The sequence below is a fragment of the Collinsella aerofaciens genome (genome assembly GCF_015553355.1).
GTDB classification, from domain to species: domain Bacteria; phylum Actinomycetota; class Coriobacteriia; order Coriobacteriales; family Coriobacteriaceae; genus Collinsella; species Collinsella aerofaciens_V.
In genome coordinates this window covers 1-41,068 of sequence record NZ_JADNGN010000017.1, presented here as the reverse complement: position 1 = coordinate 41,068, position 41,068 = coordinate 1, and the positions used below count along the sequence as shown (strand labels likewise).

At 60.5% G+C, this 41,068-nt stretch carries 36 protein-coding genes; 15 read left to right on the top strand and 21 right to left on the bottom strand.

Translation table 11 applies throughout. From position 1 onward, the window contains the following. Positions 1 to 172: 172 nt before the first annotated feature. Positions 173 to 1,012: a metallophosphoesterase family protein gene (locus I2D57_RS05640; RefSeq protein ID WP_195361781.1), complete on the bottom strand. Its 840-nt coding sequence runs from the start codon at positions 1,010 to 1,012 to the stop codon at positions 173 to 175. Between the two features lie 253 nt (positions 1,013 to 1,265). On the opposite strand from I2D57_RS05640, the gene I2D57_RS05635 reads away from it, so the two are divergent. From I2D57_RS05635 to I2D57_RS05615, 5 genes are all read left to right on the top strand, one after another. Continuing rightward, on the top strand, positions 1,266 to 2,867 hold the full coding sequence (locus I2D57_RS05635) for a potassium/proton antiporter (RefSeq protein WP_195361780.1): 1,602 nt from the start codon (positions 1,266 to 1,268) through the stop codon (positions 2,865 to 2,867). Positions 2,868 to 3,093: 226 nt separating this feature from the next. After that, positions 3,094 to 4,218 carry a 3-phosphoserine/phosphohydroxythreonine transaminase gene (gene serC, locus I2D57_RS05630; protein ID WP_195361779.1) on the top strand — a complete coding sequence of 375 codons (1,125 nt, stop codon included), beginning with the start codon at positions 3,094 to 3,096 and terminating at the stop codon, positions 4,216 to 4,218. Between the two features lie 69 nt (positions 4,219 to 4,287). After that, positions 4,288 to 5,451, top strand: coding sequence for a phosphoglycerate dehydrogenase (locus I2D57_RS05625; protein ID WP_195361778.1), 1,164 nt, complete (start codon positions 4,288 to 4,290; stop codon positions 5,449 to 5,451). Between the two features lie 177 nt (positions 5,452 to 5,628). Next, on the top strand, positions 5,629 to 6,849 hold the full coding sequence (locus tag I2D57_RS05620; protein ID WP_195361777.1) for a M20 family metallopeptidase: 1,221 nt from the start codon (positions 5,629 to 5,631) through the stop codon (positions 6,847 to 6,849). A gap of 39 nt (positions 6,850 to 6,888) precedes the next feature. Further along, on the top strand, positions 6,889 to 7,569 hold the full coding sequence (locus tag I2D57_RS05615) for a DUF1015 family protein (protein WP_195361776.1): 681 nt from the start codon (positions 6,889 to 6,891) through the stop codon (positions 7,567 to 7,569). A gap of 129 nt (positions 7,570 to 7,698) precedes the next feature. On the opposite strand, the gene I2D57_RS05610 is transcribed toward I2D57_RS05615, so the two are convergent. The 3 genes from I2D57_RS05610 to I2D57_RS05600 form a co-directional block, all read right to left on the bottom strand. Next, on the bottom strand, positions 7,699 to 8,334 hold the full coding sequence (locus I2D57_RS05610; protein ID WP_138374914.1) for a histidine phosphatase family protein: 636 nt from the start codon (positions 8,332 to 8,334) through the stop codon (positions 7,699 to 7,701). Between the two features lie 17 nt (positions 8,335 to 8,351). Beyond that, the gene (locus I2D57_RS05605; RefSeq protein ID WP_022095009.1) at positions 8,352 to 8,894 is read right to left on the bottom strand and encodes a histidine phosphatase family protein; all 543 of its coding nucleotides are present in this window, start codon (positions 8,892 to 8,894) and stop codon (positions 8,352 to 8,354) included. 82 nt (positions 8,895 to 8,976) lie between these two features. Then, positions 8,977 to 9,648, bottom strand: coding sequence for a nitroreductase family protein (locus I2D57_RS05600; RefSeq protein ID WP_138374913.1), 672 nt, complete (start codon positions 9,646 to 9,648; stop codon positions 8,977 to 8,979). Between the two features lie 235 nt (positions 9,649 to 9,883). On the opposite strand from I2D57_RS05600, the gene I2D57_RS05595 reads away from it, so the two are divergent. Further along, the gene (locus tag I2D57_RS05595) at positions 9,884 to 10,486 is read left to right on the top strand and encodes an HdeD family acid-resistance protein (protein ID WP_035137275.1); all 603 of its coding nucleotides are present in this window, start codon (positions 9,884 to 9,886) and stop codon (positions 10,484 to 10,486) included. Next, positions 10,487 to 10,969, top strand: coding sequence for a YaiI/YqxD family protein (locus I2D57_RS05590; RefSeq protein ID WP_055310731.1), 483 nt, complete (start codon positions 10,487 to 10,489; stop codon positions 10,967 to 10,969). 165 nt (positions 10,970 to 11,134) lie between these two features. Here I2D57_RS05590 and I2D57_RS05585 read toward each other — a convergent pair whose 3' ends face one another. Next, positions 11,135 to 12,235: a putative manganese transporter gene (locus I2D57_RS05585; protein ID WP_195361775.1), complete on the bottom strand. Its 1,101-nt coding sequence runs from the start codon at positions 12,233 to 12,235 to the stop codon at positions 11,135 to 11,137. A 172-nt stretch (positions 12,236 to 12,407) separates the two neighbouring features. Here I2D57_RS05585 and I2D57_RS05580 point away from each other — a divergent pair, with 172 nt between their 5' ends. The 5 genes from I2D57_RS05580 to I2D57_RS05560 all read left to right on the top strand — a co-directional run bounded on the left by I2D57_RS05580 (position 12,408) and on the right by I2D57_RS05560 (position 18,038). After that, positions 12,408 to 13,376, top strand: coding sequence for a 3'-5' exonuclease (locus I2D57_RS05580; RefSeq protein ID WP_195361774.1), 969 nt, complete (start codon positions 12,408 to 12,410; stop codon positions 13,374 to 13,376). 351 nt (positions 13,377 to 13,727) lie between these two features. Further along, positions 13,728 to 14,918: a hypothetical protein gene (locus I2D57_RS05575; protein WP_195361773.1), complete on the top strand. Its 1,191-nt coding sequence runs from the start codon at positions 13,728 to 13,730 to the stop codon at positions 14,916 to 14,918. 419 nt (positions 14,919 to 15,337) lie between these two features. Further along, entirely contained in the window at positions 15,338 to 15,703 is a 366-nt protein-coding gene (locus tag I2D57_RS05570; protein ID WP_055285819.1) for an ArsR/SmtB family transcription factor, read from the top strand. Between the two features lie 63 nt (positions 15,704 to 15,766). Then, on the top strand, positions 15,767 to 15,985 hold the full coding sequence (locus I2D57_RS05565) for a cation transporter (RefSeq protein WP_006235433.1): 219 nt from the start codon (positions 15,767 to 15,769) through the stop codon (positions 15,983 to 15,985). A 100-nt stretch (positions 15,986 to 16,085) separates the two neighbouring features. After that, on the top strand, positions 16,086 to 18,038 hold the full coding sequence (locus I2D57_RS05560) for a heavy metal translocating P-type ATPase (RefSeq protein WP_195361772.1): 1,953 nt from the start codon (positions 16,086 to 16,088) through the stop codon (positions 18,036 to 18,038). Between the two features lie 279 nt (positions 18,039 to 18,317). Here the strand turns inward: I2D57_RS05560 and I2D57_RS05555 are convergent, their stop codons facing one another. From I2D57_RS05555 to I2D57_RS05515, 9 genes are all read right to left on the bottom strand, one after another. Then, a complete protein-coding gene (locus tag I2D57_RS05555) occupies positions 18,318 to 18,707 on the bottom strand; it encodes a metal-dependent transcriptional regulator (RefSeq protein ID WP_117798716.1) in 390 nt (129 codons plus the stop codon). Positions 18,708 to 18,915: 208 nt separating this feature from the next. Beyond that, the gene (locus tag I2D57_RS05550; RefSeq protein ID WP_195361771.1) at positions 18,916 to 19,686 is read right to left on the bottom strand and encodes a Cof-type HAD-IIB family hydrolase; all 771 of its coding nucleotides are present in this window, start codon (positions 19,684 to 19,686) and stop codon (positions 18,916 to 18,918) included. Between the two features lie 6 nt (positions 19,687 to 19,692). Then, positions 19,693 to 21,552, bottom strand: a complete 1,860-nt coding sequence (locus I2D57_RS05545) for an ABC-F family ATP-binding cassette domain-containing protein (protein ID WP_195361770.1) — start codon at positions 21,550 to 21,552, stop codon at positions 19,693 to 19,695. Between the two features lie 205 nt (positions 21,553 to 21,757). After that, entirely contained in the window at positions 21,758 to 22,630 is an 873-nt protein-coding gene (gene pstB, locus I2D57_RS05540; RefSeq protein ID WP_195361769.1) for a phosphate ABC transporter ATP-binding protein PstB, read from the bottom strand. Further along, positions 22,627 to 23,553, bottom strand: a complete 927-nt coding sequence (pstA, locus tag I2D57_RS05535; RefSeq protein WP_195361768.1) for a phosphate ABC transporter permease PstA — start codon at positions 23,551 to 23,553, stop codon at positions 22,627 to 22,629. The genes pstB and pstA overlap by 4 nt, the downstream gene beginning before the upstream one ends. Continuing rightward, complete coding sequence (pstC, locus tag I2D57_RS05530; protein WP_195361767.1) at positions 23,546 to 24,454, bottom strand: phosphate ABC transporter permease subunit PstC; 909 nt, start codon at positions 24,452 to 24,454, stop codon at positions 23,546 to 23,548. Before pstC ends, pstA begins: the two co-directional genes overlap by 8 nt. A gap of 24 nt (positions 24,455 to 24,478) precedes the next feature. Continuing rightward, the gene (locus I2D57_RS05525) at positions 24,479 to 25,417 is read right to left on the bottom strand and encodes a phosphate ABC transporter substrate-binding protein (RefSeq protein WP_195361784.1); all 939 of its coding nucleotides are present in this window, start codon (positions 25,415 to 25,417) and stop codon (positions 24,479 to 24,481) included. Positions 25,418 to 25,711: 294 nt separating this feature from the next. Then, on the bottom strand, positions 25,712 to 27,148 hold the full coding sequence (locus tag I2D57_RS05520; protein WP_195361766.1) for a M20 family metallopeptidase: 1,437 nt from the start codon (positions 27,146 to 27,148) through the stop codon (positions 25,712 to 25,714). 55 nt (positions 27,149 to 27,203) lie between these two features. Beyond that, positions 27,204 to 27,866 carry an HAD hydrolase-like protein gene (locus I2D57_RS05515; protein ID WP_229055644.1) on the bottom strand — a complete coding sequence of 221 codons (663 nt, stop codon included), beginning with the start codon at positions 27,864 to 27,866 and terminating at the stop codon, positions 27,204 to 27,206. Positions 27,867 to 28,022: 156 nt separating this feature from the next. Here I2D57_RS05515 and I2D57_RS05510 point away from each other — a divergent pair, with 156 nt between their 5' ends. Continuing rightward, on the top strand, positions 28,023 to 28,883 hold the full coding sequence (locus I2D57_RS05510) for a DegV family protein (protein ID WP_195361765.1): 861 nt from the start codon (positions 28,023 to 28,025) through the stop codon (positions 28,881 to 28,883). A 606-nt stretch (positions 28,884 to 29,489) separates the two neighbouring features. After that, positions 29,490 to 32,474, top strand: coding sequence for a TOTE conflict system archaeo-eukaryotic primase domain-containing protein (locus tag I2D57_RS05505; RefSeq protein WP_195361764.1), 2,985 nt, complete (start codon positions 29,490 to 29,492; stop codon positions 32,472 to 32,474). 65 nt (positions 32,475 to 32,539) lie between these two features. Here I2D57_RS05505 and I2D57_RS05500 read toward each other — a convergent pair whose 3' ends face one another. The 5 genes from I2D57_RS05500 to I2D57_RS05480 form a co-directional block, all read right to left on the bottom strand. Then, positions 32,540 to 32,848 (bottom strand): type II toxin-antitoxin system RelE/ParE family toxin, encoded by a 309-nt coding sequence (locus I2D57_RS05500; protein ID WP_195361763.1) that lies wholly within the window; start codon positions 32,846 to 32,848, stop codon positions 32,540 to 32,542. A 2-nt stretch (positions 32,849 to 32,850) separates the two neighbouring features. Further along, positions 32,851 to 33,150: a type II toxin-antitoxin system RelB/DinJ family antitoxin gene (locus I2D57_RS05495; protein ID WP_195361762.1), complete on the bottom strand. Its 300-nt coding sequence runs from the start codon at positions 33,148 to 33,150 to the stop codon at positions 32,851 to 32,853. A 113-nt stretch (positions 33,151 to 33,263) separates the two neighbouring features. Beyond that, positions 33,264 to 34,022 (bottom strand): LOG family protein, encoded by a 759-nt coding sequence (locus I2D57_RS05490; protein WP_195361761.1) that lies wholly within the window; start codon positions 34,020 to 34,022, stop codon positions 33,264 to 33,266. Between the two features lie 212 nt (positions 34,023 to 34,234). Further along, on the bottom strand, positions 34,235 to 35,374 hold the full coding sequence (gene tgt, locus I2D57_RS05485) for a tRNA guanosine(34) transglycosylase Tgt (protein WP_195361760.1): 1,140 nt from the start codon (positions 35,372 to 35,374) through the stop codon (positions 34,235 to 34,237). 438 nt (positions 35,375 to 35,812) lie between these two features. Next, positions 35,813 to 36,613, bottom strand: coding sequence for an SDR family NAD(P)-dependent oxidoreductase (locus tag I2D57_RS05480; RefSeq protein ID WP_006235414.1), 801 nt, complete (start codon positions 36,611 to 36,613; stop codon positions 35,813 to 35,815). Between the two features lie 294 nt (positions 36,614 to 36,907). Here I2D57_RS05480 and I2D57_RS05475 point away from each other — a divergent pair, with 294 nt between their 5' ends. Beyond that, the gene (locus tag I2D57_RS05475) at positions 36,908 to 38,683 is read left to right on the top strand and encodes a coiled-coil domain-containing protein (RefSeq protein ID WP_195361759.1); all 1,776 of its coding nucleotides are present in this window, start codon (positions 36,908 to 36,910) and stop codon (positions 38,681 to 38,683) included. A gap of 442 nt (positions 38,684 to 39,125) precedes the next feature. Here the strand turns inward: I2D57_RS05475 and queA are convergent, their stop codons facing one another. Next, positions 39,126 to 40,337 (bottom strand): tRNA preQ1(34) S-adenosylmethionine ribosyltransferase-isomerase QueA, encoded by a 1,212-nt coding sequence (gene queA / locus I2D57_RS05470; protein WP_195361782.1) that lies wholly within the window; start codon positions 40,335 to 40,337, stop codon positions 39,126 to 39,128. 70 nt (positions 40,338 to 40,407) lie between these two features. Then, positions 40,408 to 40,983, bottom strand: a complete 576-nt coding sequence (locus I2D57_RS05465) for an epoxyqueuosine reductase QueH (protein WP_195361758.1) — start codon at positions 40,981 to 40,983, stop codon at positions 40,408 to 40,410. Positions 40,984 to 41,068 lie beyond the last annotated feature (85 nt).

Genomic DNA, 41,068 nt, shown 5'->3' with positions numbered 1-41,068 from the left:
CCCATCATCGCGGTCTATGGGGTCAACGATATGGCACCGTGGGGACACATGTATGTCAATCCTGGTCTAACAGAGCCTTATTTAATCCCCGTCCCAGAGAAATCAATTAGCGGGCAGAAGGGCAAAAGTAGTAAAAAAAGCCCCGTCCCAAATTAGCTACCCCTTGCACCGATTATTCGCCTGGGTTGATGTTCGCGTAGAACTCCGCCCCGTCGTCCAGGCGCAGGATGCCCACTCGACCGAACTCGGAGCCGGTGGCGGCAGCGCAGTCGATGTCGATGCGATCGGGCACGCCGGCAGTGTCCTCGCCGCCCAGGCGCACGATCTGCCCGCGGCCCGACTCCTCGTCGAGCCCCGCAAGACCACCGACCTCGCAATAACGCCCGAGCGACACCGTTGGCGTGTGACCGCTCACAACGACCGGGCCCTTACCCTCGGCAGAAAGCAGCCCGGTCGGCACATCCCAATAGCCGTGACGAATCCACAGCAGGTCATCGGACGACTGTACCGCGAGCATCTGCTGCAGCAGCTCGCGATCGGCACCCACCGCTCCAACGCCATCGGCACAATCGACGCCATGCTCAAGCAAAAACGCGCGCGCCGCCTTCATCTCGATTCCAGCATGTACCAGCAGATACGGGCGCTCCTCGGTCTCGACCACCGCGTAGAGCGGCAGCGCGGCCATCCATCGCACGAGCTCCTCGTATGCCTCAAATTCCATGTCGTTGAGCTGCTCGCGCGTCGTCCAGCCACCGTTGATATCCCAGGTCTCGGCATCGAGCGGATCCTGACCAATGATGGCATCGAGCATGATCTGCTCGTGATTACCCTTGAGCACGTGGGCGTTGGGCAGCGAGCGCACGAGCTTAATAACGCCGACCGGATCGGGCCCGCGATCGATCATGTCGCCCAGCACGTACAGCGTGTCGTCGGACGTCAACGAGATCTTAGACAGGGCCTCGTCAAGCGCACGCACGTGCCCGTGAGCATCAGATGTCACATAGATCGCCATGGTACGCCTCTCCTTGCATTGCGGCCTAAGCCCGGCGCCGCAACTAAAACTTCAAGTTGAACTTAAACGTTACCCATTGTACTCCGTTGCAATAAAGCTGGAAAGGGTTTCCGTGCAGAGGCACAGACGGCAGCCGTCTATGACGGTATCGCGCATGCCCGCAATCCAACCCCATAAACCCACCATCTTTGGGTACAAATAACCGCAGACAACTGACCGTGCCACGCCAACCACCCAGGAGCGGACACCATCCATGAACCAGATCCTTCTCTTTATCGGCCTCGTCATCATTTTGTGCCTGACCATCAAACCCGTCGGCAAAAAACTCCCCTTCCCCACCCTGCTCATCTTTATCGCGCTCGGCATGCTGTTGGGCGTCAACGGCCCGGCGCACATCGACTTTAGCGACTACGCACTCACCGAAACCGTCTGCAGCACGGCGCTGCTGTTCATCATGTTCTACGGCGGCTTTAACACCAATATCGACCGCGCCAAGCCCGTCGCTGCGCCGGCGGTGCTGCTGAGCACGCTCGGCGTCGTCATCACTGCCGGCATCACCGGCGTGTTCGCCCACTTCGCGCTGGGGATCGACTGGATCGGCAGCCTGCTGCTGGGATCGGTCGTGGCATCCACCGACGCGGCGAGCGTCTTTAGCGTACTGCGTGAGCACAGCCTGTCGCTGAGAGGTGGCACCGACTCGCTGCTCGAGGTCGAATCGGGCTCCAACGACCCCGTCGCCTACATGCTCACCGCTGTGCTCGCTACACTCGCGGCCGGCGGCGACATCAACATTCCCGCACTGCTGGCCAAGCAGATTATCCTGGGCGTGGGCCTGGGCCTCGCCATCGGCTGGGCGGCGGGCCGCCTGATTGAACGCGCACACGCAACGGCCGAGGGTGCGCAGACCATCTTTTTGTTCGCCGTGGCCATCGTCGCCTACGCGCTGCCGAGCCACCTGGGCGGCAACGGATTTTTGGCCGTGTACCTGGCCGGCATTGTGCTGGGCGCGAGCGACATCACCGGCAAGGTCGAGATGGCGCACTTCTTTGGCACCCTCACCGAGATGGCCGAGATGACGATCTTCTTCTTGCTCGGCCTGCTCGTAACGCCCGCACGCCTGCCGCAGATGCTGCTGACGGGCCTGGCGCTCATGGCGTTTATGCTCTTTGTGAGCCGCCCCATCGCCGTGGGAATGCTGTTGGCGCCCTTTAAGACGAGCCCCCGCCAGGTCGCGCTCGTAAGCTGGGCGGGCTTGCGCGGAGCAGCTTCGGTCGTCTTTAGTCTCTTTGCCGTGGTGGCCGGCGTTCCCGGCGGACACGACCTGTTTGACCTGGTATTTGTGATTGCCGTGTCGAGCATTGTGGTGCAGGGCTCGCTGCTGCCAGTAGTGGCGAAGAAGCTCGATATGATCGATACGACCGGCGACGTGCGCCGCACCTTTAACGACTACCGCGACGAGGACGGCATGTCGTTTGTAAAGCTCAAGGTGGGCGCTGGACATCCGTTTGCCGGACGCTCGCTCGCCGACATTGGCAGCGCAACGGACATGCTGGTGGTCTTGGTGCTGCGTGACGGGGCGCACCCGGTACTGCCCAACGGCGATACCGTGATCCAGGAAGGCGATCTGCTGGTGATGGCCGCCCCAACGTTCGAAGAGCGTGCCGAGGTTACGCTGCGCGAGGTCACCGTGACGCCCTACGGTCGCCTGGCCGGCCAGCGCCTGCGCGATGTGCCGCAAGGCAAGCATCCGTTTATTGTGGTGATGCTCAAGCGCGAAGGCCAAACGATCATCCCCGACGGCAACACCCTCATATACGCCGGCGACGAAGCCGTCATCGCCACGCTGGCGTCGTAGTGACCAGGAGGTGGCTAATTTGCGACGAAGAGATCAAGCGCCTAGAGAACCTTATGTCTTCGCTCGCTGATTTGGATTTGCCTGAGGAGTAAAGCGCCCCTCCCCCATGTAACCATCCTGTAAATCATAGCGGCGTAGTCGAGTTTTACCGTGATGCGGTCGCACCTACCGCTCCACTGTGCTAAAGTATCCCGAACGTTCAAACGACTACGAGGGGAACCAGAAGATGGCACGTGTGCACAACTTCTCAGCTGGCCCGGCCGCACTGCCTACAAGCGTGCTCGCCGAGATCGCCGACGAGATGATGGACTACCGCGGTTGCGGCATGTCCGTGCTCGAGATGAGCCATCGATCTAGCATGTACCAGCAGATCATCGACGACGCCGAGGCAACCCTGCGCCGCCTGTTGAGCATTCCCGACAACTACCGTATCCTGTTTTTGCAGGGCGGCGCCACGCTGCAGTTTGCGGGTATCCCCATGAACCTCATGCACCGCGGCCGCGCCGGCTACGTCGTGACGGGCAACTTTGCCAACAAGGCGTACAAGGAGGCCGCCAAGTACGGCGAGGCCGTGCTGCTCGCGAGCTCCGAGGACACCAACTTCGACCGCATTCCCAGTATGGCCGATGTCAACGCGCGCATTGCCGCCGAGGCCGAGGGCGATGGGCTCGACTACGTCTACATCTGCCAGAACAACACCATCTTTGGCACCATGTACCACGAGCTGCCCGATTGCGGCGACGTACCGCTGGTAGCCGATGTCTCGAGCTGCTTTCTGTCGCAGCCGCTCGACGTTGAGCGCTACGGGCTCATTTACGCTGGCGCACAGAAAAACGCCGGCGCCGCGGGCGTGACCGTGGTCATCGTGCGCGACGACCTCATCACAGATGGCCCCGCCTTTGCGCAGACGCCGCAGTACCTGGACCTTAAGACCCAGGCCGCCAAGGGCTCCATGCTCAACACGCCTAACACCTTTGGCATCTACGTGTGCGGCAAGGTGTTCCGGTGGGTCGAGGAGACCGGCGGACTTGCCGCCATGGCCGAACGCAACTGGGCCAAGGCCAACCTGCTCTACGACCTGCTCGAGCACAGCGAGCTGTTCCATGGCACCGCGCAGGCCGACAGCCGCTCCATCGCCAACGTCACCTTCCGCACCGACGACGCCGAACTCGACGCGGCCTTTGTCGCAGGCGCGGCCGAGCACCAGATTCAAAACGTCAAGGGCCATCGCCTGGTGGGCGGCATGCGCGCGAGCGTCTACAACGCCGTGACCATGGAAGACACGCAGGCACTGGCCTCGTACATGAAGGACTTCGAAGCGCAGCATAGTTTGAGTCCGCGATCTAACTAGCCCGCAACGCGCGGGCCGACCAGCCACTTCAAACCACTTGTTTTAGACAAACCTGCTAAGGAGTTTTTCATGCGCAAAATTAAAACCATCGACGACATTACCAAAGACGGCAAGGTCGAGTTTGGCGAGGGCTACGAGTTTGTGGGCACCGCCGAGGAGGCCGACGCCATCCTGATGCGCTCCACCGACCTGTACGGCTACGAGCTGCCCGAGGGCATCCGCGCCATCGCCCGCTGCGGCGCAGGCGTCAACAACATCCCCGTTGAGGAGTACGCCAAGAAGGGCGTCGTCGTCTTTAACTCCCCCGGCGCCAACAGCAACGCCGTCAAGGAGCTCGTCCTGGGCATGCTAGTGCTCTCGAGCCGCGGCGTGGTGCAGTCGATGAACTGGGTGCGAGACAACGCCGACGACCCCGAGATCCAGGTCGATGCCGAGAAGGCCAAGAAGGCCTTTGTGGGCCGCGAGCTCAAGGGTAAGCGCATCGGCGTCATCGGTCTGGGCAACGTGGGCTCCAAGGTCGCTAACGCCTGCGTCGACCTGGGCATGGACGTCTACGGCTACGATCCGTTCATTTCCGTCGAGCACGCGTGGGTGCTGAGCCGCGAGGTGCAGCGCGTGGGCACGCTCGAGGATCTCTGCCGCGGCTGCGATTACCTCACGGTGCACGTGCCCAGCAAGGCCGACACCATCGGCATGATCAGCACCGAGCAGATTAACCTGCTGGCACCCGACGCCGTGCTCATCAACTACGCACGCGAAACCATCATTGACGAGGACGCCGTCGACGCCGCCCTGCGCGAGGGCAAGCTCAGCTGGTTTAGCTGCGACTTCGCCACGCCCAAGACGGTCAAGATGCCCAATACGTTTATCACCACGCACTCGGGCGCCGGCACCGGCGAAGCCGAGGCCAACTGCGCCGACATGGCCATCAGCGAGCTCAAGGATTACCTGGAGAACGGCAATATCGCGCACAGCGTCAACTATCCTGCCTGCAGCATGGGCAAGGCGCGCGCCGCAAGCCGCATCGCCTGCCTGCACGCCAACGTGCCCAACATGATCGGCCAGATCACGGCAATCCTGGCCAAAGACAACGCCAACGTGCAGCGTATGACCAACGAGTCCGCCGGCGAGAACGCCTACACCATGTTCGACACCGATGAGCACCTGGACAGCAGCACCATCGAGGCGCTCAAGCAGATTCCGTCGATGTATCGCGTGCGCGTGATCAAGTAGCGCCGACTAACCTGACGGGCAGCTCCCCATGTGGCCTGCCCGTCACTGACATTGAATGCCCGCGGGGGTGCCTTTCGCACGAGAGGCGCCCCCGTTTTTGTGAGCGCTCCATTAAATGCACCGAGCCGCTTCTTGGCATACAATCTGTATGTTGACCTAACTATCTGTGAGGTGCCTATGGTTGATACAGATTTTGCCTGGCGGCTTACGCAAGGGCTCGTGCGGATCGACAGTTCCGACCCAGGTGCGTATGAGGGCGAGATTGAACGCTATATCAAAGCGTTGGTTGAGGAACGGTTGGCGCAGCTGAGCCATCCGGTACTCGATGCCGTGCAGGTTGAGGAACTCGAGGTGCTGCCCGGGCGCCGCAACCTTATGGTCACCGTGCCGGGACTGAGCGACGAGCCACGGCTCGTCTATATCTGCCATATGGATACCGTTACACTGGGCGATGGCTGGGACGCGGACATTCCGCCGCTCGGAGCGATCGTGCGCAACGATAAACTCTATGGCCGCGGTGCCTGCGATATGAAGGGCGGCCTGGCCTGCGCCATTGCCGCACTGGTCCATACGCTCGAGCGCGTGGCGGCAGAAGGCAAGCTGCCCCGCCGTGGCTTCTCACTCATTTGCTCGGTCGACGAGGAGGACTTTATGCGCGGCTCAGAGGGCACGATCGATGCTGGCTGGGTCGGCTCGCGTGAATGGGTGCTGGACACCGAGCCCACCGACGGACAGATCCTGGTGGCGCACAAGGGGCGTACGTGGTTCGAGATTGAAATGACTGGCGTGACGGCGCATGCGAGCCAGCCCTGGAAGGGCGCGGATGCCGTCGCTGCCATGGCCGAGGTCGTGTGTTCGCTCCGTCGCGCGTTTATGGCGCTGCCCGCGCACGATGAGCTGGGGCCTTCGACCATCACGTTTGGCCAAATCGAGGGCGGATATCGCCCCTACGTCGTACCCGACCGCGCCAAAGTCTGGGTCGACATGCGCCTGACCCCGCCGACCGATACGGCCGCCGCGACGCGCATGGTAGAGCAGGCCATCGCCGTCGCCGAAGCCGCCGTTCCCGGTTGCCATGGCAGCTACACCGTAACGGGCGACCGCCCCGCCATCGAGCGCGACCCGAACTCTCCCCTTCTAGCAGCGCTCAAGCGTGCCGCCGATGACGTGACGGACGCGGACACGACCGTCGGCTTCTTTACCGGCTACACCGACACCGCCGTCATTGCCGGCAAGACAGGTAACCGCAATTGCATGAGCTACGGTCCCGGGTCGCTCGCGCTCGCGCACAAGCCCAACGAATATGTGCCCCACGCCGATATCGTTCGTTGTCAGCAGGTGCTAATCGCGCTCGCCGATAACGTGCTCTGGGACGCGAGCGGCCAAGTTGGGGCATAATAAGCCGCGAACAAACCGACTCGTGCGTTAGGACCGCCTATGAAAGCACTTCCGTTTCCCTGCATCCGCCCGGCTCAGGACCGCGTGCTCGAGGCGCTGCCTGCAATGGGCAGCATCCTGAGCGGCAACGATGCTCTGCGCGGAGCCCTTGCCGATGGTCTGATGCTCAAGGACCCGGGTGCGGCGTATTACGTGTACGAATGCTCGGGCGAGCCGGGACGTGTGACGGGTGTCGTGGCGATCTGCCCGGTTGGTGCGCTGGCGGGCGGCGACGCGGTTGCCGCCGATACGACCGCCGCTGCGCGCGCAATCGCCGACCTCAAGGTACAGCCCCGTCCCGTAACGCTTGTCTACGAAGCCTCTCCCGTCATGGATATCATCCTCGGCGCCGCAAAAGAGGGCGCTTCACTCTATGCCGTCACCGACCCCGCCGGCATTACGCACCGCGTGTGGGAGGTCAAGCGCGAGGACGCCGTCGGGGCCATCCGCGCCATGCTCGACCAGGCGCCGGAGCCGGCACTGGCCGACGACCCTGCCTACGCTATCGCGCTAGTCGAGGCATCACAGCTCCTGGCCGACGATGCACGTGCCGCCGGCACCTACACGGGCAAAGAGCCGTTCAACTTTGCCGTAGCTGCGCTCTTCCCCGCCGCGCAGGTCAGCGGCGGCGCGGCGCAGGTTCCGACGGGTCTGCTCACGCACCAGGTCGCGCGGTTCTAGCAAGACCAGACCGTCCAGCACAAAAATCGGCAGCCCAACAAACAGGGGGCGGAGATGCAGCAGGTACATGCATCTCCGCCCCTTTTGCGTCGAGAAGTTATGCCGACGACCCGTGCCGCCGCGCTCGCGTTATCCGCGCTGCGGACCCGCAGTAGCCACGAGCGGTTCAAGCCCCAGCTCGCGCGCGTAGTCTTCCTGCGTAAAGACTTCGACCAGTTCAAACGTATCGGCCGCATCGTCAAACGCAAAATGCAGCACTGAGCAGTTGCCCGGCACGCGTTCGCGCTCGTCGGCCGCCGCGCCCCGCACGTGGTCCAAAAACTCCTTGATAGCCGAACCGTGGCTCACCGCGAGCACGCACTCGTGGTCCGGACGTCGCATAAGATCGGTTATCGTCGCCGCCATGCGCTCGCGCACCTGCATCTGGCCCTCGCCGCCAAACTGACGATAGAAATCTCGCCACGGGCGCTCGGGCATAAGCATCACGCGCTCGGCCTCAAAGTCGCCAAAGAACCACTCACGCAGACCGTCCAGGCGCTCGTACGCCAAGCCCGGCCACAGGTTGGCGATAGTCTGCTCGGTGCGATGAAGTGTGGAGGTGTAGGCATGATCGGGTTCAATGCCGCGCGCACGTAAGAACATGCCGGCACGCGCCGCCTGGTCGCATCCCAGCTGCGTGAGCGGCGAGTCACTCCAACCCTGAATAATGCGCTTAAGGTTGAATATTGTCTGCCCATGACGAACCAGATACAGGTCTTTATTCATAGGGGTCCTTTCGTTCGTTACCAATCAAGGAGCGAAAACGCACCGTCGCAATAGCCAAAATGAAGCACGGCACCGTTGTCGGGTAGCTCTCCCCTGCCAGTCACATACTCAAGAAACTCCTGGCAGGAAGAGCCGTGGGAGACTGCCAGCACACAGTCGTGCTGCGGCCTGGCCATGATGTGGGACAGCGCCGCGACCATGCGCGACTGGAGCTCGCCTTCAGACTCGCCACCAAAGGCCACCGGATAATCACCCCAGGGCTGCGGCGGCATCTCGCGATTTGATGTACCCTCCAGCGAGCCCAAATGCCACTCGCGCAGGTCATCGACCAACTCTATCGAGCGGCCCTCACCAGCAATTAGCTCAGCCGTATGCCGCGCCCGGCCCAACGGCGAGGAATACACACGGTCAAAGGTCACGCCACGCGCCTCAAACGCCGCGCGCGTCGCCAGCGCCTGCTCGCGCCCGCGCGCCGTAAGCGGCGAATCGTGCCCACCCTGCAAAATGTTCTGCACATTGAGCTCAGTCTGCCCATGCCGCACCAAATACAAATCTGCCACACGTCCTCCCCTCGCACCACCGCAAAGGGGACAGGTACCTTTGTGGTGGTTTACCGCCGGATCACACCGCGGTGACGCTCAGCTACACCAGTACGTCGGCAAGCGGGCGCTTGGGTACGTGGTGCACCTGCGCCTCGTCGCGCCAGTAATTAATTGAGCCGTCGGGGTTGGAATCGATCGCATCGATCACCTGCGTCTCGGCCGGAACGCCAAACGCCATGATCAGCTTGAGCTCATACTTGTCGCTATCGAGCCCCATGGCATCGATCGCGTGGGGCGTAAAGGCCTTGAACATGCAGGCAGCCACCTCGGGCGTGGCGCTGCGGGCGGCGAGCATCATCGTCTGCGCGGCAATGCCCGTGTCGACCTCAGTAATAGGAGCGGCGGGCTTACCCGGAACGGCGCGCTCGGCAAGAATCGCGATGTAGCCGGTCGGGCGCTCGCCCTCATCGGGACCCGGCCAATCCTTGAGCGCACCGGCCCATGCAAGCTCGTCAAATACACGCGCGCAGTCCTCTGCACCGCTTACCACATGAAAACGCAGACGCTGAGCATTGGCACCACAGGGAGTCAGGTGCGCCAGCTCCGCCAGCTCAAGCAAAAGCTCACGCGGCACGCGCATGGACTCGTCAAAGCGACGGCACGTGCGGGCGCAGCGAACCAACGCATCAAACGCGTCCAAGCCGAGCTTTTCGCAACCCTGCTTTGCCATCGACTCCGCGCTCGACGGCGCCGCGGGAACTGTTTCGTTCATAGGGACCCCCAATTTCGGGCAATTGTTCTTAGGAAAATCTAACCTAAAACGTAGGCAATAACGAACAGGGCTGCAATGTTCTACACCTGTTGAATAGAAAATCGCGACGTGGGGAACAACGGAAACAATTCGGGGCCTTTGGGTTACGTTTCGCCCTCCCCGACCCATACGCCAGCGCCTTTAGGCGATACTGGTTGTAACGATCAAGGCTTACGCCGCACGGAAAGGAGACATTATGGGCATCTTTAAGAACGATGACCAAAAATCGAGCCAGTTTGGATTTGACGAGAAAAGCATGGCAGGCAAGGCCGTCAAGGCCGTGCGCTGGATTTACGCCATCACGGGCGTCTTGGCGCTCGTCGCCGGCATCGCACTGCTGTTTGCGCCCGCCAAGTCCCTCGTCTTCCTAACGACCGTCTTGGGCTTCTACTTTGTGATCACGGCCGCGATCAGGCTGTTTACCGCTGTTTTCGAGCCACTGCTGCCCACCGGCTGGCGCGTGACGAGCATCATCTCCAACCTGCTCATTATCTTGGGCGGCGTCATAATCCTGCGCAACCAGGCCTTCTCGACCGCGACGCTCACCACGATGGTGGTTATCGTGGCCGGCTTTGGCTGGATTGTCGAAGGTGTCATGTCCATTCTGGAGTCCGAGCTTTCGTCCAACCGTGCCCTCGCCATCCTGAGCGGCGCGCTCTCCATCATCGCCGGCATGTTCGTGTTTATCTATCCGTTGTGGTCGGCCAAGATGCTCGTCATCTTTAGCGGCGCCGCACTGCTGGTGTTTGGCGTAACGCTGATTGTTCGCGCTATTCAATTTGGCAAACTGGTGCACTAGATGCCGCGAACGCTCTTTATTGATGCAGACGCCTGCCCGGTCACGCGCGAGTCGATTGACTGCGCGCGGCGGGCGGGCGTCGCCGTCGTTATCGCCGGCAACAGCACACAGAACTTGGAACGCCACATTCGCCGTGACGATCCGCGCGACGTCGAGCATGCGCGACGCGGATTTTGGGTCACGACGCTCGATGTGAGCGTGGGCGCCGACAGCGCCGACTTTGCCATTGTCGAACGCCTGCAGGCGGGCGACGTAGTCGTGACGCAGGACATTGGCTTGGCGAGCATGGTGCTCGGGCGCGATGCCGCCGCCATCGGCGTGCGCGGGCGCGTCTACGATAAGGCGACCATCGACATGCAATTGTTTATTCGCCACGAGGAAAAGAAGGTGCGCCGCGCCGGCGGTCGCACTCGCGGTCCGGCGGCATTTACCAGCGAAGACCGGGCCCGCTTTAAGCGCAACCTCACCGAGCTGCTGCGCTAACCAAGGTAGATTTTCGGGACATGCCCGGAAATCTACCTTTTTGTTTTGAGCGGTGTGAGCGCTCGGAATCCATGGCTCAACAAAAAACGGGCTTCAAAATGCCATGCGTCGCCGCATTGCGCAGGCGCCGAGCATGGCTATTTGAAGCCCATTTTTTAGGCCTACTTAGAGGCCGAAGGCGGATAGGATAAGGCCCCAGCCGGCGCCGATGACGTACATCATGACCAGGAACACGGCGTTTTCACGAGCGCTGCGGTTGGTGCGGAACAGGACAAGATAGCCCACGCCGGCGGAAATGAGCGTGCCGGCGAGCATCGGCGCCAGCTGTAGCGCGCCCTCCAGGTACAGCTGCGTAATGACCACGCTGGCCGAGCAGTTGGGGATCAGGCCGACGAGTGCCGAGCCCAAGACGGCGAGCGTCTCGTTGCCACGCAGGAACTGCTCGATCGCGGACTCTCCGAAGGTCTCGAGCACGGCAACTAGAATCAGCGTCACCAGGAAAATAAAAACCGAAACCTGCACGGTGTGCGAGATCGCGCTGCGGATAATCGACAGGACGGGCGCACCTTCGTGGGAGTGACCGTGGTCGTGCCCATGGCCGTGGTGGTGCTCATGCTCGCCTGCGTGACCGTGGTCATGGCTGTGTCCGTGGTCGCGCTCGTGTTCATCTTCATCATCATCGCAACCGCAATGGTCGCGCTCGCACAACTCGTGGATGTGGTCGGCGCTCACGCCCGCCTCGGCCACTTCATCAATGATGTCGCCCCCGGTATGGTCGTCGTGCGCGCAGTTCACATGAGCCGGATTGGCAGCGGTCCCCAGCACGGTACGGCGAATCGCCGCATGCGCGCGGGCATTACGACGAAGGCCGCGGATAGCCGCGTCCACGATAAAGCCCGTGACCAGCGCGATCAGTGCCTTCGAAGCCAAAAGCATCGCCATGGTCTGCACGGGCACCTGCTCGGCGAGCAACAGCGGCAGCATCTCATCGGAGGTCGAGAGGAACACGGCGACCAGCGTGCCCAGCGTCACGACACGGCCGGCGTACAGCGTTGCTGCCATGGCCGAAAATCCGCACTGCGGCACAATGCCCAGCAGCGAGCCAGCCACAGGACCCGCAGCGCCGGCGCGCTTGATAGCGCCGTTGACGCGGTCGCCCGCAACGTGCTCAAGTGTCTCGAGAGCAAGATACGTCACCAACAAAAACGGCGCCAGCGAGAGCGTGTCCTTGCCGGCGTCGAGCAGAATATCAATCAGCAAATCCATGACGGATGGAACCTTTCATGTCTTTCGGCAGCATTGTAAAAGTCCTAGCGGTCAACTAGGGTATTGTAGTTGTCCTAGGCGCGATGCCAATAGTTGCCCATGGTAAACTATCATCTCGCCACATCTCAATGAACCCGAGCCGCGCGGTGCGGCCCGTCCAAGGAGCAGTTATATGAACGTTTCACAAGCACTCGAATACGAGCGTCAGCCGTTTATCCCCATGTTTATCTATGGCGATCACGGCGCCATGGAGTCCGAGCGCCAGAAGGGCGAGGAGGCCCTTAAGGTGCTCGAAACCGAGTACTTTACCGCCGAGGGCGACCCCAGCTTCGACTTTGCCACCGTGCGCGACCTGGCTGACCGCAACCGCGACCTGTGCGACCAGATTGGCGAGGCGCGCCTGCGCAACGTGACGCCCGCGACGCTTTCGCGCGGCCTGTCCGATGCCGACACCTGCGCCGCCATCGGTAAGATGCAAAAGCGCACCGCCGCGTCGGTCATGCGCGAGATCCGCGGCGACCGCGGCGCGCTCGGCGTGGCCTACGCCCGCAAGCCCATCCAGGGCACCGTGCTCGGTATCGACATCGAGACCACCGGCCGTGCACCCGAGCGCGGTTATATCATCAATGTGGGTTGGGAAATCATGGAGCTCACCAGCGACGCCGTCCCGCACGACGCCGAGGCACACTACTGCGGCCTGCCCGACATCTACCGCGGCGAGGATGTGCCGCTATCGAACATCCATCACATTACCTGGGACGACATCGACGGCAAAAAACCATTCCGCGAGAACAAGGAACTGCAGAAGCAGCTGCTCAAACTTATGAAGAAGTACCCGTACATGGCGCATAACGCCGCGTTCGAAGACAGTTGGTTCAAGATCCACCTGGACGGTTACGCCGAGGCACGCCGCGCCGGCAAGATCATCGTCATCGACTCGCGCCAGATCTGCCGCAGCCTGGATGCCGACGTCCGCTCGCTCCCCCGCGAGTCCGCGCCCGCCGCGCTCGAGAACTGGGCGCGCCGCCGTGGCACCCTCGCCGCCGACGCCAACGAGCAGCACCTGGGCCTCGACGACACCGACCTCATGCTTCGCACCGTCCAAGCCGAGTTCAACCTCAAGAACCTGTTTGCCAAGTAGAAACGTCTACGCCAAACTCCGGCGTAGATCACGAGCGGTCTCGCAGCGGGAAACCCCGCAGCGGGGCCGCCCTACGTTCCACAGATAGATCTGCCATCACAAATTCTGAACCCTCATTTTGAACGATTTCGACCAATTCCCGACACGTAATTCGTTGTCGGATGGTGATGCATCGATATCAAATGTGCAGCAATTGAGTATTTATATGCTATAGCTAAGCTGCGAAAACTTTTATTTAGGGCATACCAACCCATAATTGCGTCAAGCTTTTGGACAGCATTTGGCTAGACCTCTAAAACGACTTTTCCACTCAGCGCCATCAACACGGCATTAGCTGACACGATATATAGCATGAGTATCGTATTGTCACATACCACTGCAAAAGCGGTCTACCAGGCCGCGCATTCGGTGTCTGCGAAAGGCATCGAGTCCTGTAACCCTGCCGCGATTTACGGATCATGTCCCACCGGAACGCTCCTTGACGCAGCCGCAGAATGGCTCACCAAACATGATGTTTCCCTCGACGCAAATGATTCCCTCGAGGTAATGGTGTTTGATCGCAGGAACGCGCGCTACGCGATGGACTGTCAATGCCACGTTTCTTCAAAACGATTCTCGAACTCACGCTTTGTAGAGCTTAAAGATGGCATCTTCGTTGTTGGCGTTGAGCTTTGCGCACTTCAGGCCGCCACCTATCTTTCTTTTCGCGAACTAGTGGAGTACTACTTTGAACTGTGCAGCGCTTACTCCCTTGGAACCGACTCTTCCACCTCCTATACCGAGCGTTTCGCGCTCACCTCGACCGAGAGATTAAAACAGTTCTTTAATTCCATTACCAGATGCGACGGTCTGGCTCTTGCCCGAAAGGCGATCCAATGTGTGCGCGACGGATGCCGGTCTCCTATGGAAACGGCCTTTGTCATGATGCTAACGCTGCCCAAAAGCGAAGGAGGGCTTGGTATTAAGGGAGTTGAGACCGATTACGAGGTGCAGGTCACCGCTGCAGCGAAGAATCTCACGAGACGCAAAAAGTTCTTTATGGATGCGTATCTAAAGAAATCTCGCACAGACATTGAATACAACGGTTTTTATCATGACGCGGAAGAAGACCGCGCCATCGATGAGGAACGCAAGAATGCGCTTGCGTCCATGGGATACGGAATCATCACCGTCAGTCGTTATTCCTTTATGCATGCCAGCGCTTTCGTTAGGGTCATGGAGGCGATCCAACGAAAAGAGGGCATACGCCCCTCGCGTCTGCCAAAAGACTTTCAAATCATGCAAGAAGACCTGAGACAGTTTGTACTCAGAAGGTTTATTGAGGAGAAGAAACGAATCCAGGAGGAGCTTCGCCAGGATTCCGAAGAGCGCCAACGAATCGACCTCGAAAAAGCAATGCTCGAAGGCATCACATTGGACGATCCGACGATTAACGAGGCTCCGGCAATCGATGACATGCAGACTGTCGAACCCGACAGCCCATCACTCAACCAAACAAGCAGCTTCGCGCCCGAGGGCAGGATCTTCGGGGCCGGAAGCTAGACCGGCTAACAAGGTGGGCACCTTAGCGACGTGCAAAATTGCGAGTATTCAGCAGAGCCGGGTGTCTATCACCCTCGAGTGGATCCAAATGTGAAGCGAAATCACTCTTGCGTGAGAGCGTTAGGCAACATTTGAGGAAGAACTCATCGGATTAACACCCTAAGATAACTCTTGAACTGCATTATATGGCCTGCAATAAATTAACGGACCCCCTATCGTTGCAGAATACTCCAATTTTTGCACGGCTCAGGGGCACCCACCCCGGCATCGGCTATCAAAACCGCTCACTCCGGGATCTCGTCCACTATTCCCCATCATTTTGTGCAACGAATTACCTGAACGTCATTGACATATGAACATATACTCATATAATCGGAAGCAAGTTATATGAGCGCATGTTCATATGAAAGGATATTGCAATGAGCATCCGCGTTGATGAAACGAAACCCGACATCGAGGCCACCGAACCCGCGATTCCCACCACCTGCTCGCCCGAGGACCTTCCCGACGAGGAGCTTCTCTACGACCTCGCCGACCTGTTCAAGGTCTTCAGCGACACCACGCGCATCAAGATCCTCTATGCCCTCATGGGCCGCGAGCTCTGCGTGGCGGACATCGCCGAAGCGACCGAAACCTCGCAGTCCGCGGTGTCGCACCAGCTGCGCACACTCAAGCAGTCGCACCTGGTTAAATTCCGGCGCGACGGGCGCAATATCCTATACTCGCTCGCCGACGACCACGTCTACACCATGCTCAACCAGGGCATGAGCCACATCTGCGAATAGCGACCAACCACGGTACCAGCGCGGCCTGCACCCAAGCCGCAAATACGGGGAAAGGAATCCACCATGAAAAAGCAGTTTAAACTCGACGAGATCGACTGCGCCAACTGCGCGCGTGAGCTTCAGGACGAGCTGGCCAAGCTCGATGGCGTCAAGTCCGTTTCGGTCAACTTTATGACCCAGAAGTTGACGCTCGAGGCCGATGACGCCGAGTTCGACGAGGTCCTCGACCGCGTTGTGGAGTTCACCGCCGACGCCGAGCCGGACTGCGAGATCATTCTCTAGCCCAGGTTTACGCCAACCCGCAAGGCCGCGCTTGCCGCGGCCTTTGCTCGCGAAATTATATGAGCGAGTGTTCATACATTCAAATGGGAGGATACGAATCATGGCCACCGCCGACCCCAAGAAGAAAAAGAAGAAGCGCAAGAAAAAAGAGTCACTCGAGCATAAGCGCAACCGCATCCTGGTAGCGCTGGGCATTTTTGCCGTGGTGTACGCCCTCGATGAGCTCGGCACCCTCACTGCCGCATTCGGCACCCCGGGCGACATCTACGCCAGCTTCGCACTGTTCCTCGTGCCTTTTTTGATTGCCGGCTACGACGTGCTCCAAAAGGCATACAACAACATCCGCCGCGGCAAGGCGTTCGACGAGAGCTTCCTCATGGCCGTCGCGACCATCGGCGCGTTTGCCATGGTGCTCTTCCCCGACACCGACCCGCACATGGCCGAAGGCGCCGCCGTCATGCTGTTCTACCAGGTCGGCGAGCTGTTCCAGGCATACGCCGTGGGCAAGAGCCGCAAGTCGATCAGCGCCATGATGGACATCGCGCCCGACTACGCCAACGTCGAGCAACCCGACGGCACATTCGAGCAGGTCTTCCCCGATGACATCGCCGTGGGCACCGTCATCGTCGTCAAGCCCGGCGAGCGCGTGCCTATCGACGGCGTCATCGTCGAAGGCGAGACACAGCTCGACACCGCCGCACTCACGGGCGAGTCAGTTCCCCGCCCCGCCAAGTCCGGCGACGACATCATCAGCGGCTGCATCAACATGACGGGGCTCATCCACGTGCGCACCACCAAGCCCTTTGGCGAGTCCACCGTCGCGCGCGTCCTGGAGCTCGTAGAAAACGCCAGCGAAAAGAAGGCGCGCACCGAGAACTTCATCACGCGCTTCGCCCGCGTCTACACGCCCGCCGTCACCGGCGCGGCCGCGGTGCTCGCGCTCGGCGGCGGCTTGATCACCGGCGCCTGGTCCGACTGGATCCTGCGCGGCCTGACCTTCTTGGTCGTCAGCTGCCCGTGCGCGCTCGTGATCAGCGTCCCGCTGAGCTTCTTTGGCGGCATCGGCGGCGCCTCCAAGCTGGGCGTTCTCATCAAGGGTTCTAACTACCTCGAGACGCTCGCCGACGTGGACACCGTCGTCTTCGACAAGACCGGCACGCTCACCAACGGCACGTTCTCGGTCGTGGCAGTACACCCCGAAGCCGGCTATACCGAGCAATCGCTGCTTGAGGTCGCAGCCCTCGCTGAGTCATTCTCCGATCATCCCATCGCGCAGTCGGTGCGCGCCGCCTTCCAGGGCGAACTCGACCCCAAGCGCGTAAGCGACTCCACCAACGACGCGGGCCATGGCGTGACGGCGAACATCGACGGCAGGCACGTCGTCGTCGGCAACGCTAAGATGCTCGCAGCGACCGGCGTCGAAGCGCCCAATTGCGAGGTCGTCGGTACGATCCTTCACGTGCTGGTCGATGGCATCTATGCCGGCCACATTGTAATTGCCGACACCGTCAAGGCCGATGCCGAGCAGACGATCAGCGACCTGCACGCCGCCGGCGTCAAGCGCACCGTCATGCTCACGGGCGACCGCGAGGAGGTTGCGGCGTCTGTAGCCAAGCAACTCAGTCTCGACGAGTTCCACGCGCAGCTGCTGCCGGGCGATAAGGTCGAGCGTGTTGAGGCGTTGCTTGCGAGCGAGAACGGCAAGGGCAAGCTCGCTTTTGTCGGCGACGGTATCAACGACGCACCCGTGCTTACCCGTGCCGATGTGGGCATCGCCATGGGCGCCATGGGCTCGGACGCCGCAATTGAGGCGGCGGACGTCGTGCTGATGGATGACAAGCCGTCCAACATTTCCCGCGCGATCCGCGTGGCGCGCAAGACCATGGCGATTGTCTGGCAGAACATCATCTTTGCGCTGGGCGTTAAGCTGCTGATCCTGGTGCTGGCAGCGCTGGGCATTGCCGACATGTGGCTTGCCGTGTTCGGCGACGTAGGCGTGGCGATCATCGCCATCCTGAACGCCATGCGCGCGATGGGTGTCAAGAACCTGTAGCGTTCGTGGGCTGTCCGGCCGGGACCGGGCTTGGTTTTGAAAACGTCCTCGCGCATGAGGCCCGTCTTTCCTGCTCCTGCGGAGCAACGGAAAGACGGGCCTCGCGCTGCGGAGTGTTTTCAAAACCAAACCCGGTCCCGGCCTGCATTGACACAGCTGAAGGTTCTTGGGCATCGCTTGCTTGCGGGATTCCTTGTCTGAGTTGGACTTGGTTGGCGGGACTACTGGTCCCGGTCGCTGGTTCGCGCTTTGCGCGAACTCCGCGCCACTGTGAGTCAGTTAGGCTTCCGTTGTTGGGCCCGCCACATCTTCCCGTCCCAGCATCGCCCTCAGCTTCTCAAAGCTCTCCTCGCTCAGGCAGTGCTCCATGTGGCAGCCCTCTTGCGACGCGACCTCAGCCGAAACACCCGCATCCTCCAGCAGCCCCACGAAAAAGCAGTGACGCTCCCACATTTGGCGAGCGACCTCCAGACCACACTCCGTCAGATGAACGTCGCGCTTGCCCATTTCGACATAGCCGTTGCTTTCCAGCGTCGCCATGGCCTTGGAAACGCTCGCCTTGGTTACGCCGAGGTACTCCGCGACGTCGATCGAGCGCACGATGCCCTGACGTTCCGACAGAACGTAGATCGATTCGAGATAGTCTTCTCCGGATTCACGTAGGGCCATGGGCCACCTTTCGCGATGATTGCTAGTTAGCCTTTGGATACTTTCCACGGCTAACTTTACCGCAAAAGTTGCCCATGTCTTACTACTTTGTCTAAAAGTTAGCCGTGTTTCACAAAACGTGCGGGACGAAAACAAAATGGGGACGCCCCGCAAGGAGTGTCCCCCAGCTGCCGGCAGAAAAGGAGCATCCCTAAGTGCCGAGCCGCAGTTATAACAGTCCAAAGTGCTTCGCGGCGTTGCAGATGCCGTCGTCGTCCACGGCGGTCGTTACGTAGGTCGCCGCGGCCTTCACGGTATCCTGCGCATTGCCCATGGCCACGCTCGTGCCCACGGCGGAAAACATCGACAGGTCGTTCTCGCCATCGCCAAAGGCAATCGCCTCGCTCGCGTCGATGCCTAGGCGCTCCAGCGTCGCCGCAACACCCAGGTCCTTACCGCCGTTAGTGGGGATAATGTCGCAGAACAGATCGCACCAGCGCGTAGTGAGCGAATGCGACACCGCGTCGGTCACGATATGCTCGTCGGCAGGGTCCACAAAGGCGCAAAACTGGTAGACCGGCGCGTCAAAGGCGTGCTCAAACGGCTCCTCGTGGTAAACGATTCCCGCGTTGCTGCCGGCCGTCACCACGCGCTCGGACAGGCGGTTCACAAACGAGTTCTCGCCCTGCATACACAGCGAGTCATAGCACCCCTGCGCCACCTGGTCCACAATCACCGCGACGTCGTCCGGATCAATCGGGCAGCTGCGGTAGACGCCCTCGGCATCAAAGCAGTGCTGGCCCGAAAGCGTAATGTACGCATCCCAACCCAAGTCGAACAGCCAATCGGGCATCTGGTAGGTCGGGCGGCCCGTGGCGATCACGCACGCAATCCCCTGCTCGCGAAAGCTGTCGAGCACCTGCTGCGCCGACGTCGGAATCCGGTGGGTCTTAAAACTCAGCAGCGTGCCGTCGATATCGAAAAACGCGGCTTTGATCATCCTCGCCTACTCCTCGCCCTCGAGCTTCTCGCTCGCCTCGAGCCACGCCATCTCCAGCTCGTCCATGGCAGCGTGAGCCTCGTCGATCTTTGCCTGCTGCTCGCCGAGCGCCGTGTAGTTGGTGGGATCGACTTGGGCCATTGCTGCCTCGGCCTCCTCCACGCGGGCGCGCTGCGTTTCCATCTTGCGCTCGAGCGAGCTCACCTCGCGGCGGAGCTTCTGGCGCTCGGTATTGGAAAGGCCATTGGGCTGACCGCTCGACTTGGGCTTTTCGGCCGCAGCTGCCGCGGCACCGGTGTCGAACGTGCCGGTCTTGGCGCTCGGTGCGCCCACGGGCTCGCCCTCGGCGGTAGCGTTGCACAGGCGCAGGTACTGGTCGACGCCGCCGGGCATATGCGTCAGGTGGCCGTCGAGCAGCGCCCACTGCTGGTCGGTCACGCGCTCCATCAAGAAGCGGTCGTGCGTCACCAGAATCAACGTGCCCGGCCAGCCGTCGAGCAGGTCCTCGACAATCGCCAGCATGTCGGTATCCAGGTCGTTGCCCGGCTCGTCCAGGATGAGCACGTTGGGCTCGTCCAGAATCGTCAGCAGCAGCGACAGGCGACGGCGCTGGCCGCCCGAAAGATCGCCGATGCGGCTCCAGAGCTGCTGCGTCGTAAAGCCCAGGCGCTCGCAGAGCTTCTCGGGCGAAGTCTCCTTGCCGTCGATGACGTAGTACTTCTTATAGTTGCCGAGCACCTCGCGGATCGTGTCGCCCATGTAGGGTTCGAGCTCCTCGAGCTGCTGCGACAGCACGCCAAAGCGCACTGTCTGGCCAATCTTCACGCGGCCGCGCGTGGGTTCAATCTTGCCCTGGATCACGTCAAGCAGCGTCGACTTGCCAGCGCCATTCTCACCCAAAAGACCATAGCGGTCGCCCGCACCAATGAGCCAGGTCACATCGGAGAGCACCTGCTTGGGCGCGCCGTCGGTATCCGCATAGCCAGCGTCAACGTCGATCACGTCGATGACCTGCTTGCCTAGACGGCTCACAGCGAGGCGCTTGAGCTCCAGCTCGTCGCGCACGGGCGGTACGTCGGCGATGAGTTCGCGAGCGGCATCCACGCGAAACTTGGGCTTGGTGGAGCGCGCCTGGGCGCCGCGGCTCAGCCACGCGAGCTCCTTGCGCGCCATGTTGCGGCGGCGTTCCTCGGTGACGGCGGCCATGCGGTCGCGTTCCACGCGCTGCAGGATGTATGCCGAGTAGCCGCCCTCGAAGGGATCGACCTGGCCGTCGTGGACCTCCCACATGCTGGTGCAGACCTCGTCCAAGAACCAGCGGTCGTGCGTGACCACGAGCATGGCGCCCTGACCGCGTTGCCAGCGGGCCTTTAAGTGGCGCGCGAGCCAGTTGATGGTGCGCATGTCCAGGTGGTTGGTGGGCTCGTCGAGCATGAGCACGTCATAGTCGCCGATCAGCAGGCGCGCGAGGTCCACGCGACGGCGCTGGCCGCCCGAAAGCTCGCCAACCGTGCCCTCCCAGGGCACATCGCTAATAAGGCCGGCCAGAATCTGGCGCGTACGCGGACTCGACGCCCACTCATACTCGGGCGTGTCGCCCACGACGGCATGATGCACGGTATCGGTGTCGACAAGCTGGTCCTTTTGGCCGAGCAGACCGATCGTGGTGCCGCGGCGATGCGTCACGCGGCCATCGTCGGGCTCCAGCGTGCCGGCGAGCACGCTCAGCAGCGTCGACTTGCCGTCGCCGTTTTTACCGACAATACCAATGCGGTCGCCCTCGCCCACGCCGAGCGTCACGCTATCGAAAATATGCTTGGTGGGAAACTCTAGGCTGACGGAATCGCATCCCAAAAGAATCGCCATATGCCCTGCTCCTTCTTAGAAATTCAACGTTGTCCATGATAGCAGCGAGCCCCACCCCAAACCACCACGAAGGTGCCTGTCCCCTTTGTGGTGGTCGCTTCGGTCGCAGAGCAAAAAGGCGGGCCATCTCCCGCAAGAGATGACCCGCCCCTCCAATCAGTCCCGTGGCGACCGTGGCCGCCACGGGCCTCAAGCATGTCCCGGACTAGGAGAACATGCCGGTGAGGTAATCATTCAGCCGCTTATCCTTGGGCCGTTGGAAAATCTCGTCGGTCTCGTCGTACTCGACCATATCGCCCATGTAGAAGAACGCCGTGCGGTTGGACACACGCGACGCCTGCTCCATGTTGTGCGTCACGATGACGATGGCACGGTCGGCAACGATTGACGACATAAGGTCCTCGATCGCCAGCGTCGAGATGGGGTCGAGCGCCGAGCAGGGCTCGTCAAACAGGATCACGTCGGGGTTGAGCGCCAGCGTGCGCGCGATGCACAGACGCTGCTGCTGGCCGCCCGAAAGCGCGTAGGCACTCTTGTCGAGCTTGTCCTTGACCTCGTCCCACAGCGCCGCGCCGCGCAGACTCTCCTCGACCATGCGGTCGAGCTCGTCACGGTCGGTGATGCCGTGGCGCTTAGGCGCAAACGTGATGTTGTCGCGAATGGACTTGCGGAACGGGTTGGGCTGTTGGAACACCATGCCAATGGAACGGCGCAGCTCGTAGGTGTTTTCGGTCTTGGTGTTCACGTTGCGCCCGCGATAGTTGATCTCGCCCTCCACGCGGCAGCCGCGAATCTCGCGATTCATGAGGTTGAGGCTACGCAAGAAGGTCGACTTACCGCAGCCCGAAGGCCCAATGAGCGCCGTGATCTCGCCCTTGTGGAAGTCGAGCGACGTATTGTGCAGTGCATGGTGGTCGCCATAGTACACGTTGACGTCCTTGGTGGAGAGCACGACCTCGTCGCTCACGGCCTTACCGCTCACGCGCACGCGCTTCTCGCTCTCCCCCACGCTCGACAGGAAGTCCCGGGTGTCGGACGATGCCGCTTCGGTTGCGGGCGTTACATTCATCTCGCTCATTCGGCCGTCATCTTCCTTGCCAGTTGCTTGCCCACAATGCGGGCGATTACGTTAAACAGCAGCACGCAAATCATCAGCAGTGCAGCGGTGCCCCAGACGATCTGCTGGGCCTCGGGGCTGCCCTCGCCATAGATCTTGTAGATGTGCACGGCGAGCGACTCGCCGGGACGGAACACGTTCCAAGCGCAGGTGGGGCTCGACAGGTTAAAGCTCAAGAAGTTCAGGCGAACCGGCGAGCTCATACCCGAGGTAAAAAGCAGTGCTGCGGCCTCGCCAAACACGCGACCGGCCGAAAGCACGATGCCGGTCACGATGGCGGGCATGGCCTCGGGAATCAAGATGTGCAGCGTTGCCTCCCAGCGGGTGAGGCCCATGGCCAGGCACGCATCGCGCTGGGCCTGCGGCACGTCCTCGAGCGCCTGCTGAATCACGCGCACCAGGATGGGGATGTTGAACATGGTGAGCGCGACGGCGCCGGAGATGATGGAGTACTTCCAGCCCAGCTGCACCGAGAACACTAGAAAGCCGAACATGCCGACGACGATGGAAGGCAGCGAAGACAGCGTCTCGATGGCGGTGGAGGCAATGTCGCGGACGGGTCCGTCGGGTGCGTACTCAACCAGGAAGACCGCGCCGCCCAGGCTGATGGGCACCGAGATGACCAGGGTGATCAGCAGCAGGTAGAACGAGTCGAACAGTTGATAGAGCACGCCACCCTGGGTGCCGTTGGCGCGCGACGGCTCCGTGAGGAAGCCCGGCTTAAACAGTGTCGAGATGCCCTCGAACAGGATATAGGCCACCATGGAGACGACGATGAGCATGACGATGGCAACGATCGCCGTCAGCACGCCCGTGGCGATGCGGTCCTGCTTTTGGACACGCCCGAGTCTCGCCTCGTCGATGTGGATGCGCGTGCTAGCCACGAGCCTTCGCCCCCTTGCGGCCAATGAGATGGATGATCAGGATGAAGATGAGGCTCATGCCCATCAGCAGCAGACCGAGTGCCCACAGGACGTCGTCCTGGGCCGAGCCCTCGGCATAGACCGCCATGGACGTGGTGAGCGTGGTGGTGATGGTGGACGCCGGCGACAGTAGCGACGTCGGCATGGCCTCGATACCGCCGATGACCATGCGCACGGCGAGCGTCTCGCCAAAGGCGCGGGTCATGCCAAGGATGACTGCGGTCATGAGCGACGGCATGGCGGACTTGAGCACCACGTGCCAGATGGTCTGCCAGCGAGTGTAGCCCAGCGCGAGCGAACCCTGACGGTAGCTATCGGGCACGGCGCGCAGGCCGTCGACAGAAAGCGTGGTCATCGTCGGCAGGATCATAACGGCCAGGACGATAGCGCCGGGCAGGATGCCCAGGCCCGTGCTCACGTGGAAAACGCTCTTCATAAGGCCGACGACCACGTGGAAACCGATCAGGCCAAAGACGACCGAGGGAATACCGGTCAAAAGCTCAATAAGCGGCTGAAAGATCTTGGAACCAAATTTGGGTTGGATCTCGACCGCAAAGATGGCAGAGCCGATGGCGATGGGCAGCGCGATGAGCGTGGAGAGCACCATGACCGAAAACGAGGTGATGATCAGGGGCAGGGCACCGGTATAAGGCAGGCCGTTATCAGCCGTGTTGGCCAGGTCCCACTTGGTGCCGGTAAAAAACTCGACGACCGAGACGCCGTCCTTGAGAAAAGCCGAGAGGCCCTTTTGGGCGACCATAAAGATGAGCGCGGCAACGACAAGCGTCACGAGCGCTACGCACGCGCCCGTGACGCCCAGGCCCACGTTCTCAAGGTCGCGCTTTGGCAGCTGTTTTGCCATTGCAAACCTTTCCGGGGCGATTACTTATTTAGCAGAGACTTTGCCGCTGGCGTCCTTGACGACCTTCATGGCAGAGACGGGGATGAAGCCCTGCTCCTCGACGAGCTTGCCCTGGACGTCGTCGGAAAGCATGAACTCCAGGAAGGCCTTGGTGGCCTCGTCGGCGTCCTTGGAGCAGTACATGTGCTCGGTAGCCCAGATCTTGAAGGAGTCATCAGTGACATTCTTGCTCTTGGGCTCGACGCCCTCGACCTTGATGGCGTTGAACTTGGAGTCATCGAAGTGCGAGAAGTCGAGGTAGGAGATGGCGTTATCGGTGCTGCCCATCTGAGTCTGGACGTCGCCGGACTTGTCGAGCTCGGCGTCGCCCTTAAAGTCGACGGTCTCGTCGCCAAAGACGGCGGCCTCGAAGGTGGCGCGGGTACCGGAGCCGGCCTTGCGGTTGAGGACGACGATGGTGGCGTCGTCGCCGCCGACCTCCTTCCAGTTGGTAATCTGACCGGAGAAGATACCCTTGAGCTGCTCGAGGGACAGGTCGTCGACCTTGACGTTCTTGGAGACGACGGGGCCCATGCCCACGACGGCGACCTCGTGGTCGACGAGGTTCTTGACTTGATCGGCCCCAAGCTTGGTCTCGGCGAAGACGTCGGAGTTGCCGATGGTGACGGTGCCGGCGGCGACAGCGGTCAGGCCCTTGCCCGAACCGTTACCCGAGCCGGAGACGGAGACATCGGGGTTGGCGTCCATGAACTTCTCGGCAGCGGCCTCGACGAGAGCCTGGAACGAAGAGGCACCGTCGTAGGTCACCTCGCCGGAGACGGACTCGGCAGCAGCGGCGCTACCCTTGTCGGCGGCATCGGATGCGCCGGAGCCGCCGCACCCAACGAGACCGAGACCGACGATGCTGGCAAGACCACCAGCGAGGCCGAGGAACTGACGACGAGAATAAGCCTGATCGAGCATGATCTTCCTTTCATACATGCGATTCGCGGGCACCCTGCCCGCTTTGCTGTTTGGAAAGATACGGCCCCGATCGGGCAGCACCAGCGCCAACTGCGGTTTCTTACGGTCATTTGATAGACCCTTACCGCAAGCGCAGCACGGCCTTTACAAACGAATAACAAACCCGGCATTTAGCGTGGCGCGCCTTTTACACCAATAAAAACAAAGTTGCGGTGAAATAGTTCCTGCTTGGCCATCAAATGGCCCATTCTAGGAACTATTCCACCGCAACTTAGATTGGGAAACCGCGAGACCTTAAAGCTCTAATTCATTCAAACGGAGGATCGCAACAATATAGATCTTGAGCGCCTGCTTGAGCTGTTCCTCGTTGGCGCACTCGTTGGGGCCGTGCATCTGGCCGCCCCACGAGGGCAGCTCCAGGCCGGTCTCCTCGGGGCCAAACGAGACGGCGCGGGCAAAGTTGCGCGCGTACGTGCCGCCGCCCATGGCAAAGGGTTCAGCATGCTTGCCCGTAAACTCGTTATAGGTATCAATAAGCGCCTTCACGGCCGGATCGTCGGCAGACACCGAAAACGGCACCTTAGCGCGACCCAGCTGACACGTCACGCCAAAACGGCCCACGAGCGGGTCGAGCTGCTCGCGGATGGTATCGGCACTCGTGCTGTCGGGGAAGCGCACGTCGATGACCTGCTCAATATGGCCATCCGCCACGCGGATGACGCCAGCGTTGCAGGTAAGCGGGCCAAACGCCGGACTCGTCGCATCGATACCCAGGCCGCGGCCATAGGCATCCGCATGCACAAAGGCCAGGAACTTGACGAACTCATGCTCGGCAGGCGTCAGCAGGCGCTCGTCGCGTGCACCAAACGCGTCCTCGGCCTCGCGCAGATACGACACGATCAGGCCGACGGCATTGATCGTTCCCTCGGGCATCGAAGCATGGCCACCGATACCGTGGGCGAAAATCTGCGCATGGCCATTATCAAGCGCCGTGATCTCCAGACGATCGGCGCTCTCGACCGGCGCCGGCAGCTCATCGGCGGCAATCGCGAGCTCGCAGATGGACTGCGACGGAATGGCATTGCTCGCCTCGGAGCCGCTCCACGACACGATGCGCCCGCCGTCGATCTTGGGGCTCACGAACGTCGCCCCAAACTGGCCCTTCTCGGCATTGCAGACCGGGAACTCGGCATCGGGCGTAAACAAAAAGTCGGGGTCTGCGTGATTTTCCAGATAATGGTGAACGTCGGACATGCCCACTTCCTCATCGCAGCCCAGCAGCGCGCGGAAGGTATAGCGCGGCACAATGCCGTGCTTGAACAGGTAGGCACCGGCGTAGAGCGACAACACCGCCGGACCCTTGTCATCAATCACGCCACGGCCGAGCAGCCAGCCCTCGCGACGCTCCATCGCAAACGGGTCGGTGTTCCAGCCGGGGCCGGCGGGCACCACGTCCACGTGGCAGATGGTCGCGAGCTGCTTGTCGCCGCGACCCGGGATATCGGCAATGCCCACATAGCCCTCGTCGTCGCTCGTCTGGTAGCCGAGCTTTTGCGCAATGCCGAGCGCGCAATCGAGCGCATCACGAACCGGGCGGCCAAACGGCGCGCTAGGCTCCGCATCGGCAGCAACGGCTACGGACGGATAACTCACCAGCTGCTCGATATCGGCGACGACGTCCTCCCAGACCTCGTCGACATACTCGGTAACGCTCTGCTCCACCTGATTCATGGACGACCTCCTTACCAATGAGCGACGGGTACGCCCGCCCCTCACATTACGTCTATTAGATAGCGAAAAGTTTAGCAAGCTCGGCCACCGAGTGCACCACTGCATCGGCACCCGCCGCCTCGTGCTCGCCCGGCGCCGCCGCGCCCGAATAGATACCAATGCACGGCACGCTCATCGCGTGCGCGCCCTCGACGTCGTTAAAGCGATCGCCGATCATCACGGCATCGCCCGCCGTCGCACCGAGCTCTGCCAGGGCATCGCGGACCGAATCGGCCTTGGTCTCGCGCCCCTGCGGCGGATTCATGCCAACCACCGCCTCAAACTGAGAAAGTCCCAGCTCTCCCACCATGTCGATACACTTCGCCTCCATGCGTGACGTTGCCACGGCCAAGCGATGCCCCTGCGCGACAAGGCCATCCAGCAGTTCGGGGATCCCGTCGAACATGGGATATTCCTCCGGTCCCAGCTCATCAAAAAAGGCACGGTACTCGTCGGCCACCACAAGCGATTCCTCGCGCGAGAAGCCGTAAAAGTCGTGGAAGCTCTTCCACAGGGGCGGCCCGATCATGCGGCGCAGGTCACCCATCTGCGCCTCCGAAAACCCGCGCGCAGCCAGCGTCTTGCGCGTCGAGGTCATCACCGCCCGGCCCGTATCGGCCACCGTGCCATCGAAATCAAACAACACGACCGGCCGCCTGCATATCTCCAGTGCCTCCATCGGCATTCCTCTTCCCCAGTTGACGATTTCCACACCGACACTTCAAACTGTTGACTATTCAACAATTGAACCTAGTAATGTGGAACGACTCTACTATACTTGTCGCACTTTGCTCTCAGAAGGCGGCGCGCAAACGCCCCAACGAAAGGTGCAATTATGTCTTTTGCCATCATAACCGACTCCACGTCGGACATCTCCCCCGCCCGCGCCCAAGAGCTCGGCATTTACGTGATTCCACTGCATGTGATTATCGAAGGCGAGGACCTGCTCGACCAGGTGCAGATCACCGCCGAGGAGTACGTCGCCCGCATGGCAGGCTCCGAGCAGCTACCGCACACCTCGCAGCCGAGCGCCGGTGAGTTCAAGGCGCTCTTTGATCGCGTGCTCGCTGACGGCCACGACAGCGCCATCTTTATCTCGCTGTGCAGCGAGTGGTCCGCCTGCTATGCCAACGCCAGCCTGACAGCCGATACCCACGAGCTCGACGTGCGCTGCATCGATTCGCGCACCGGCTCGGGCGCCGAGGGCCTGCTGGTGGAGTACGCGCTCGCCATGCGCGAGGACGGCCGCAGCCTGGACGAGACCGAGACGCAGATCCGCGCGACGCTGTCCGACGCCCACCTGCTGCTGATTCCCCGCACGCTCGAAAACCTCGTTAAGAACGGCCGCGCGCCCAAACTCGCCGGCCAGCTGACGCAGATGCTCAACATTCGCCTGGCCGTTTCGCCGGAATGGAAATCGGGCGAGATCAAGGCCATCAAAAAGGGCCGCGGCGCCAAGCGCATCGTCGCCAACACCATGGCCGATTGCCTCGCATTTTTGACCGAGCATCCGGGCTCCAGCGTGCGCGTGCTCACGACCGGCGCTGCCGAGGAGCAGGAGCTCGTCAACCAAGCGCTCGCAGGCCAGGACTACGTAGACGCCGGCACCGGCCCCATCGGCTGCACCATCGCCACCCACGTAGGCGTCGACGCCATCGCCATCAGCTACTGCCCCCGCTACCAGCCAACTCGCTAGGGACACCCACATCAGTTGCGGTGAAATAGGGACTGTTTTTGGCTTATCAGCCGCAAATCAATCCCCATTCCACCGCAACTTCTTTTGCTGAGCCATCCATATACAAGATATGCTGACGATCGGCGCATTCCCAGCTGTTTGGGGGAGCTTCGACTAGCCCCTAGCGGTACCCGGTGGGCAAAAAATGGCAAATATGAGTACTGTCATAAATTTAGTAACAGCAAAATGTCGCTGAAATTGCCCGCTTCCACCGATTTCAAGCTCCATAAAGCCCCGAATCGTCGTGTTTAGAGGGGTGAATATACTAAAACTCAGTCAATTGGTCTTAGATACTTCTCAAATGATATGAGACTAACCGAGCAACAGTACTCATATTTGCCATTTTTTGCCCACCGGGTCTGAATGAGGTCCGCTCTTTACGCCTCCGGCTACCTATATGACCGCAAACCCTGATTATCAAGGGCCGTCGCGCGCCTTGGCATCGACCGAAAGCCGCTCGCAGAATAATCCCTTGCCATTAGCAAACTTGAATCGAAATTACATATCCCAAAAAGCCGTAATGCCGTACCCTCGTCTCAACAACTCCAATACAAGGACGGCATTCAAATGGGCAACGCCATGCATCAATACGCCCTCTTTGGGACCGCACAATTTAAATACGATCAGACGATCACACATATATCGGACCAACACCGACAAATCGTCATTTGCAACAACGGTTCAGACGTACGCTACGCAACGCTAGAAGAGTGGGAAGAAGCTGGCGCTTTGTTCGATGAACGAGCGCAAATCGAGGGCATCGTCACCAGCGCGAGCCCAGCACGCGATAAACTCGAGCTCTTTCGCAGTCTCTTTACCGGGCGCAAAGATGTTTACGCTCATGGATATCGCAGAAAGGACGGGGGCATTGGCTATACGCCTGCTTGTGCTAATGAGTGGGAGCCAGGAATTTGCCCCAAAGCAGCCCATCAAAGAGTTAAATGCGTAGAATGCAGCAATCGCGTCTTCCCGGAATTAAGCGATGCCGCAATCATTGCTCACTTTAAAGGCAACGATGACCGGTTCCGCGATGTCCTCGGGCAATATGTTCTCGATAGGAACTGCAACACGAAAGTTCTCGTCATCGATTTTGACAAAGCGGACTGGAAAGAGGCAACAAATGCCGTACGGCTTGTTGCAATACGACGGGGCATTAACGCCGCCGTTGAGCGCTCAAGGTCCGGCAACGGCGCCCACATCTGGTTTTTCTTCCTCGAGCCAATCAGCGCAAAGGCTGCCCGAGAGTTTGGAAGTTGCCTCATAACCGAAGCTGCGGCGCATAATAAGACAATCACGTTCGAGGCCTTTGATCGAATGCTACCCGCTCAGGCCACTATTCCCGATGGAGGCTTCGGAAACCTCATCGCACTCCCCTTTCAAGGCAAGGCGCAACGTGAAGGAAACAGTGTATTTGTAGACGAACAATTCAAGCCCTTTCCCGACCAATGGCTCTATCTATCACAAGTCCAGCTGATTCCGCGCTCGACGGTGCAAGATCTGATTGGGGCCCCTGGAAACAACCCGCACGGACCAGCAACAACTACAGTGGCAAACAAGGGCAAACGGCATGCCCAAAGACCACGAAAGCGACTACCACTCACATCGCGGGACTTTCCCTCATCGCTGCCCGTTATTCAAGCCGATATGCTGTACATCCCCGAGAAGTCTCTGAGTCCAGCAGCTCAAATGGAAATCCGCGGACTTGCGACATTTGCCAATCCGGCATTCTATCGCGCGCAGTCCATGCATCAATCAGTATTCGGCAAACCGCGACTCATAGACCTTAGCGAACTGAGAGATGGTCATGTTGCAATTCCCCGGGGCTGCAAAACTCAACTTGAGCAGCTAGTTCAAGAGACCGGCGTTACCGCCCACTATTCAGACGAGCGCAAATCGGGTAATCCGATTGTTATGGCATTTAAAGGAGTCCTTCGCCCTGAGCAGCAAATCGCCGCTGATCAGATGCTCATATACGAAGACGGAATCATGTCCGCGCCGACAGGCTTCGGTAAAACAGTCATCGGAGCTTATCTTATTGCATCCATTGGTCTTCCAACGCTCGTCATCGTTCCCAAAACCGCACTCATAACCCAATGGAAATCCCAGCTCGAGCGATTTATCGACATTACGGACAACAGGGAGCCCGTCCGAACCCCAAAAGGACGAATCAGCAAAAGGCAGCCTCCGGTCATCGGACAAATAGGAGGAGGCAAAATGGCCGTAAGCGGCCTCGTCGACATCGCTTCATTCCAGTCGTTATCTGGCAAAGACCGCCAAACCGGAGAGCCGATAGTTAAGGGCCTTGTTCGTAATTACGGCCTCATTATCTGCGACGAATGCCACCATGCCGCCGCACCACAGCTCGAGCTTATTCTCAAGTCCGCCCCGGCCAAATACGTATACGGCCTTTCTGCGACGCCCGAACGATCCGACGGCCTTACGCGGGCGCTCTCCATGCTCTGCGGCCCGCTCCGTTATGTTATCGATCCAAAAGCGCAAGCGATTCAGCAGGGCATCCAGCGCATCGTACGGCCTCGTTTTACTGGAATTCGACTACCCGCCTACGAGCCAGGTGCAAACTTCAATCAGATTCTCGACCTGCTGTGCACGCATGCAGCTAGAAACGAATTGATTGTCAACGACGCTATTGAAGCTGCGTCAAACGGCCGGCATCCGCTCGTGCTGACTAATAGGAAAAAGCATGCCGAGGAGCTGTTCGGGATGCTCAAAAACCAAGGACACGAACCCGTTCTCCTGACCGGGGAAATCGACGCCAAAGAAAGAAAAACGATACTGAGCAGTCTTCCCCGCTTCGAGCATGAACATCGAATCATCGTCGCCACCGAAAGCCTTTTGGGCGAGGGCTTCGATCTGTCCTACCTTGACACTCTACTCATTGCCACGCCGATATCGTGGGACGGCAGCATCACGCAGCAGGCGGGCAGGCTCCATAGAAGCCACGAGGGCAAGCGACGGGTTGAGATATTCGACTACGTTGATTTATCTATACCCATGCTCGCCCGCATGTACCAGAAGAGACTCAAGACCTACGCCAAGCTCGGGTACGAAGTCTACGTGACCGGAGGCAGCGAGCAGTCCGATCAAAACATTCTCATAGAACCGGCTAATGCCGTAGAGACTCTGGTTGAAGACATCGTTGGCGCCGCCAAGAGCATCTTCATTGCCGCGCCCTACGCATCCGCCGCCTGCCTCGCAAAGCTCGGCGATGCAATCAAAGGTGCCACTGCCCGAGGGATTGCTCTTGAGTTTTTCATTGCCTCGACTCCGCGCGAAGATGCAAGCGAGACTTTGGCAGAAATGAACGTCGAGCATGCCATTAGAGCAGAAGGACGTTTGTGTGCAGCGATAATTGACGAAGAAACTATCTGGTACGGAACGATCCCGCTACTAGCTTTCCCCAAGAAAGAAGACTGCAGCATCAGGTTCAAAAACAGCGAGATCGCAGCGGAGCTCTTAGACGAAATCAACCACAAGGGAAAGCCAGATGCCACGTCAACAGGCAGGACATCCCCACCACTTGCGGTGGAATAGGGACTGTTTTTTGGCGTATCAGCCGCCAATCAGTCCCTATTCCACCGCAAGTTAAAAGCGAGTGGCTAGCTCAGTGGGCCCTGGAACAGTTCTTGATGCGAGCCCATTCTGACCAGTCGGATCACAGGATTAGTCTTATGCGGCAAGTACAGAACGACCACATCGACCAAGCCATCGGATAGGTGGAAATCGATGTGGCCGTTGTAATTGCCGCCCGGGTTTGAGAGCTCGTGGGCGCCGTACTCCGCCGGAAGCGACCCATGAGCCACAAGCTCTGCAACCGCCGCTTTAAACTCACTCTTTAGCTGCGGATGCATGCGCATCGTTCGTTTGTAGTCCGCCTTAAATTGAGCCTCGACTTTGATCTCGAACATCGCTATTCCTCATCAAGAAATGACATAAGCTCATCAGCGTCGTTGAATGACGGGCTATCGTCCGGCAAAATCCCCAACTCATGAGCCTCGGCGATTACCATGGCACGCCTCGTCGCCTCATTGGGCACCTCCGCCCTTCCTACAATCTCAAAAGGAATCTTTCGCTGATTTACCAGCTGCCGAACAGCAAGGTTGAGATACGAATTGAGACTCAAGCCAACTGAGTCCAAGAACTCAGTCGCCTGTTCCTTGAGCCCCTCTTCGATGCGAACCGTCGTGGGCTTAACCGTTGCAGTAGACATACGCGACCTCCTCGCCTCATCTTTTACATCAGTATACCCAGTTTAGATGGCAAACTGACGTTAGATAGCATCAGATTGCCATACATATCCATGTCGCGGTGGGCACGCTCGCCCTACATCAGCCCACTTAGGGCAATGTCAACGGCCTCGTTGAGGTCGTCGGTAATGTGTACCAGATCCGGATCGAGCGGACTGATCATACCGGCGCTCATCACCGGGCCATTGAGCCAGTCGAACAGGCCCTGCCAGTACTCGCTGCCCACCAGCACGAGCGGCATACGCTTGACCTTGTGCGTCTGCACCAGCGTGAGAACCTCGAACATCTCGTCGAGCGTACCAAAGCCGCCGGGAAATACGATGGCACCCGAGCTGTACTTAACGAACATGGTCTTGCGCACAAAGAAGTAGCGGAAGTCCATACCTAGGTTCACGTATTTGTTGAGCCCCTGCTCGTGCGGCAGTTCGATACCCAAGCCGACCGACTTGCCGTTGGCGCTCGCCGCTCCCCTGTTGGCCGCTTCCATGATGCCAGGGCCGCCGCCGGTGATAACCGCCACGCCGCGCTGCGCGATCTTGCGGCCGACGGTGCGCGCCGCCTTGTAGAGCGGATCGGTCTTGGGCGTGCGGGCGCTACCGAAGATGGTCACCGCAGGTCCAAGCTCGGCAAGTGCGCCAAAGCCATCGACAAACTCTGCCTGAATTCGCAGCACGCGCCAGGGGTCGGTGTGCAGCCAGTCAGTCGACTCCTCGGGCGCCAGCAGGTTGGCGTAGGTGTTGTCCTTAGGAATCATGGGGCCGCGCATGACCACGGGGCCGCGGCGGTACGTCTCGTCGTAGGCAGGCTCGCCCTCGACATTCTCATTCTTAATCATGGGTACTCCTATCGAGAAAAAGAAAAGCGGGCGGGGTCGACGCCATGCGTCAAACACCCGCCCGAACATCAACTATTCGGTATGGTACCCACGATGCATCAAGCACTTGCAAGCTATCGGTCAGCGGTCGCGCAACCGGTGTCAGCGAATGTGACGACCGGCTGGCGCTCGACCATTGCCGTGCCCACGCTCTGCAAGTGTGTCTGTCGCTCTTAGTAATCCACCGCCGCAGGGCTGTTCATCCAGTCACTCACGAACGCGCCGTAACGACCCTCGATAATGGCCTGGCGGGCGCGCTGCATCAGGCTGAGCAGGTAGTAGATGTTGTGCATCGACAGCAGAATACCGCCGAGCATCTCCTTCTGCGTGACCATGTGACGGATGAGCGCGCGGCTGTAGCCGCCCGTGCACACCGGGCAGGTGCAGGTGGGGTCGATGGGGCCGTCGTCGTGCGCAAAGCGCGCGTTACGGAAGTTAAGGCGACCTTCACTGGAGAACGCCGTACCCATGCGACCGGTGCGCGTCGGCAGCACACAGTCGAACATGTCGATGCCCACGCCCACGCCGCGCACGAGCGTGGTGGGGTTGCCGACACCCATCAGGTAGCGCGGCTTATGCTTGGGCATGTACTCGCTCACGAGCGGCGCCAGGGTCTCGAACATGGTCTCGTGATCCTCGCCCACCGAATAGCCACCGATACCATAGCCCGGGAAGTCGCCGCACTCCTCCAGATGGCGCAGCGAACGCAGGCGCAGATCCAGGTGCATGCCGCCCTGAACGATGCCAAAGAGCGCCTGGTCATCGCGGGCATGCGCCTTATAGCAGCGCTCGGCCCACATGCTCGACAGCTCAACGGCGCGCTCAACGTAGGCGCGCGTGGCGGGATAGCCCGGGCACTGGTCGAGCTGCATGCAGATATCGGAGCCGAGCTTCATGGCGATTTCCATGTTGTCCTCGGGCGTCCAGAACACATGGCGACCGTCGTAGTCGTTGACAATAAAACGCACGCCCTCGTCGGTGAGCTTGACGGCGTCGTTGTGGCTGAAGACCTGGAAGCCGCCCGAGTCGGTGAGGATGGGGCCATGCCAGTTCATAAACTTGTGCAGTCCGCCCAGCTCGGCGATGGTGTCCTCGCCGGGACGCATGGACAGGTGGTAGGTATTGGCGAGCACGATCTGCGCGCCGAGCTGCTTGACGGTCTCGGTGGGGATGCCCTTGACGTTTGCCTTGGTGCCCACGGGCATAAAGATCGGCGTCTCGATGTCGCCATGCGGGGTGTGCAGCACGCCGGCGCGCGCATGCGTCGTCGGGTCCTCGGCGATCAGATCGAATTTAAAGAGGCTCTGGTCCATAAACTGGAACTCCTTGGTTGCGGTTCATACGCAAACCATTATACGGGCAACCCGCAAGAAGCACCGACTCGACAGAAACTGATGCATTAAACGACTAGTCGTCGGGGACAATCTTCAGCGCCATCTTGCAAAGAAGTGTCCCAATCTGCCGGCACTTAGGGACCGTCCCCAGGTGCCGGCAAGAGCGTCCCTTTCGACTAGTCATTTAAGAACGTCCCCAACGACTACATCTGGGATTATTTCCAACGGCCAAGGCAACGCCGATGCTCTGACAACGTCAGCGAGCGGTCGCCAGAGCGAACAAATTGGCATGAAAAGAGGACGGCATAGACCTTCTGGTCATGCCGTCCTCTTTGAATGACAAGCTGTCGCTCTGGTGACCGCGCAGCGTCGGCTGGTCCGCCGTTCGTTAGAACGGCGGAACCTGAGACGTAACCCCTACGGCCGCTGGCCCATGCCACCCTCGAGGGTGACGGTCTCGCCGTTCATGTACTTAAAGTCGGGACCGCAGAGCTGAACGACCACGCGGCCGATTTCCTTCTCGACGTCGCCGTAGTGACCAGCCGGCGGCATGTGGACGTTGGCCTTGAACGCCTCGGGATAGGCATCCTGGAAGTTCTCGAGCGCAGCGGTCCAAGCAAGCGGGCACACGATGTTGACGTTGATGCCGTCCTTGCCCCACTCGTTGGCGGCAACGCGGGTCAGGCCGCGGATGCCCTCCTTGGCGGCAGCATAGCTGCACTGGCCATAGTTGCCAAACAGGCCGGCGCCCGAGGCAAAGTTGACCACGGAGCCCTTGGTCTCCTTCAGGTGCGGATAGGCCTTCTGCATGTACAGATAGGTAGCATACAGACCGGAGTAAATGGCCAGGTTAAACTGATCCATGGTGTGATCGGCGATGGTCACGCCCGAGGCGCTAGCCTGAGCATTGTTGACGACGGCGTCGATGCGGCCGAACTCCTCAATGGCCTTGTCGATGACGTTCTGGACGACGGCCTCGTTGTCCTGACCAGCCGAGACATCGGCCTGAACAGGCAGAACCTTGACACCGTACTCGGCCTCGAGAGACTCCTTGGCGGCCTCGAGCTTGGCGACGTTGCGGCCGGTGATGACGAGGTTTGCGCCCTCCTTGGCAAAAGCGATATCGATGCCGTAGCCGATGGAGCCAGCGGAGCCGTCCTTAAGCGTGGCCTTGCCGCCGCCGGTGACGATCACGGTCTTACCAGTGAAAAGTCCCATACAAAGTCCTTTCAAATCGCGACGGGCACGCCCGCCGACTGCGCGTATCCAACTTCACGCGCCAAAAGCTGAAATGCAACTTTAGCGGGTTCAAGTGAAAAATAAAGACCGCAGCAGGCGAACGGCACCACGTCGTTCGGCGAAGGGATTGTCAAGTACAAACCGGATAAAGCGGCCGAGTTATTGTTATCAGATCGAGCCATCGAACACGTTTTGAAACTTTGCTGCAGCGCGCGGGATGTCGACGCGAGACTTTATCATAGGGTGACAAACAACGATGAGGAGCACATGCCTATGACAGACGAGCTGGATCCCCAGACTCAACAGCATATTGATCATTCCGCAGACGCCGTCGACGACTGCGATACTCCCACCTGCATCGACGCCTCCACCGATGCGCCCGCCACCGCAGATGCGCACGCCGATGCGGACAAGGCAACAGACACAGACGATACTGTCGAGCATGACGAAAGCGAGCAGCCGGAGCCGAGCGATGCCGAACCCGACACAGACCCCGCGCCACAGGCGGCAGGCCCCATCGAGGTGTCTTCGGAAGAAGAGCTCGATGCCGTCATGGACTCCATGATGGATGCCGTCAAAGCGATGAAAGACGCCGTCGCCGATGCCGATATTGATGCCGAGGAAGAGGAGGCCGCCGAGGCGGCCTCGACCTTTGTGCCCGGCGAGACTCCGGTTGCCGACCAGGGCAGTACCATGCCCTCGTTTCTCCAGCTCGAGCACCCCACGATTGGCGCCGATGCGGTCGATCCGCACGCAGCAGGCTTTTCTGTGGTCGAGGGCGGTACCGGCAATATCGCCGCGCCGCAGACTGCCGATGCGGACGCTGCCGACACCACTCGCCCGACCGCCCCGCACTCCCCCGCCGCGAGCCGCGATCTGGGGACCGCTGTCTCGAACACCGCGAACGCCGTGGGCACCTTTATCGCCCAGGGCGCCTCGGCCATGCGCGAGATGAACGCCGCGAAAAAGGCACTTGCCGATGCCCGCGCCCACCTGACCGAACTTGAGCAGCGCATTGCCGATCAGGCCGAGGAACTCGAGACGCGCCAGGATATCGCAGGCCGCTACGACCAGATCGTCGCCGACCAGCGCCAAGCGATTGCTACAGCGCAAAAGGCCGCCGCGGCAGCCGAGATTGACCGTGATGCCCACGCCGCCAAAGCGACAGAGCTCAAGGGTCAGTTCGAACAAATGAAGACAGAGGATGACGCGACTGAGCTCCGCCTGAAGGCCGCGCTCGACGCCGTGGAGGCCCGCGAGGCAAGCTCTCGCGAGACCGGCAACCGCCTCGTTCGACGTCTTGAGGATTCCAAGCGCATCCGCGACAAGGTGAAGGCCGAGCGAGACGCCGGCATTGCGGCCGCACAACAAACCGTCGACGCCACGCGCGCCCAGCTCGAGACGCTGCGTCATGAGTATGCCGAGCTGCAACGCAATCCCTCGGCAAATCCCGCCAACTATACGGTGCGCACCAGCGAGCTCTCGATGCAGATCTCCGACACGGCAGATGCCCTGCGAAAAGCCGAAGAAGATGTCCCGCGCATCACCGCCGACCTTGAGCACTCGCTTGCCGCAGCCGAGCAGGCCGTCGAGCAGGCTCAAGCCCCCATTGCCGAAGCCAAACGCGCACACCAAGCCGTGACGACTGAGGCCGATGCCGCGCGCGACGAGCTGCAGACGGCGAAAACTGCCGCCACGACGCGCCAGCGCGAACTGCGCGAGAAGATAGCCGCCGAGGACAAGGCACGCCGCGACCAAGAGCAAAGCATCGCCAACGCCCAAGCAGATGCCGCACATGCACAGTCGATCATCGAGCAGGCGACCGAGGTGCATGACCATCCAGAGATCACTGAGTCGCTTGCAGGATCCTTGGCCCGAGACAAAGCCGAACACGCCGAGACCGAGCAAGAAGTCGCCCAGCTCGAGGCCACCGAGGACGCGGTGCGCGAGCGTACCCGCGACTCACGCATCAAATTCACTGGCGCCATCGTCTGCATCGTCGCCGTGATTCTGGCAATCATCCTGATCTGGCTGTTCGCAAGCAAGTAAACCAGCTGCCAAAAAACGCCTCAACTCAGTTGCGGTGAGAAAGTTTCTGTTTAGCCCCAAAAAGGCCAATTCAAGAACTATCTCACCGCAACTTATTTAGATCGACGCAAGGCAACCTATCCCTCTTGCACCGATCTCTTGACATAAGGACTGTCCCCAGGTGCCGGCACAAAAGGAACGTCCCCAAGTGCCAAGTGCCGTAAGAGTGTCCCCTTTGACTAGTCATTTAAGAACGTCCCCAATGACTACCCAATGACTACAGCGACAACAACGGAAGCGCCGATGTTTTGGCAACGACAGCGAGCGGGTCGCATTTGAGACAAGGTGACGTGAAACGAAAGGGCGCTGACCTTCTGGTCGCGCCCTTGAAGTTGAACGTCAGATTGTCCAAATGCGGCCCGCGCAGCGTCGACCGGTTACGGCGTTTGTAAAACGCCGTAACCTACTGAATGAGCATTGCGTCGCCAAAGCTGAAGAAGCGGTAGCGCTCCTCGATGGCGGCGGCGTAGGCATCCATGATCTGGTCGCGGGAGGCAAGCGCGCTTACGAGCATCATGAGCGTGGAGCGCGGCACGTGGAAGTTCGTGATCAGCGCGTCAACCACGTGATAGGTCGAGCCGGGCATGAGGTAGAGCTGCGTCGTCGCATTCTCGCGCACCACGATGTCACCGCGGCCGAGCGTGTCGGCCCCGTCCTCGCGGCCCTCAAAATAGCGCGCCGTCACAGCCGGATCGGACACCGGCGCGTCCGCGTCAAACGCGCTCTCGAGCGAGCGCACTGCGGTAGTGCCGACGGCGATCACACGATGGCCCTCGGCCTTCGCCTTATGCACAGCGTCGACAACCTCCTGCGACACGTGGTAGCGCTCGGTGTGCATCACGTGCTGTGTAGGGTCGTCCTCCTCCACCAGACGGAAGGTATCGATACCCACCTCGAGCTCGACGGCGGCAAACTTCGCACCCTTGGCCTCGATAGCGGCCATGAGCTCGGGAGTAAAGTGAAGACCCGCCGTAGGAGCGGCAGCCGAGTGCTCCTCCTTCATGGCGTAGACGGTCTGGTACTTCTCGGGATCGCCCTCGTAATCGGTAATGTAGGGCGGCAGCGGCACGTGGCCGGCAGCGTGGATGGCCTCGTCGAGCGTGCGCGGGTCGCCGGCGGCATTGCAACCGGCCGGCTCAAAGCGCACCAGACGGCCACCGCGGCTATCGGTAACAAAGTCGACGACCTCGGCCGTCAGCACCACGGGCGCGCCCTCGGGCGCATGGGCGCCGCCCGCACGATACTCAATCTGAGCACCGGGCTTCAGGCGCTTACCCGGCTTGACCAGGCACTCCCAAACGTGACCCAGCGGATCCACATCCTCGCGGCGCTTGAGCAGCAGCGTCTCGACCACGCCGCCCGAGCCGGCCTTGCGACCGATCAGGCGGGCCGGCATCACGCGCGTCTTGTTGATGACGAGCACGTCGCCCGGCTCGATATAGTCGATGATGTCGCGGAAGATGCGGTGCTCAACGGTACCGCCGTGCTCCAACGGCGTTCCCGCCCGGGAGCCCTTGCGATCCACCACCAACAGGCGGCAGGAGTCGCGCGGCTCGGCAGGCGCCTGGGCAATCAGTTCCTCAGGAAGGTTATAGTCAAAATCATCGGTACGCATAGACACGTCGGATACTCCTTATATAGTTAAAGTCCGCTCTACATCCTAGCAGGCTGACGTCCCAAATGAACTACTTTTTGGCAGCCTTGCGCTCGTCGCGAATGCGGGCGCGGTCCATGGCCGCTTCAACGGCCGAGAATCGGCAACCACAGTAGTTTTGCCGATACATGCCAAGCTCGCGCGAACGGCGTGTCGCCTCGGGGTAATACGGGCGAAAATCGCGAATCACCGGAGTGAGCCCGCGGGCGGCAGCCAAACGCCCCAACACATCATTGCAGGTGTCGAACAACTGATACGGCGAGACGGCGAGCGTCGTGCCCACGTATTCAAATCCACGCTCCTCGGCAACCCGGCACGCCTCGGCCAAGCGCAAGGCATAGCACACACGACAGCGGCGGGGTCGATCGGCGCCCAACGGGGCCACACCGGCCTCCCAGCGCTCGCGGTCCTCGCCTGCTTCAATGAGCTCGATGTCGCCATCAGCACACCACCGGCGCAGCTCGTCCAAGCGGCGCTGCCATTCATCGCGCGGCTGAATATTGGGGTTGGTCCAGCAAATCGTGGGCTCAAACCCCTCCTCGCGCAGCAGGCGGACCGGCTCCAGCGAGCACGGCGCACAGCAGGCGTGCAACAGCAACGGCTTCATCAACATCTCCTCTCCCACAATGATTTTTCTGGGACGGGGATTTAAAAATCATTGCGTACCTAATGATTTTTTAATCCCCGTCCCA

Excerpts from the sequence above, each read along its gene's own strand:
- I2D57_RS05640 (WP_195361781.1), bottom strand. The coding sequence starts at position 1,012 with ATGGCGATCTATGTGACATCTGATGCTCACGGGCACGTGCGTGCGCTT.
- I2D57_RS05635 (WP_195361780.1), top strand. The coding sequence starts at position 1,266 with ATGAACCAGATCCTTCTCTTTATCGGCCTCGTCATCATTTTGTGCCTG.
- serC (WP_195361779.1), top strand. The coding sequence starts at position 3,094 with ATGGCACGTGTGCACAACTTCTCAGCTGGCCCGGCCGCACTGCCTACA.
- I2D57_RS05625 (WP_195361778.1), top strand. The coding sequence starts at position 4,288 with ATGCGCAAAATTAAAACCATCGACGACATTACCAAAGACGGCAAGGTC.
- I2D57_RS05620 (WP_195361777.1), top strand. The coding sequence starts at position 5,629 with ATGGTTGATACAGATTTTGCCTGGCGGCTTACGCAAGGGCTCGTGCGG.
- I2D57_RS05615 (WP_195361776.1), top strand. The coding sequence starts at position 6,889 with ATGAAAGCACTTCCGTTTCCCTGCATCCGCCCGGCTCAGGACCGCGTG.
- I2D57_RS05610 (WP_138374914.1), bottom strand. The coding sequence starts at position 8,334 with ATGAATAAAGACCTGTATCTGGTTCGTCATGGGCAGACAATATTCAAC.
- I2D57_RS05600 (WP_138374913.1), bottom strand. The coding sequence starts at position 9,648 with ATGAACGAAACAGTTCCCGCGGCGCCGTCGAGCGCGGAGTCGATGGCA.
- I2D57_RS05595 (WP_035137275.1), top strand. The coding sequence starts at position 9,884 with ATGGGCATCTTTAAGAACGATGACCAAAAATCGAGCCAGTTTGGATTT.
- I2D57_RS05590 (WP_055310731.1), top strand. The coding sequence starts at position 10,487 with ATGCCGCGAACGCTCTTTATTGATGCAGACGCCTGCCCGGTCACGCGC.
- I2D57_RS05585 (WP_195361775.1), bottom strand. The coding sequence starts at position 12,235 with ATGGATTTGCTGATTGATATTCTGCTCGACGCCGGCAAGGACACGCTC.
- I2D57_RS05580 (WP_195361774.1), top strand. The coding sequence starts at position 12,408 with ATGAACGTTTCACAAGCACTCGAATACGAGCGTCAGCCGTTTATCCCC.
- I2D57_RS05575 (WP_195361773.1), top strand. The coding sequence starts at position 13,728 with ATGAGTATCGTATTGTCACATACCACTGCAAAAGCGGTCTACCAGGCC.
- I2D57_RS05570 (WP_055285819.1), top strand. The coding sequence starts at position 15,338 with ATGAGCATCCGCGTTGATGAAACGAAACCCGACATCGAGGCCACCGAA.
- I2D57_RS05565 (WP_006235433.1), top strand. The coding sequence starts at position 15,767 with ATGAAAAAGCAGTTTAAACTCGACGAGATCGACTGCGCCAACTGCGCG.
- I2D57_RS05560 (WP_195361772.1), top strand. The coding sequence starts at position 16,086 with ATGGCCACCGCCGACCCCAAGAAGAAAAAGAAGAAGCGCAAGAAAAAA.
- I2D57_RS05555 (WP_117798716.1), bottom strand. The coding sequence starts at position 18,707 with ATGGCCCTACGTGAATCCGGAGAAGACTATCTCGAATCGATCTACGTT.
- I2D57_RS05550 (WP_195361771.1), bottom strand. The coding sequence starts at position 19,686 with ATGATCAAAGCCGCGTTTTTCGATATCGACGGCACGCTGCTGAGTTTT.
- I2D57_RS05545 (WP_195361770.1), bottom strand. The coding sequence starts at position 21,552 with ATGGCGATTCTTTTGGGATGCGATTCCGTCAGCCTAGAGTTTCCCACC.
- pstB (WP_195361769.1), bottom strand. The coding sequence starts at position 22,630 with ATGAGCGAGATGAATGTAACGCCCGCAACCGAAGCGGCATCGTCCGAC.
- pstC (WP_195361767.1), bottom strand. The coding sequence starts at position 24,454 with ATGGCAAAACAGCTGCCAAAGCGCGACCTTGAGAACGTGGGCCTGGGC.
- I2D57_RS05525 (WP_195361784.1), bottom strand. The coding sequence starts at position 25,417 with ATGCTCGATCAGGCTTATTCTCGTCGTCAGTTCCTCGGCCTCGCTGGT.
- I2D57_RS05520 (WP_195361766.1), bottom strand. The coding sequence starts at position 27,148 with ATGAATCAGGTGGAGCAGAGCGTTACCGAGTATGTCGACGAGGTCTGG.
- I2D57_RS05515 (WP_229055644.1), bottom strand. The coding sequence starts at position 27,866 with ATGGAGGCACTGGAGATATGCAGGCGGCCGGTCGTGTTGTTTGATTTC.
- I2D57_RS05510 (WP_195361765.1), top strand. The coding sequence starts at position 28,023 with ATGTCTTTTGCCATCATAACCGACTCCACGTCGGACATCTCCCCCGCC.
- I2D57_RS05505 (WP_195361764.1), top strand. The coding sequence starts at position 29,490 with ATGGGCAACGCCATGCATCAATACGCCCTCTTTGGGACCGCACAATTT.
- I2D57_RS05500 (WP_195361763.1), bottom strand. The coding sequence starts at position 32,848 with ATGTTCGAGATCAAAGTCGAGGCTCAATTTAAGGCGGACTACAAACGA.
- I2D57_RS05495 (WP_195361762.1), bottom strand. The coding sequence starts at position 33,150 with ATGTCTACTGCAACGGTTAAGCCCACGACGGTTCGCATCGAAGAGGGG.
- I2D57_RS05490 (WP_195361761.1), bottom strand. The coding sequence starts at position 34,022 with ATGATTAAGAATGAGAATGTCGAGGGCGAGCCTGCCTACGACGAGACG.
- tgt (WP_195361760.1), bottom strand. The coding sequence starts at position 35,374 with ATGGACCAGAGCCTCTTTAAATTCGATCTGATCGCCGAGGACCCGACG.
- I2D57_RS05480 (WP_006235414.1), bottom strand. The coding sequence starts at position 36,613 with ATGGGACTTTTCACTGGTAAGACCGTGATCGTCACCGGCGGCGGCAAG.
- I2D57_RS05475 (WP_195361759.1), top strand. The coding sequence starts at position 36,908 with ATGACAGACGAGCTGGATCCCCAGACTCAACAGCATATTGATCATTCC.
- queA (WP_195361782.1), bottom strand. The coding sequence starts at position 40,337 with ATGCGTACCGATGATTTTGACTATAACCTTCCTGAGGAACTGATTGCC.
- I2D57_RS05465 (WP_195361758.1), bottom strand. The coding sequence starts at position 40,983 with ATGAAGCCGTTGCTGTTGCACGCCTGCTGTGCGCCGTGCTCGCTGGAG.